At 31.8% G+C, this 44748-nt stretch carries 46 protein-coding genes (1 of these 46 cut by a window edge); 40 read left to right on the top strand and 6 right to left on the bottom strand.

The genetic code is table 11. The features are described from left to right. The first annotated feature begins 841 nt into the window (after positions 1-841). From thrS to JBL43_RS19120, 5 genes are all read left to right on the top strand, one after another. Complete coding sequence (thrS, locus tag JBL43_RS19140; protein WP_198842970.1) at positions 842-2791, top strand: threonine--tRNA ligase; 1950 nt, start codon at positions 842-844, stop codon at positions 2789-2791. 51 nt (positions 2792-2842) lie between these two features. Beyond that, the gene (gene infC, locus JBL43_RS19135; protein ID WP_262511833.1) at positions 2843-3358 is read left to right on the top strand and encodes a translation initiation factor IF-3; all 516 of its coding nucleotides are present in this window, start codon (positions 2843-2845) and stop codon (positions 3356-3358) included. A 68-nt stretch (positions 3359-3426) separates the two neighbouring features. Continuing rightward, complete coding sequence (gene rpmI, locus JBL43_RS19130; protein WP_117885276.1) at positions 3427-3624, top strand: 50S ribosomal protein L35; 198 nt, start codon at positions 3427-3429, stop codon at positions 3622-3624. Positions 3625-3728: 104 nt separating this feature from the next. Then, complete coding sequence (gene rplT, locus JBL43_RS19125; RefSeq protein WP_117885274.1) at positions 3729-4073, top strand: 50S ribosomal protein L20; 345 nt, start codon at positions 3729-3731, stop codon at positions 4071-4073. Positions 4074-4228: 155 nt separating this feature from the next. Then, positions 4229-5050: an HAD family hydrolase gene (locus JBL43_RS19120; RefSeq protein WP_198842969.1), complete on the top strand. Its 822-nt coding sequence runs from the start codon at positions 4229-4231 to the stop codon at positions 5048-5050. Between the two features lie 18 nt (positions 5051-5068). Here the strand turns inward: JBL43_RS19120 and JBL43_RS19115 are convergent, their stop codons facing one another. Beyond that, entirely contained in the window at positions 5069-5491 is a 423-nt protein-coding gene (locus JBL43_RS19115; RefSeq protein WP_198842968.1) for a secondary thiamine-phosphate synthase enzyme YjbQ, read from the bottom strand. 484 nt (positions 5492-5975) lie between these two features. On the opposite strand from JBL43_RS19115, the gene JBL43_RS19110 reads away from it, so the two are divergent. Further along, a complete protein-coding gene (locus JBL43_RS19110) occupies positions 5976-6188 on the top strand; it encodes a YgaP-like transmembrane domain (protein ID WP_198842967.1) in 213 nt (70 codons plus the stop codon). Between the two features lie 51 nt (positions 6189-6239). Here the strand turns inward: JBL43_RS19110 and JBL43_RS19105 are convergent, their stop codons facing one another. Then, positions 6240-8111, bottom strand: a complete 1872-nt coding sequence (locus tag JBL43_RS19105) for a SulP family inorganic anion transporter (RefSeq protein WP_198842966.1) — start codon at positions 8109-8111, stop codon at positions 6240-6242. Positions 8112-8208: 97 nt separating this feature from the next. Here JBL43_RS19105 and JBL43_RS19100 point away from each other — a divergent pair, with 97 nt between their 5' ends. Continuing rightward, positions 8209-9939: a M14 family metallopeptidase gene (locus JBL43_RS19100; protein WP_198842965.1), complete on the top strand. Its 1731-nt coding sequence runs from the start codon at positions 8209-8211 to the stop codon at positions 9937-9939. A gap of 155 nt (positions 9940-10094) precedes the next feature. Here the strand turns inward: JBL43_RS19100 and JBL43_RS20315 are convergent, their stop codons facing one another. Next, positions 10095-10676: an NUDIX hydrolase gene (locus JBL43_RS20315; RefSeq protein WP_198842964.1), complete on the bottom strand. Its 582-nt coding sequence runs from the start codon at positions 10674-10676 to the stop codon at positions 10095-10097. A gap of 41 nt (positions 10677-10717) precedes the next feature. Here JBL43_RS20315 and pyrE point away from each other — a divergent pair, with 41 nt between their 5' ends. Together pyrE and JBL43_RS19085 are read left to right on the top strand one after the other, a co-directional pair. Next, positions 10718-11359, top strand: a complete 642-nt coding sequence (pyrE, locus tag JBL43_RS19090; protein ID WP_198842963.1) for an orotate phosphoribosyltransferase — start codon at positions 10718-10720, stop codon at positions 11357-11359. A 33-nt stretch (positions 11360-11392) separates the two neighbouring features. After that, positions 11393-11782: an SRPBCC family protein gene (locus JBL43_RS19085; RefSeq protein WP_198842962.1), complete on the top strand. Its 390-nt coding sequence runs from the start codon at positions 11393-11395 to the stop codon at positions 11780-11782. A gap of 5 nt (positions 11783-11787) precedes the next feature. On the opposite strand, the gene JBL43_RS19080 is transcribed toward JBL43_RS19085, so the two are convergent. Beyond that, positions 11788-12519 (bottom strand): biotin--[acetyl-CoA-carboxylase] ligase, encoded by a 732-nt coding sequence (locus JBL43_RS19080; protein WP_198842961.1) that lies wholly within the window; start codon positions 12517-12519, stop codon positions 11788-11790. Between the two features lie 117 nt (positions 12520-12636). Here JBL43_RS19080 and rsfS point away from each other — a divergent pair, with 117 nt between their 5' ends. The 7 genes from rsfS to JBL43_RS19045 are packed head-to-tail and all read left to right on the top strand — an operon-like array spanning position 12637 to position 18057. Beyond that, the gene (gene rsfS / locus JBL43_RS19075; RefSeq protein WP_117885255.1) at positions 12637-13002 is read left to right on the top strand and encodes a ribosome silencing factor; all 366 of its coding nucleotides are present in this window, start codon (positions 12637-12639) and stop codon (positions 13000-13002) included. 31 nt (positions 13003-13033) lie between these two features. Next, positions 13034-15079, top strand: coding sequence for an ATP-dependent zinc metalloprotease FtsH (ftsH, locus tag JBL43_RS19070; RefSeq protein WP_198842960.1), 2046 nt, complete (start codon positions 13034-13036; stop codon positions 15077-15079). A 41-nt stretch (positions 15080-15120) separates the two neighbouring features. Then, positions 15121-15717, top strand: coding sequence for a hypothetical protein (locus JBL43_RS19065; RefSeq protein ID WP_198842959.1), 597 nt, complete (start codon positions 15121-15123; stop codon positions 15715-15717). A gap of 1 nt (position 15718) precedes the next feature. Next, positions 15719-16513: a phosphatidate cytidylyltransferase gene (locus tag JBL43_RS19060; protein ID WP_198842958.1), complete on the top strand. Its 795-nt coding sequence runs from the start codon at positions 15719-15721 to the stop codon at positions 16511-16513. Positions 16514-16524: 11 nt separating this feature from the next. Beyond that, positions 16525-17178 (top strand): phosphatidylserine decarboxylase family protein, encoded by a 654-nt coding sequence (locus tag JBL43_RS19055; RefSeq protein WP_198842957.1) that lies wholly within the window; start codon positions 16525-16527, stop codon positions 17176-17178. Next, positions 17171-17440 (top strand): acyl-CoA-binding protein, encoded by a 270-nt coding sequence (locus JBL43_RS19050; RefSeq protein ID WP_198842956.1) that lies wholly within the window; start codon positions 17171-17173, stop codon positions 17438-17440. The genes JBL43_RS19055 and JBL43_RS19050 overlap by 8 nt, the downstream gene beginning before the upstream one ends. A gap of 2 nt (positions 17441-17442) precedes the next feature. Continuing rightward, the gene (locus JBL43_RS19045) at positions 17443-18057 is read left to right on the top strand and encodes a YceI family protein (protein ID WP_198842955.1); all 615 of its coding nucleotides are present in this window, start codon (positions 17443-17445) and stop codon (positions 18055-18057) included. Between the two features lie 78 nt (positions 18058-18135). On the opposite strand, the gene aqpZ is transcribed toward JBL43_RS19045, so the two are convergent. After that, positions 18136-18813, bottom strand: a complete 678-nt coding sequence (gene aqpZ, locus JBL43_RS19040; protein ID WP_198842954.1) for an aquaporin Z — start codon at positions 18811-18813, stop codon at positions 18136-18138. Positions 18814-18954: 141 nt separating this feature from the next. On the opposite strand from aqpZ, the gene JBL43_RS19035 reads away from it, so the two are divergent. The 6 genes from JBL43_RS19035 (at position 18955) to JBL43_RS19010 (ending at position 24309) form a co-directional block, all read left to right on the top strand. Next, the gene (locus JBL43_RS19035) at positions 18955-19158 is read left to right on the top strand and encodes a membrane or secreted protein (RefSeq protein WP_198842953.1); all 204 of its coding nucleotides are present in this window, start codon (positions 18955-18957) and stop codon (positions 19156-19158) included. After that, positions 19158-20270, top strand: coding sequence for a glycosyltransferase (locus JBL43_RS19030; protein ID WP_198842952.1), 1113 nt, complete (start codon positions 19158-19160; stop codon positions 20268-20270). Before JBL43_RS19035 ends, JBL43_RS19030 begins: the two co-directional genes overlap by 1 nt. Continuing rightward, positions 20264-20827, top strand: a complete 564-nt coding sequence (locus JBL43_RS19025) for an RNA polymerase sigma factor (protein WP_198842951.1) — start codon at positions 20264-20266, stop codon at positions 20825-20827. Before JBL43_RS19030 ends, JBL43_RS19025 begins: the two co-directional genes overlap by 7 nt. 197 nt (positions 20828-21024) lie before the next feature. After that, positions 21025-22245 carry an Nramp family divalent metal transporter gene (locus JBL43_RS19020; RefSeq protein WP_198842950.1) on the top strand — a complete coding sequence of 407 codons (1221 nt, stop codon included), beginning with the start codon at positions 21025-21027 and terminating at the stop codon, positions 22243-22245. Between the two features lie 173 nt (positions 22246-22418). Next, on the top strand, positions 22419-23285 hold the full coding sequence (gene lipA, locus JBL43_RS19015) for a lipoyl synthase (RefSeq protein WP_198842972.1): 867 nt from the start codon (positions 22419-22421) through the stop codon (positions 23283-23285). Positions 23286-23544: 259 nt separating this feature from the next. Beyond that, positions 23545-24309 carry a hypothetical protein gene (locus JBL43_RS19010; protein WP_198842949.1) on the top strand — a complete coding sequence of 255 codons (765 nt, stop codon included), beginning with the start codon at positions 23545-23547 and terminating at the stop codon, positions 24307-24309. Between the two features lie 3 nt (positions 24310-24312). Here JBL43_RS19010 and JBL43_RS19005 read toward each other — a convergent pair whose 3' ends face one another. After that, complete coding sequence (locus JBL43_RS19005; RefSeq protein WP_198842948.1) at positions 24313-25140, bottom strand: UbiA prenyltransferase family protein; 828 nt, start codon at positions 25138-25140, stop codon at positions 24313-24315. 128 nt (positions 25141-25268) lie between these two features. Here JBL43_RS19005 and gcvP point away from each other — a divergent pair, with 128 nt between their 5' ends. The 18 genes from gcvP to JBL43_RS18915 all read left to right on the top strand — a co-directional run. Then, complete coding sequence (gcvP, locus tag JBL43_RS19000; protein WP_198842947.1) at positions 25269-28118, top strand: aminomethyl-transferring glycine dehydrogenase; 2850 nt, start codon at positions 25269-25271, stop codon at positions 28116-28118. A gap of 182 nt (positions 28119-28300) precedes the next feature. Beyond that, positions 28301-28852, top strand: coding sequence for a hypothetical protein (locus JBL43_RS18995; RefSeq protein WP_198842946.1), 552 nt, complete (start codon positions 28301-28303; stop codon positions 28850-28852). 247 nt (positions 28853-29099) lie between these two features. Further along, the gene (locus JBL43_RS18990; protein ID WP_198842945.1) at positions 29100-30251 is read left to right on the top strand and encodes a hypothetical protein; all 1152 of its coding nucleotides are present in this window, start codon (positions 29100-29102) and stop codon (positions 30249-30251) included. Between the two features lie 209 nt (positions 30252-30460). Then, the gene (locus JBL43_RS18985; RefSeq protein ID WP_198842944.1) at positions 30461-30910 is read left to right on the top strand and encodes a hypothetical protein; all 450 of its coding nucleotides are present in this window, start codon (positions 30461-30463) and stop codon (positions 30908-30910) included. Between the two features lie 334 nt (positions 30911-31244). After that, a complete protein-coding gene (locus tag JBL43_RS18980; RefSeq protein WP_198842943.1) occupies positions 31245-31877 on the top strand; it encodes a hypothetical protein in 633 nt (210 codons plus the stop codon). 221 nt (positions 31878-32098) lie between these two features. After that, positions 32099-33280: an MFS transporter gene (locus JBL43_RS18975; RefSeq protein ID WP_198842942.1), complete on the top strand. Its 1182-nt coding sequence runs from the start codon at positions 32099-32101 to the stop codon at positions 33278-33280. Positions 33281-33595: 315 nt separating this feature from the next. After that, the gene (locus JBL43_RS18970) at positions 33596-34930 is read left to right on the top strand and encodes a sulfatase family protein (protein WP_233098836.1); all 1335 of its coding nucleotides are present in this window, start codon (positions 33596-33598) and stop codon (positions 34928-34930) included. Between the two features lie 150 nt (positions 34931-35080). Then, the gene (locus JBL43_RS18965; RefSeq protein ID WP_198842940.1) at positions 35081-36271 is read left to right on the top strand and encodes an MFS transporter; all 1191 of its coding nucleotides are present in this window, start codon (positions 35081-35083) and stop codon (positions 36269-36271) included. Between the two features lie 56 nt (positions 36272-36327). Further along, positions 36328-37080 (top strand): M50 family metallopeptidase, encoded by a 753-nt coding sequence (locus JBL43_RS18960; protein WP_198842939.1) that lies wholly within the window; start codon positions 36328-36330, stop codon positions 37078-37080. A gap of 119 nt (positions 37081-37199) precedes the next feature. Continuing rightward, a complete protein-coding gene (locus tag JBL43_RS18955) occupies positions 37200-38231 on the top strand; it encodes a polysaccharide lyase family 7 protein (protein ID WP_198842938.1) in 1032 nt (343 codons plus the stop codon). Positions 38232-38438: 207 nt separating this feature from the next. After that, on the top strand, positions 38439-38801 hold the full coding sequence (locus JBL43_RS18950) for a bleomycin resistance protein (protein ID WP_198842937.1): 363 nt from the start codon (positions 38439-38441) through the stop codon (positions 38799-38801). Positions 38802-38969: 168 nt separating this feature from the next. Continuing rightward, positions 38970-39803, top strand: coding sequence for a PIG-L family deacetylase (locus JBL43_RS18945; protein ID WP_198842936.1), 834 nt, complete (start codon positions 38970-38972; stop codon positions 39801-39803). Between the two features lie 20 nt (positions 39804-39823). Then, on the top strand, positions 39824-40939 hold the full coding sequence (locus JBL43_RS18940; protein WP_233098835.1) for an aminotransferase class V-fold PLP-dependent enzyme: 1116 nt from the start codon (positions 39824-39826) through the stop codon (positions 40937-40939). A 36-nt stretch (positions 40940-40975) separates the two neighbouring features. Beyond that, entirely contained in the window at positions 40976-41599 is a 624-nt protein-coding gene (locus JBL43_RS18935; RefSeq protein ID WP_198842935.1) for a hypothetical protein, read from the top strand. A 7-nt stretch (positions 41600-41606) separates the two neighbouring features. Beyond that, entirely contained in the window at positions 41607-41945 is a 339-nt protein-coding gene (locus JBL43_RS18930) for a biotin/lipoyl-containing protein (RefSeq protein ID WP_198842934.1), read from the top strand. Between the two features lie 299 nt (positions 41946-42244). Next, positions 42245-43225, top strand: a complete 981-nt coding sequence (rlmF, locus tag JBL43_RS18925) for a 23S rRNA (adenine(1618)-N(6))-methyltransferase RlmF (RefSeq protein ID WP_198842933.1) — start codon at positions 42245-42247, stop codon at positions 43223-43225. A gap of 36 nt (positions 43226-43261) precedes the next feature. Next, positions 43262-44275: a hypothetical protein gene (locus JBL43_RS18920; protein WP_198842932.1), complete on the top strand. Its 1014-nt coding sequence runs from the start codon at positions 43262-43264 to the stop codon at positions 44273-44275. A gap of 130 nt (positions 44276-44405) precedes the next feature. After that, a protein-coding gene (locus JBL43_RS18915; protein ID WP_198842931.1) for a M28 family peptidase crosses the window boundary here: on the top strand, positions 44406-44748 show its beginning. 596 nt of this gene lie beyond the right edge of the window; the window shows 343 of its 939 coding nt (coding positions 1-343); it begins with the start codon at positions 44406-44408; its stop codon lies off the right edge, out of view.

Genomic DNA, 44748 nt, shown 5'->3' with positions numbered 1-44748 from the left:
ATCGCAACTAACTCTCATCATATACCCCTCTCAATTGCGGGTGCAAACATACACCTCTTTTTATTATCTAACAACATAAAAACACAAATATTTTAATAAAAATTCTATTTAATTTTCACCTTGTTTAGCATCAAGGTTTTAGGTGTGTAATTATTTTTTAAAATTTTATAACTTACACTATTTTTAGTGTTGTGTTAAGGATTAAAGCGTCAACCTTTTTATGTTATCATTATATATAGTGTATACAATTGCGTTAAATATGGAGTTTTCAGATTATAAAACGTCTCATATTATTTATAATAAAAAGATACGGCGGAAAGCCTGCTCACATAAAACCGAGAATTAGCTACACTGTTTATGGTCTTGTGTTAAGGATTAAGTGTCATTCTTTTAATATTACTATTATATATAGTGTACACAATCACATTAAATATGGAGTTTTTAGATTATAAAACACCTCATATCATTCATAATAAAAAGATACAGCCGAAAACCTGCACCCATAAAACCGAGAATTAGTTACACTGTTTATGCTCTTGTGTTAAGGATTAAAGCGTCATCCTTTTTATGTTACCATTATATATAGTGTATACAATTGCAATAAATATGGAGTTTTAGATTATAAAACGCTTCATATTATTTATAATAAAAAGATACAGCGGAAAGCCTGCCCCTGAAACCTGAGAATAAATAAATTACACATACCTTATATATGTATACACACTTACTTAAACGGAAAGGTATTAGTGATGGTTTTAGGGAACACCCAAATAATAAACGACATTATATTGTACAAGAATGACTTTTCTAATATCTTTGTAAACTTATTTACATTATATATATGATTAAAATTACATTACCAGATGGTTCAATTAAGGAAGTTGCTAAAAATAGCACTCCAATGGATGTTGCCAAAAGTATCAGTGAAGGCTTTGCTAGAAACGTTATTTCTGCTAAATTTAATAATGTAACTGTTGAAACTTCAACAGAACTTACTGAAGATGGCTCATTACTTTTATATACGTGGAAGGATTCTGAAGGAAAAAAAGCATTTTGGCATTCTTCAGCTCACCTTTTAGCACAGGCAATACTTAATTTTTATCCTAATGCAAAGCTTACTATTGGTCCTGCTATTGAAAATGGATTTTATTATGACATTGATTTTGGTGATGACACTTTATCTGACAATGACTTTAAGAAGATAGAAGATAAAATGATTGAATTTGCACGTCAAAAATTTGAATTCAAATTACGTGCGATTTCAAAAGCTGATGCCTTACAATACTATAAGGAACAACATAATGAATTTAAGGTAGAGTTGATTGAAAATTTAACTGATGGTGAGATTACCTTTTGCGATCATGCCGACTTTACAGATTTATGTCGTGGTGGTCACATACCAAATACAGGTTTTATAAAAGCTGTAAAAATAATGAGTGTTGCGGGTGCGTATTGGAGAGGTGATGAAAAGAATAAACAATTGACTCGTGTTTATGGAATTTCTTTTCCTAAACAGAAAGAACTTACTGAGTATTTACATTTACTTGAAGAAGCAAAAAAACGTGACCATAGAAAATTAGGTAAAGAACTTGAGCTTTTCACTTTTTCGCAAAAGGTGGGGCAAGGTTTACCTTTATGGTTACCAAAAGGAGCTGCTTTACGTGAAAGATTAGAAAACTTCCTTAAAAAAGCACAAAAGAAAGCAGGTTATGAAATGGTGATAACACCACATATAGGGCAAAAAGAGCTGTATGTAACTTCGGGCCATTATGCTAAGTATGGTGAAGACAGTTTTCAACCTATACATACCCCGAAAGAAGATGAAGAGTTTTTGTTAAAACCCATGAATTGTCCACATCATTGTGAAATTTTCAATACCAAACCTTATTCTTACAAAGACTTACCGAAACGTTTTGCTGAATTTGGTACCGTATATAGGTATGAGCAAAGTGGTGAATTACACGGATTAACTCGAGTTAGAGGTTTTACACAAGATGATGCTCATATTTTCTGTACGCCTGAGCAATTAGACCAGGAGTTTAAAAATGTTATTGATCTTGTATTATATGTATTCAGTTGTTTAGGTTTTGAAAACTTTTCTACGCAAGTTTCCATTAGAGATATGGATAACTTAGATAAGTACATTGGTGATGTTGAAACTTGGGAAATAGCTGAGCAAGCAATAATTAATGCTGCTAAAGATAAAGGTTTGGATTATGTTATTGTAGAGGGTGAAGCAGCTTTTTATGGGCCGAAATTAGACTTTATGGTTAAAGATGCTCTAGGAAGAAGCTGGCAATTGGGAACCATTCAGGTAGACTATAATTTACCTAAACGCTTTGATTTGACCTATAAGGGAGCTGATAACCAATTACATAGACCTGTAATGATACATAGAGCACCATTTGGATCTATGGAAAGGTTTATTGCTTTATTATTAGAACACACAGGAGGCAACTTTCCACTGTGGCTTATGCCTGAGCAAGTTATTTTATTACCAATCAGTGAGAAATATGAAAAATATAGCAAAAAAGTTTTACAATTGCTGGAAAATTACGAAATTCGCGGCTTGATTGATGATAGAAATGAAAAGACGGGTAAAAAGATTAGAGATGCTGAAGTAACTAAAATTCCGTTTATGATTATCATCGGAGAAGATGAAGAAAATACAGAAACGATTTCTGTGAGAAAACACGGAGGCGAAGATTTAGGAAAAATGACCATAGAAGCGTTTTCTTCCTTGGTTAGTAAAGAAATAAATAGTACATTACAGGAGTTTAAGTTTAATTAAAAATTTACAGTCATAGCAATACGTAGAAAAGGGGGTAGAAAACCTTGGAGAATACAAAAAGAAGATGCACATCGCATAAACGGTAACATTCGAGCTCAAGAAGTTCGTTTAGTTGGAGATAACGTAGAAATAGGAGTTTATCCTTTAGCTCAAGCAAAGAAAATTGCTGAAGAGCTAGAACTAGATCTTGTGGAGATATCTCCCAATGCGTCTCCGCCCGTTTGTAAGGTAATAGACTACAAGAAGTTTTTATACGAACAGAAAAAACGCGAAAAAGCATTAAAAGCAAAAGCGAGTAAAGTTGTAATGAAAGAAATTCGATTTGGTCCGAATACCGATGACCATGATTACGATTTCAAAAAGAAACATGCCATTAAGTTTTTAAGCGAAGGTGCTAAACTTAAAGCATATGTATTTTTTAAAGGTCGATCTATTGTTTACAAAGATCAAGGTGAAATTTTATTATTAAAATTAGCCACAGACTTAGAAGAATATGGAAAGGTAGAGCAATTACCGCGATTGGAAGGTAAGCGTATGACAATGTTCATTGCACCGAAAAAGAAATAGTTTCGTATCAATTGCAACAATCACAGAGTTTAGAAAGTAAGTAAGAATAAATATAAAAGTAGGAGACAATGCCTAAAATGAAAACAAAGTCTAGTGCCAAAAAACGCTTTAAGCTAACTGGTACTGGTAAAATTAAAAGAAAGCACGCTTTTAAGAGTCACATCTTAACTAAGAAATCTAAAAAGCGTAAGCTTAAATTAACACATTCTGGTTTGGTACACAAAGCGGATAAAATGAACGTGTTGAAAATGTTAAAATTAAAATAGACTTAATCGCAAGTTAAGTATATAGGTAATTATTATTAACCATGTATTAGTGCTTATAAAATGTCTTCAATAAAGACTGCCTGATACAAAAAACAATTAAAATTATGCCAAGATCGGTAAATTCAGTAGCTAAAAGAGCTCGTAGAAAAAAAATATTAAAACAAGCAAAAGGTTATTTTGGAAGACGTAAAAACGTTTACACAGTAGCTAAAAATGCGGTAGAAAAAGCAATGTCTTATTCTTACCGTGATAGAAAAAACAATAAACGTAACTTTAGAGGATTGTGGATTCAGCGTATTAATGCTGGTGCTCGTCAACACGGTATGTCTTATTCTCAATTTATGGGTAAAGTAAAAGCCAATAATATTGAGTTAAACAGAAAAGTATTGGCTGATTTAGCAATGAATCATCCTGATGCTTTTAAAGCAGTTGTAGATAAAGTTAAATAAATAACAATATTCTTACTTATTGAAAATCCCGAACTAACGTTCGGGATTTTTTTTGTTCCAGTTGTATATTTATTGCTACTATTAAGTTATAAATTATATTTCTAAATTAACGATAGCTTCATCAAGAAGCTTAATTTTGTATTAAAATTATAATAATGGATTTATCTAAAGTAAAACTGGTAGTGACTGATATGGACGGCACATTGTTAAATGCTAATCACGAAGTTAGTCCTCGTTTTTTCAGCCTATATCAAGAATTAAAAGGTTATATACATTTCGTTGCCGCGAGTGGCAGGCAATACCAAAGTATGACCGCCAAATTAGAAACAATAAAGGATGATATTACTATAATAGCTGAAAATGGTGGTATTGCTATGCAAGGTAACACAGAAATTATGTTGACACACTTACCTGATGAAAAAATACAACATCTTATTCCTTTGATACGTCAAATTGTGGGAGGTTACATTGTACTATGCGGTAAAAAAAGAGCTTATATTGAAACTGAAGATCAATCATTCATTTCCCTATTTGATGAGTTTTATAATACCTATGAAATTGTCAAAGACCTTACTGAAGTAACAGATGATGACATTCTTAAAATTGCCGTTTACCATTTTAATTCTTCAGAAACGTTTTTATATCCTAAACTTCAGCATCTAGAGCGTGAGTTAAAAATAAAAGTATCAGGCCAAAACTGGCTAGATATCTCAGACTTAAATGCTAACAAGGGATATGCTCTTAGTCATTTACAGCAAAGTATGGGAGTTACTAAAGCTGAAACTATGGTTTTTGGTGACTACAATAATGATTTAGAAATGCTTGCATTGGCACATTTTAGTTATGCCATGGAAAATGCTCATCCAAATGTAAAAGAGGTCGCTAATTTTTTAACTAAAAGTAATCTGGAACAAGGAGTGGAAATAGTTTTAGAACAATTACTGCAAGCAAAGTTAAAGAGTAATGGTAGGCTTTAGACCTCACCATTCGAAATGTCAATTCCCAAAAGCAGTAATAACAATGGATCTTGAATTAGCATAATTGCGATGCTCACAAAGATATATACCCTGCCATATTCCCAAATTTAATTTTCCATCAGTTATAGGAATTTGTACTGAAGCTCCTAATAAAGAGGTTTTAATATGAGCTGGCATATCATCAGCACCTTCATAGGTATGTATATAAAATGGTGCATTTTCTGGTACCGTTTTATTAAAATGACTTTCAAAATCTTGTCTTACTGTAGGATCTGCATTTTCGTTAATCGTTAAACTTGCCGAAGTATGTTTTATAAATACCTGTAACATTCCAACTTTTATTTGCTTAAGCTCTGGAAACTCTTGAACAACTATATCCGTAATGATATGAAAACCCCGCTTTTTAGGTGGTAACATCAGTTCTTTTTGATAGGTTTTCATAGTCTCTATTTGATTTTATTAATTTAAAAATATTAACTGAATTAATAGGTTATTGAGTCCATAATTTATTTGTGCTAAAATTACACTTATAAATTGTTCCTTTTTAAATATTAATTGTTAAATTCACACATATAATAGATAAAAGCTTTTAATAATTATTGAGACTAGAAGAAAAATAAAGGCAATAGTTTATTTCAGTCTCGTTTTTATGTCTGTATAGTTTATATACTTAAAAGATGTAAAAGACTTAACTTGTAAAATATCTCATTATAAATAATTAAGTATTTAGGTAAAGTAAGAGCTGTGATTAGCAGAAATATAAAGAAATTAGAAAATAAATTAAAACGACTAACAAATGATATTAAAATTTTGTAACGGCGACTAAAGTTACACCAGAGTGTATATGTATCAATGATTTTACGATTGAAAGTTTAAGTGACAGCGTACGTCTGAAATAAGAACAAATATTAATAATAATTAAATTATGACTAAAAATTTAGGTAAAATTGATAGAATTATCAGAATCATAATTTTTATTGTAATGACAACTCTTTACTTCTCCAAAACAGTTACAGGTACTATTGGTTTAATTCTATTACTTTTGGGAGGAATTGCATTGTTATCAAGCTTAGTGAGTTTCAGTCCTGTTTACGAAATTTTTGGTATTTCAACTTACAAAGACAAGGATTTGAAATAATACTAAACAAAAAAAATACCCATCCAAGATGGGTATTTTTTTTGTTTAGTATTATAAATTGTCATACTCCCCTAGCCCTTTAGTAAATCTTTCTGGATCTGCTGCTAAGTGATAACGTGGATCGTCTATATCTTCTACAATAACTTCTCGGAATTTAGGATTTGATTTGTAAAGGAGCTCTTTACAATCTTCACTTAAATGCTTTAGTTGAATTTGTTTACCAGCAGCCTCATACTTATTTACTAAATTAAATACAGCCTCTAACGCAGAATGATCGCTAATACGTGATTCCACAAAATCAATTTCTACCTTTTCTGGATCATTTTTAACATCAAATTTATTGGTAAACTCTTGAATACTTCCAAAGAATAATGGACCCCAAATTTCATATGTTTTAGTACCGTCTTGTTTCATACGTTTCCGGGCACGTATACGTTTGGCATTTTCCCAAGAAAATACTAAGGCACTTACAATTACACCCGCAATTACTGCAATGGCTAAATCGAAAATTACCGTAAGACCTGATACAAGAATCAGTACAATTAAATCACTCACTGGAATTTTGTTTAATATTCTAAAACTAGACCAAGCAAACGTACCAATAACTACCATAAACATAACTCCAACTAAGGCAGCAATAGGAACTTGTTCAATTAAACCAGATGCAAATAGAATAAAGCCTAACAAGGCCAATGCGGCAACAATACCTGACAATCTACCGCGACCGCCTCCTTTTATATTTATAATAGATTGACCAATCATGGCACAACCTCCCATACCACCAAAAAATCCAGTAACTATATTTGCTCCACCTTGTGCTAAACATTCGCGATTTGAATTCCCTCTAGTTTCAGTTAATTCATCAACCAAGTTTAATGTCATTAGAGATTCTATTAAACCAATAGCTGCTAAAATCAACGCATAAGGGCCAATAAACACAAAGGTTTCCCAAGTAAATGGAACTTTATTAAATATATCAAATTGAAATTTTGGCAAACCACCTTTTAAACCTTCTCCACCTCCATCGGCAATAAAGCTACCCACTGTGGCAACATCTAATTTTCCGAAGATAGCAATTGCTGATACTACTAAAATTGCCACCAAACCATCAGGTATTTTTTTAGATATTTTAGGTAATCCAAACATTAATAACATCGTTAACAACACTAACCCTGACATCCACATTAATTCTTTACTAGGAATCCACTGTTTCGCAAATCCTTTTTTCTCAATTGAATATATAGCCGAATTTTCAAGGTTAAATCTCACCTCATTGTTTGAAGCATCAAACACTTGACCATCACTTATATTATATCTTAAGGCATTGCTATCAGCATCTAATAACTGATTATTATCTTTTACAAAGAGTAATTTACCTGTATTACCATCGTATACTTGATTATCGGTAATTGTCATAATTTTTTCTACCGACTCTGTTTTAATCATATTATTACCATAAATATCCTTAATGTTCTCCTTAAACATACCCAACTGAGACAAGAATATAACGATTGCCAGACCATTAACAAACCCCATCATTACAGGGTGTGGAATCAATCTAACAAACTTACCTAATTTAAATAATCCGGCCATCATTTGTATAATTCCCATTAAGATAACAGTAGCAAAAAGGTAATACAAGCCTAACTCTTCATCGGGACTCCCCATGGCATTCCCTTTAGCAACTAACGTTACCATAACTACTGCTAAAGCTCCTGTTGCTCCGGAAATCATACCCGGTCTACCTCCAAAAATGGCCGTAATTAACCCGATCATAAACGCTGCATACAGCCCTACTAAAGGATCAACACCAGCTACAAAGGCAAAGGCTACTGCTTCTGGCACCAAAGCTAGTGCTACTGTAAGTCCACTTAAAATATCATTCTTTGCATTTGCTGCTCTTTTTCTAATAAATTCAGTCATGGCTATAATTTTGAAGCGGCAAAAGTACAGTTAATCTAAAGATAGACAATAGTATATAGTAATATTTTCATTAAGTTTGACCTATAAAACGTATTCAATGAAAAAAATCTATCTTGTTTTTTTATGTATTCACTTCTCTATTTTAGTTGTCAGTCAAACTAAAAATGATTTTATAACTACTTTCGAAAAAAGTAACGGAACAGAAACGGCAACATACAAACAAACAATACAGTTTTATTCAGACTTAGCAGATAGATATTCTGAAATACAGCTTCAAGAAATTGGCCAGACAGATTCAGGAAAACCATTACATATTGCTATTTTAAATCCTGATAAAGAATTTGATTTTTTAGAGATAAAAGAAAATAAGACCGTATTACTTATAAATAATGGTATTCATCCCGGTGAAAGTGATGGCATCGATGCCACCATGATGCTTTATAGAGACATTGTTCAAGGTAAAATTAAAGTTCCAAAAAATGTTATTTTGGTAACCATTCCAATTTATAATGTAGGGGGAAGTCTTAATAGAAATTCACATAGTAGAACGAATCAAAATGGTCCGAAGGCTTATGGATTTAGAGGTAATGCCAGAAACTTTGACCTGAATAGGGATTTTATAAAAAATGACACTAAAAACGCTAAAACGTTTGCAAAAATATTTCATATAGTTAATCCTGATGTTTTTATTGATAACCACGTTAGTAATGGTGCCGATTACCAATATTCACTTACGCACTTATTTACACAACACAATAAATTAGGGGGTAGCTTGGGAAACTACATACATTCTAAAATGATGCCTGAATTGGAGAAAAAGCTTTCCGAAAAAAAATGGGATATTACCCCTTATGTAAATGTTTTTAATAGTACTCCTGAAAAAGGTTTTTCTCAATTTATGGATTATCCACGCTATTCTACCGGGTATACTACATTATTTAATACCTTAGGAATGATGGTAGAAACGCATATGTTAAAACCTTATAAACAACGTGTTGAGGGTACTTATGAATTAATGAAAAGTATGCTAGCCATTATGGAGGAAAATAGTACCGAAATTAAGACTATACGACGGGATTATTATAAAACCATACTCCAGCAAAAAAACTATCCTTTAAATTGGGAAGTTGATACAACCCAGACTTCTACGTTAAACTTTAAAGGCTTTGAAGGTAAAATGATTCCAAGTGAAATTACTGGAAAACTCAGGTTAAAATATGATAGAAGTAAGCCGTTTACCAAAAAAATTACTTATCAAAATTATTTTAAACCAACTACAGAAATAGCAATACCCAAAGGTTATATCATACCACAAGGTTGGTATAATGTTATTGATCTCTTAAAAATAAATAACATAAAAATGAAGGCTATTGATAAGGACACCACATTTAATGTTGAATCGTATCGTATTTTGGAATACAACACTAGAAAATCTGCATATGAAGGGCATTATCAACATTATAATACTTCAATTGAATCTAAAAGAAAAGATATGACTTTCAAATCTGGTGATTATTTAGTTTATACCAATCAACCTGGCGTACGTTATTTATTAGAAACTTTAGAACCTCAAGGTCCTGATTCTTTTTTTAATTGGAACTTTTTCGATACCATTTTACAACAAAAAGAAGGCTTTTCCCCCTATGTTTGGGAAGATTTAGCTAAAGAAATATTAGATACTAATTCCGCCTTAAAAAAGACGTTTGAAGATAAAAGAGCGAACGACGATAATTTTGCAAACAATTGGTATGCACAATTAAAATGGATTCACACTCACAGTGATTATTATGAAAAAGCACATATGGAATATCCCATTTATCGATTTTAGTTGTTAGTAAAATAGATACATACGATTGATTTTCGCTAGCTCCGTCCCTTCAATGAATCAAGAAAAATATATTTTTTCCAACTTCTTGTTCTCGATACTCAATTACTTATAGCATTGAACATCATCTGTCGCAGTCTTATTGGTACGAATTCAATTTAAAAAAGCAATTTTATATTATTATAGGTGTTTTGTAAAGCTTTTTCTGCTTCAGCATCAGACAACCATACAACTTTGGTAATCCCTTCTTCTAATTGAGGAAAGAGTTCTCCTTTAAAATCAGAAGTCATTTTAAACCAATAACTCACTTTTAACACATATTTCTTTTTGTGTTTATAAATATGAAAGGTTGTTTCTAATTGCTCTGAAATTTTAAGTTTTTCAACACCGGTCTCCTCTTCCACTTCCCTAATAGCAGCCTCTTCAATAGTTTCACCTTTTTCAATTTTCCCCTTAGGTAAATCCCATTTATCATTTCTAAATATAAATAGCACTTCATTTTTATCATTAAAAACTTTTCCTCCACCCGCTTCAATAATTTTAAATGATGTTGTGAAGTGTTGCCATAAACTATTAAAATCTTCATTATATATAAATACAGCCTCCAAAACCCCCTCTTCCATTTTATCAATAATTGATGGTACATCAATATCTTTACTATGAAAAAAATGACGTTCAGATTGGTAGTTTATATCTGTAACTAAATTTATTGGAAAATTGTTAAAAAATACGGTCTTCATTAATTAATATTTTATTGAAATAATTGTTTAAATTTGCTCTTATGATTTTTGAAAAAAACAAAGCTAAAGAAACCGCTGAGTTCTTATTACAAATTAAGGCAATTAAACTCAGTCCGAAAAATCCTTTTACATGGGCATCTGGATGGAAGTCTCCTATTTACTGTGACAATAGGATTGCTTTATCGCATGTACATGTTAGAACTTATATTAGAGAAGTTTTATCTAAAATAATAGATGAAAAATACGGTAAACCAGATGCTATTGCTGGTGTTGCAACGGGTGCAATAGCCATTGGAGCATTAGTGGCACAAGAATTGGGGTTACCTTTTATATATGTACGACCAGAGGCAAAAAAACATGGTAGACAAAATCAAATAGAAGGACAAATTGATAAGCATCAATCAGTAGTTGTTGTTGAGGATTTAATAAGTACAGGTGGTAGCAGCCTTAAAGCAGTTGAAGCTTTACGAGAGCAACAAGTTAATGTAAAGGGTATGGTTGCCATATTTAGTTATGGTTTTGATGTTGCTGTTCAAAATTTTGCGGATGCAAATGTAGAATTAACAACGATAAGCGATTATGACACGTTGATTGAACAAGCAGTAGCGAGAGAATATGTGGCAGAAGAAGATCAATTTACGCTACAGCAATGGAGAATGAAACCAAGTGAATGGAACGGGTAGTACTCTTTAGAATAAAAATTTTAAATAAGAAAAATGAATTTAGAAACAAATAAAGTAATAGTAAGTAAGACTCAAGAAGAAATGTTTAATTTTTTAACTAAAGTTGAAAATTACGAACAAATTATGCCTGAGAATACTGATAAATTTGAAGTTGGTGAAGATTCTTTCTTATTTTCTTTAAAGGGCATGCCAGAAATACGATTAAAACTTCAAGAGCAACAAGCTTCAAGTAAAGTAGTACTGGGATCTACCAGCGATAAATTTCCATTTACCTTAACGGGAAATATTGTGAAAATTGACGATAATTCAAGTGAAGTTCAACTATTATTTGATGGTCAATTTAATGCAATGGTGGCTATGATGATTAAAAGCCCTATTCAAAAATTCATTACCACATTAACTGAAAATATTGAAAAATTATAATTGAATTAAATAAATTTAATTTCTTTTAGACCAAATTCCTTAAGACTTTCGTCTTCTAATTCAACAACTAAATTACCCATTAGCGAAGTTCCAATTATTCTTCCTAAAAATTCCTGATCATCGGCATTTTTAAACATAGATGGAACACCGTTTCTGTATAAAATAGATTCGTATTGACTTTTTATCTTTTTAAACTCATGTTTTCTAACCCCTATGATTTGATATTGGATTTCTAATAATAATTTTTCTAACAGTTCATCTCTATCTATAGTTCTATTTAAAATCCGCTTTAATGAAGTCGCATTTGACAAATCTTCAGAAAAATTTTCTTGATTTACATTTAAGCCAATTCCTACAATTGCATAGCTCACATTAGAACTTTTTAAAACACATTCTGATAGAACACCACATATTTTCTTACCGGCTGACAAAATGTCGTTAGGCCATTTTACAGATAATTTTTCAGGTATATAATATCTCAATACATTATATATGGCAATTGAGATGCTATAATTTAACATAAACTGATGGACTACTTTCAAGTCCTCAAACTTTATTAATACACTGAATGTTAGATTCTTACCTTCTTCAGAAGACCATTGATTATCTCCTTGCCCTTTTCCTTTGTTCTGTTTTTCTGCAACCACAACAGTGGCATCCTTAACAGAAGATTGTTTCATTAATTCTCTTAAATAAGAATTTGTAGAATCTATGGCACCAACTTTGACTATCTTCATATGTATGCAAATATAACAATATGAACTTATGATTTTTGTAAAAAAACAAAATGTGAAGATGAGTTCATCACTAATGATAAAATTAATACATTTGCATCAAAATTATAAAGGCAGTTAATGACGAAAAATAAAGTTAGTACCGATCAGTTAATTTCAGAGATACTTAATGGCATAGATAAGGTTAAGGGTGCAAAAGTTAACATTTTAGATTTAAGAGATATTGAAAATACAGTTTCAGACTATTTTATAGTTTGTGAAGGTGGTTCAAACACACAGGTAAATGCAATTTCAGGCTCGGTACAAAAAACGGTCAGTAAAGCCTTAAAAGAAAATCCATGGCACATCGAAGGTGAGGCTAACGCAGAATGGATTTTATTAGATTATGTAAATGTTGTAGTTCATGTTTTTCAAAAACATATCAGAGAATTTTATGACATTGAAAGCTTATGGGGTGATGCGAAAATCACCACTATAGAAGCTTAAAAACAAACAATAACAATTTTAGAACGCATCAATGAGTAAGGATAAAAAAAACAACAATAAGAAGCCCTTTAAAGAGTTTAAATTTAAATTCAATTTTTACTGGGTTTATGGTATTTTATTTGCTTTAATTATAGGTTATCAATTTTTTAATAGCTCAGAACTAGCTACTAGCAAATTAACTGAAAATGAATTTAATGAAATATTAAAGGAAAATGACGTTGAAAAAGTTGTTATCGTTAATAACGATGTAGCACAGGTTTTTATTAAAGCTGAAGCTTTACAAAAAGAGAAATACAAAGAGAAAACTAAGAGTCCTTTCTATAATGCGAAAGATCCTTTATATGTTTTTGACTTTGGTGATTTACAAAATTTCGAAAAAGACTTAAGTACTAATAAAGCCGAATATAACTTAAATTTTGACACCAATAATACTACCGAAACAAGTGTTTGGGATGGTATTTTTATGTGGCTTCCTTTTATCTTTATAATCGCCATTTGGATTTTCATAATGAGACGTATGTCAGGATCTGGTGGTGGTGGTGGACCAGGTGGCCAAATATTTAATATTGGAAAATCTAAAGCTAAATTATTTGATCAAGATCAAAAAGTACAAACTTCTTTTAAAGATGTAGCAGGACTTGAAGGTGCAAAAGAAGAAGTTCAAGAAATAGTTGATTTCTTAAAAAACCCAGATAAATACACGAAATTAGGTGGTAAAATTCCAAAAGGAGCACTATTAGTAGGCCCTCCAGGAACAGGTAAAACATTATTGGCGAAAGCCGTGGCAGGTGAGGCCAAAGTTCCTTTCTTTTCATTGTCAGGTTCAGATTTTGTTGAAATGTTTGTGGGTGTAGGAGCTTCGCGTGTAAGAGATTTGTTTAAACAAGCGGCTCAAAAATCTCCTTCAATTATTTTTATTGATGAAATTGATGCCATTGGTAGAGCAAGAGGTAAAAACAACTTTTCAGGTGGAAATGATGAACGTGAAAACACGTTGAATCAATTATTAACTGAAATGGATGGGTTTGGTACAGATGTTAATGTTATTGTATTAGCAGCCACAAACCGTGCTGACGTTTTAGATAAGGCTTTAATGCGTGCAGGTAGATTTGATAGACAAATTTATGTAGACCTACCTGATATGAATGAACGTAAAGAAATTTTTGAAGTTCATATTAGACCTTTAAAAATGTCAAAAGATGTTGATATTGAATTCTTAGCTAAGCAGACGCCTGGTTTCTCTGGTGCTGATATTGCCAACGTTTGTAATGAAGCTGCATTAGTAGCGGCAAGACAAGATAAAAAGGCAGTACATCATCAAGATTTTTTAGATGCCGTTGATAGAATTGTTGGTGGTTTAGAAAAGAAAAACAAAATAATGACCCAAAAAGAAAAGAAAACTATCGCTTTTCATGAAGCAGGTCATGCAACAGTGAGTTGGACATTAGAACATGCTGCTCCCCTTGTAAAAGTTACTATTGTACCAAGAGGTCAATCATTAGGAGCCGCCTGGTATTTACCAGAGGAACGAATGATTGTTCAAACAGAACAAATGTTAGATGAAATGTGTGCAACCTTGGGTGGTAGAGCTGCTGAAAAATTAATTTTCGGTAAAATTTCTACTGGTGCTTTAAGCGATCTTGAAAAAATCACAAAACAGGCAAGGGCAATGATTACCGTTTACGGTTTAAGTGAAAAAATAGGTAACATTACCTATTACGATTCATCAGGACAATCAGATTACAATTTCTCAAAACCTTACAGTGAAGAAACTGCTGTGTTGATTGACCAAGAGATCTCTCACTTGATTGAGACACAATATAAAAGAGCGATACAAATTCTTACTGAACACAAAGAAGAGTTGACTACTTTAGCGGAACTTTTATTAGAAAAAGAAGTGATATTTGGTGATGATTTAGTAAAAATATTAGGTGAAAGACCATTTGCAAAAGAACCATTAGCCGTTAGTAAGGCTAAAAAGGATTTACAAAAAAAAGAAGCTAAAAAAGCAGTAGAAGAAGTTAAAGACGAAAAAGATGTGAACAATGAGGGTGAGATTTCAACAGAATTAGTGTAATCGTTTCTTAAATATATAATTTTGAGAAACTCTCTAAGTAAATGAATCTTTTTAAAAAATTTTTTAGCTCGTCTCACGAAAATGACCAAGATACTGCGATCTCTAAAACAACAGTTTTAGATGTAGCTGGTTTAGATGAAACTTTTGTCCATAATTTTATAGATAAAGGTGGTAAATTTTTATACTGTTCAAATCAGGAAGAGATCAATGAACATTTATCAAATATTCTCAAAGAAAATAATTGGGAAAATGTAGTCTGTTTTGATAATGACTTAAAGAAAATTTTAACTATTGTTGATAGTGATAACACCTCTACCATCAATAAACAATATCCATTTTTTACGTATTGTGAGCACTTACTATCCGATGAAGGAAGTGTTCTATTTTCTTCAAATCAGGTTCATTATCATAAAATTGTTGATTTACCAGATTACTTTATTGTATTTGCAAAAACCAGTCAAATGGTAAAAGATAAAAGCGAAGGGTTGATGGGTATTAGGCAAACGTATGAAAAAAATTTTCCTACAAACATTAGTTCTATAAAAAGTTATGTTCCTGAAAAAGTGGATGATGATTTTTTAAGCTTTGGTAATAATAATGCAAAAAACTTATATTTGCTATTACTAGAAGATTTATAACATGCGAGAAATTGTTGTCAGAGCATTATCAGGCATAATTTACGTTGCTTTAGTTATCGGCAGTATACTTTATGCTAAAGAATCTTTCTACGCCGTTTTTTACATCTTTATGATGTTATGTCTTTATGAATTTAAAAATCTAATACATCTCAGCTATAAATGGACTTTCGTCGTAGCTACCTTAATTTATCTTAATTTTATTGAAACTCCTTCTCTCGTTTCAAAATACTTACACTTTTTACTCATTACCAGTTTATTTGTCCCAGTTATCTACCAACTATTTATATCTAAAATAACATTAACGTCTAGTAAACTCGGACATTACTTTTTAGCATTGGCATATGTAGCGTTGCCTTTTGCAATGCTCATACAAGTTCCTTTTATTGATGGCGAATACCATCCAAAAATTATTTTGAGTGTTTTTGTTTTAATATGGATTAGTGATACTTTTGCATATTTAGTGGGCAGTACTATTGGTAAAACAAAATTGTACAAAAAAGTTTCTCCAAACAAAACTGTTGAAGGTGCCTTAGGTGGATTGGTAGCAGCTTTAATTGGTGGCTATATCATATCATTATACTTAACTAATATTGCTCTAATACATTGGATTATTATTGCTTTTATAGTCTTTGGTTTTGGACTTTTAGGCGACTTAATAGAATCTAAATTTAAAAGAGAAGCAGGCATAAAAGATAGTAGCAATTTTATTCCTGGGCATGGTGGATTTTTAGATCGCCTGGATAGTATTATTTTTGCTGCACCTTTCGTTTACGTATATTTACATATCATCACTTAATAATTATAAAAATGTTTCATAAAGAAGGATATAAAATAATCATGATTTCAATGCTTATTTTTGCAGGTATTATTTTATTGGTTGATAATTTAATTCATGTTGAATGGTTGAGAACATCCATTATGGTTATTTTTTTAATTCTGTTTGTTTTAATATTACAGTTTTTTAGAAACCCTAAAAGACACACTACAGAAAATGACAATCAAATTATTGCCGCTGTAGATGGGAAGGTTGTCGTTATTGAAGAAGTTGAAGAAAACGAATTTTTCAAAGATAAACGTAGACAGATTTCTATATTTATGTCACCTTTAAATGTGCATGTTACAAGATATCCTATTGGTGGTAAAATAATTTACAGTAAATACCACCCTGGTAAGTATTTAGTGGCTTGGCATCCAAAATCATCGACAGATAATGAGAGAACAACTGTAGTTGTTGAAAATAGAACCGTTGGTAAAATTTTGTTTAGACAAATAGCTGGTGCCATGGCAAGACGGATTGTTAATTATGCCAAAGAGAATGATAATGCAATACAGGGTAAAGATTCCGGATTTATCAAATTTGGATCTAGAGTCGATATTTTTGTACCCTTAGATATGGAAATTAATGTATCTATAAATGATAAAGTTAAAGGAGGAGAAACCGTAATAGCAACTTATGTCTAAACTTGATGAAAGATTTATAGCTGCTTTTGATATTGCCTCAGCAATGACACAAAGAATTCCACCAGACACTATGCTAATGTTTTATGCCTATTATAAGCAAGCAACAAAAGGTGGCAATTTTAAGCAACCTACTGAAGGTATTCCTTTAAAAAATGCCTTTAAACTAAATGCATGGTTTCAAATTAAAAATTTAAGTATTGATGAAGCTAAAGAAAAATATATTGAATTAGTTGAAAAAATAACAAATCAAAAAATAAATTAATAATGAATTTAACAAAAAAATTATCCGTAGTAATTTTAGGTGTAGTACTAAGTATAAGTGCTATTTCTTGTAAAAAAGAAGTTAAAGAAGAAACACCTGCTAAATTTTCGATTGAATCTAAAACCATCACTGTAAATTGGACTGGTTATAAAACTACTGATAAAGTCGCGGTACATGGTGTTTTTCAAGAAATTGTACTAGGCAATGTTAAGAATGATACCACAGCTGTGGGTGCCTTAGATGGTACTACTTTTGATATACCAGTAAGCAGTTTATTTTCTAAAGATTCTATTAGAGACTCAAAATTAAAAACCTTGTTTTTTGGGGTAATGGATGCGACTGTATCTTTAACAGGTACTTTAAACTTGAAACAAGACGGTACAGGTAACGTAGATCTAAAAATGAATGGAGTACAGCATAAAGTTCCTGTTACTTATACTTCAAGTGGTCAATTAGTTGAATTAGAGGGTTCTTTGAATTTAGAAGATTTTAAAGCTCAATCTGCTTTAGAATCAATAAGCAAGGCATGTTTTGAATTGCATAAGGGACCTGATGGTGTAAGTAAAACATGGAGTGAAGTAGGAATTAGTGCAGCCATAAATTTGAAAAAAGAGTAAAATATTTTAATACAAAAACGAAAAAAATGCTCTGAGATAATTAATTATCTCAGAGCATTTTTTTTATTCAAAACCTGTTTATCCAACCGGTTTAATAATTTTCCATATTAAAGCCCCTAAAATACCACCAATAATTGGTGCCACAATAAACAGCCACAATTGGGTTAACGCAAGTCCTTGTACAAATAAAGCAGGTCCGATACTACGTGCAGGATTTACTGAAGTTCCTGAAATAGGAATACCAACAATATGTATCATTGTTAACGCTAAACCAATTGCAATACCAGCAAATTTAACATTAGCATCCTTATGTGTAGCACCAAAAATAACTAATAAAAATATAGCTGTTAAAACTACCTCTGCTATAAATGCAGATTGCATGTTGTACCCATTAGGTGATCCTGCACCAAATCCATTTTGTCCTAATCCATTTATGGCAATATCATAATCCGCATGACCGCCAGCAATTAAGAATAATACCCCAGCACCTAAAATAGCACCAATAATCTGGAAAATAATATAACCCCCTGCATCTTTGGCGTTAATTTTTCCTGCGAAAAGCATACCCACTGTAATCGCGGGATTAATATGACATCCCGATACCGGACCAATAGCATATACCATTGCCAAAACAGCAATACCGAAAGCAAAAGCTATTCCTAAAAAACCGACATCTCCGCCGGAAATAACTGCACTACCACAGCCAATAAATACCAGAACAAATGTTCCGAACATTTCTGCTAAATAATTTTTCATATTGTATAAAGTTTAGTTAGTAACCCGATTTTAATAGTACCTATTATTTAAAATCAGGATTATGTTTTGATAAATATACTAAATATTTTCTTGGCTATTAAAATTCATTGAATTTGAGTATCTTTGTAGAAAATAATTTTTATGAAACTTTTACTCCTTACATTAGGGCTGTTAGCCTTGGCTTTTGCTGGAATTGCTATTAAAATTTGGGCTAAAAAAGATGGTAAATTTGCTGGTACATGTGCTAGTCAAAATCCAATATTAAATGAAAATGGTGATTCTTGTGGTTTTTGCGGTAAATCACCTGATCAATTTGACTCTTGTAAAGAACCTCAACATAGCTAATGTTATCCTTTTTATATGTAATTTTTATTTTGAGTGTAGTTGCTCAACTATTCTATTTTTACATATTTAGTAAATTTACTTTTTCAAAACAAGAAGTAACAAACATACAACGATTAAAATTTTCGGTAATTATTTGTGCTCGAAATGAAGCTGATAATTTAAAGCTACATTTAGAAAAAGTACTTACACAGAGATACCTAGATTTTGAGGTAATTGTTGTTAATGATGCTTCTACAGATACTACTTCTGCCCTACTTGAAGAATATCAAACAAGATTTCGTCATCTCAAAATTATTGAAATAAAAGCTAGTGAGGATTATTCTGGCAACAAAAAAAACGCTATTACTAAAGGTGTTGAGGCATCAAAATACGAAAATCTTCTATTTACTGATGCAGATTGCGAGCCTGCATCTACAGATTGGATTTCAGAAATGGCATCTCAATTCAGTAATCGCAAAAAAATCGTTTTGGGATATGGTGCTTATAAAAAAATATCCAATTCTTTTTTGAATAAAATTATCCGTTATGAGACTTTGATAACTGCGGTCCAGTATTTTTCATACACAAAAATGGGGATGCCTTATATGGGAGTAGGTAGAAATTTAGCCTATAAAAAAAGTTTATTTACTGAGGCTAATGGACTAGTAAGTCATGCTAATATAAAATCAGGAGATGATGACCTCTTTATAAATGAAGTGGCCAATCAAGAAAACACAACTATTTGTTTTACAAAACAAAGTTTTACCATTTCAGAACCCAAAACAACCTTTAAGAATTGGTTTCATCAAAAAAGAAGACACATTACTACTGCGAACCACTATAAACCTATTCATAAAATTTTACTGGGTATTTATTATATTTCACAAATCTCCTTTTGGTTATTAACAATAATACTATTGGCTTATGCGTTATTTGGACAAGTGGAAATTTGGAATGTAATTTTACTAATATTATTACGACTACTAATGCAATATATTCTTATAGGAAAAGCTGCCAAGAAACTCAATGAAAAAGATTTGATACCTTGGTTTCCAATACTAGATATATATTTAGTTTTTATTCAATTCGTTCTATTTATTAGAAACTTAAAAGGAAAGCCCAACTCTTGGTAAAAAAGACAGAAAATATTATTGAAAGCATCAACAAAGCAAAGCAGGGAGATGAAACTTCTTATACATTTTTGCTTAATATGTTTTGGAAAGACATTTATCGTTTCATTCTCAACAAAACAAATGACGAAAATGAAGCAGAAGATGTCACCATCAGAACCTTTTCAAAAGCATTTGATAAAATTGATACATTTGATGAAAATTATGAATTCAAAACATGGCTACTTTCCATTGCCAATAATCTGTTTATTGACCAACTACGTAAGAAAAAAACAGAAACCATTTCTATTGACAAAAAAAACTCTGAAGCGTATAAGATAGAAGATGCTGAGCCAACGCCCGATGACCTTTTAATCATAGAGCAAAATTTAGCACAATTACTAGCCTTTATAAAACAGCTAAAACCTCATTATCAAGAAATTATCAACCTACGTTTTTTTCAAGAAATGAGCTATAAAGAAATGGTTATTGAACTTAATGAACCCATGAGTACTATTAAAGTTAAGTTATTACGAGCTAAAAAATTATTGGCCGAAATTATTAACTCCGCAAAGTCATAATACAATCTACACGTATCAATTCTCTAACATCTTAATAGTACCATTTTTAAATTTGCTTTAGTGCGGTATTAATATACGAGTTAGGCTTTCAAAAAAAATCACTATTTTCACAAAAGCAAACTACAATTCTGTGAAATTTCAATGAGATGTTTCGTGCAATTGACAAAATATCAAACCCTTGAGACTATTTTTAAACCATGAATAAAAGTTGGCTAAAAAAACTAGGCCCTGGTTTGCTATTTGCCGGTGCCGCCATAGGCGTTTCTCATTTAGTGCAATCAACACGTGCTGGAGCAGATTTCGGATTTGGACTTATTTGGGCAATATTGCTGGTTAATCTTTTTAAATATCCTTTTTTTCAATATGGCCCACGTTATGCGACTGCAACTGGAGAAAGTTTAATTGATGGCTATAAGAGACTTGGCAAGGGAGTTTTGATTGTATATTATATTCTTACCCTTACAACAATGTTTACCATACAAGCTGCCGTTACCATAGTAACTGCAGGGTTAGCTGCAAATCTATTCGGCATTACCACAGATGTAACCGTATGGAGTATAATCATAACCTTGATTTGTTTAACCACATTGTTAATTGGTAAATACAAACTACTGGACAACCTAATTAAGGTTATTATTGTTATACTCACTGTTAGTACTTTAATAGCCGTTGGTGTTGCCATTTTCAACACCAACAATGCTGTCAGCTTTACTCAAATCATCCCGAAAGGAGCTTTAGAAATTAGTTTTCTAATTACTTTTTTAGGATGGATGCCTGCTCCGCTTGATATTTCCACTTGGCACTCCTTATGGGCACTGGAAAAGCAAAAGGATGGAGTACAATCATATAACACCAAGCAATCCATATTCGACTTTAACATTGGTTATATTGGCACCACAATCTTAGCTTTTTGTTTTTTAGGTTTGGGAGCTTTAGTTATGTACCAATCGGGTAATAAATTTAGCAGTAGTGCCGGTGTTTTCGCACAACAAATAATAGGTTTATATACAGAAACTTTAGGTTCACAAACAGCTGTTTTTATTGGTGTTGCTGCCTTTACAACAATGTTGAGCACAACACTAACGACGCTTGATGCATCGCCACGTGCTATGGAAAGATCATCAGTATTATTATTTAATAATAAAACGAAGCTAACTTATAATTTCTGGATTATTATACTTTCGGCGGGTACCATGATTATCTTATTCTATTTTATTTCTAATATGATCACCTTAGTTAAAATTGCAACCATCTTATCTTTTTTAACAGCTCCATTTTATGCTATTGCTAATTTTATGTTGATTTCTGGTAAACATACTCCAAAAGAATGGCGTCCGTCAATAGGAATGAAAATAGTAAGTTATTTTGGTATTGTATTCCTTATCGGATTTAGTATTTGGTATCTTTTTAATCTATAACGCCAATTTAAATGCTGCTAGAATAATCAATCCCAATTTAGGACCACTAGATTTATACGCCACTAATGATATTGGTAATTGGATTAAAATGCCCTTAACGGAATATTCCAAATATCCTTAAGTTTAAAATTGAATTCGTAACTTTGCATTCAATAAAAATTGAACAAGAGAATATGTCAGAAGAATCTGTAATACTTCCCGTAAAAAAACCAAAATGGTTACGTGTAAAACTACCAACAGGTAAAAAATATACTGAATTAAGAAGTTTGGTTGAAAAATACGATTTACACACCATTTGTACCAGCGGTAGCTGTCCAAATATGGGTGAATGTTGGGGAGAAGGTACAGCTACTTTCATGATTTTAGGTAACGTTTGTACGCGTTCTTGCGGATTCTGCGGTGTTAAAACCGGTAGACCTGATACTGTAGATTGGGAAGAACCTGAAAAAGTAGCTCGTTCAATTAAGTTAATGCAAATAAAACATGCCGTAATTACTTCTGTTGATAGAGATGATTTAAAAGATGGCGGTTCTATAATTTGGGAAGAAACAGTCAATGCTATCCGTAGAGCAAATCCAGAAACTACATTAGAAACTTTGATTCCTGATTTTCAACTTATACATAAAAATTTAGATCGAATTATAGCGGTATCGCCTGAAGTTGTATCTCACAATGTTGAAACCGTAAGACGTTTGACTAGAGAAGTTCGAATTCAAGCAAAATATGATCGGAGTTTGGCGGTATTAAAATATCTAAAAGATAGTGGTATCAAAAGAACAAAATCTGGAATAATGTTAGGTTTGGGCGAAAAAGAAGATGAAGTTATGCAAACTATGGTGGATCTTAAAAATGTAAATGTTGATGTCGTTACTATTGGTCAGTATTTACAACCTAGTAAAATGCATTTACCCGTAAAAGAATTTATTACGCCCGAGCAATTTAAAAAATACGAAGAGTTTGGATTAAAATTAGGGTTTAGACACGTAGAAAGTGGTGCTTTGGTACGCTCTTCTTACAAGGCACAAAAACACATTTTATAAAATTTTAACACTTTTTAACTTTTCAAATACCCAACTCATACAATTTTGGCATGGAACTTGCCGTTATAGATATGTTAGCAACGTAGTTTGCTTTCATTGTATAAATTATTTGAGTTAGTTAAATTTAGAGCGTCCCAGGAGTGGGACGCTTTTTTATTGGAATAAATCGGTTATACATTAAAAGGTCGCGTTTACTCATTTATACTTTTCACTACATCATCTTTACACTATTTTTGAAATTCAATTAAATAGTTTTACCATGAAAATTCTTTCGAGTTTAGTTTTAGTCTTTATGTTATCTATAAATGTTTTTAGCCAAACTAAAACCATACACACCTTTGTTGCTCTTTGCGATAATATTAACCAAGGTATCGTTCCGGTTCCAAAAAGTTTAGGTAATGGACAAGACACCAAAAACAATTTATATTGGGGTGCTGCTTATGGAGTCAAATCTTATTTTAAATATAAAACGAATGATTGGAAATTGATCAGTACGTTAACCTCTGATAATCCCATTATTTTAGAACGTATTTTATTTAAGCATAAAACGAAAGATGTTTATATGCTTGCTGATGCTTATGATGGTGAAAAAATAAAAACATGCATTGAAGATTTTTTAAAAGCATCTAACGGACAAAAACCTATGAGCATAACACATGATACATTGTCTTTAGATTTTGGAGGAAATGCTAACTTAGTATCTTATATAGGACATGATGGCTTAATGGATTTTGATATAAGTATTACATATAAAACAACGGTAACCACTAAGAAAGATGCCATTGTTTTGGCGTGTTATAGTAAAAATTATTTCTCATCAGAATTGAAATCAGCCAAAGTAAATCCCATTTTATGGACTACGCATTTAATGGCACCTGAAGCTTATGTTTTAAAAGCGGCCTTAGATGGGTGGATCCATAATGAAACTGGAAAACAAATAGACGAACGTGCTGCACAGGCTTACCATAAGTATCAAAAATGTGGTATCAAAGGAGCTCGAAATTTATTTACAACAGGTTTTTAGATACTATCGCAACCATATAAACAATCCCAACCAAACCATTGGCAGACTCTCCACAAAAAAGGCACTGTAATATTTATGTTGCTCTTCGGTTGATTTTACTAAAAAAAGTAGCGTTATTACTGCGATAAAGAAATGAATTCTTAATTGCTCTGGGACTACTGTCGTTTTAAAAAACTCTAATCCTAAAAAAAGCATTAAAAATAATAACCCTAACCATTTAGATTTTGGTACCCCTATGGCCTGAGGTAAGGTTTTTAGTTCATCCTTGTCATATGTTATATCTCTAATATCAAAAGGAATAGTAATTGCTGCCACAAACAAAAAACGTTGTACAAATAGTATAATTTCATTGTTCCCAATATGAATTCGATGTTGCACTAAGGGTATGATAACTGTTACTGCTGCCCATGAAATTGCAATTAAAAATAGCTTTACAAATGCAATATACCGCAGTGAAATTTTTTGTTCTTTTATATGAAATGGATTTACATAAAATAATGTGATAATTCCAAAAGGGATAAACCAAAACAATGTTGCGTATCTAAATTTAAAAATTAATAAAAAAGCAACTACAGCACTAAATACCGTAAATAGAATTAAAATTAATTTATTGTTTTTTATAAATTCGTAAAACCAAGGTTGCACTTCTTCTATTCTAAAAATGCGGATTAAATTATACGATGCTATTGTTGAAAAGAAGCAAAAAAGAGGGATTATATCACTAGAATTTCCATAAGATAGTAAGGTGATTTTCACCAAACAAAATACCGCCAATGCCACATGAATGTTACTAAAAATGTAGAAATCAAAAACGCGTTTTAATAAGGGCATTTGGTAAAAAATCTAAAATGTTATGGTTGCTGATAAATTCTATAATTGCATGTCCAAAAATACCTCTTTTTTCGCTACTTTTGATTCTTAATAATTCATATATACGCACATATAAACAATATATTTTTATGCAAACGGATTCTTTTACACTAAGACACCTCGGCCCTCGCGAAAATGACATTCCAGAAATGCTTAACACCATTGGTGTACATAGCTTGGATGAATTGATAGACAATACCATACCTAGCCATATTAAATTAGAAAAATTATTGAATTTACCATCGCCAATGAGCGAGTATGAATTTAGCAGTTATATTCAAAAATTATCTAAAAAAAATAAAGAGTTTAAATCATATATTGGTTTAGGCTATCACCCAACCATTTTACCCGCAGTTATTCAACGAAATATTTTTGAGAATCCAAGTTGGTACACTTCGTATACGCCTTATCAGGCAGAAATTTCTCAAGGTCGTTTAGAAGCTTTGTTAAATTATCAAACGGTTATTGCTGACCTTACGGGAATGGATATGGCAAATTCATCATTATTAGATGAAGGTACGGCCGCAGCTGAAGCGATGATTATGCTGTACAACAATCGTTCAAGAGCCCAAAAGAAAAGTGACGCCTTACAATTTTTCGTTTCTGATGATGTGTTACCTCAAACGGTGTCTATATTAAAAACACGTTCAGAACCTTTAGGTATCGAACTAATTTATGGGCATCATGAAGATGCTGCACTTTCTTCAAATGTTTTTGGTGCTATTGTTCAATATCCTACAAAAAATGGTCAAATTTATGATTATACTGATTTTATTGAAAGTGCCCATCAACAGGATATAAAAGTTATTGTTGCCGCTGATTTATTAAGTTTAGCCATATTAAAATCTCCAGGAGAAATGGGAGCATCTATAACTGTAGGTACTTCGCAACGTTTTGGAATTCCGATGGGTTACGGTGGACCACATGCTGGTTACTTTGCAACCAAAGATACGTATAAAAGATCCATTCCTGGACGAATTATCGGTGTAACCATAGATACCGATGGCAATAGAGCCTTACGAATGGCACTACAAACCAGAGAGCAACACATAAAACGTGAAAAAGCAACTTCAAACATTTGTACTGCTCAGGTATTATTAGCTGTTATGGCAGGTATGTATGCCGTTTACCACGGTGCTGACGGACTTAAATATATAGCCAACAAAGTGCATAGTTTAACCACTATTTTAAATGAAGAAGTCAAAAAATTGGGTTTACAACAAGAGAACTCAACATTTTTTGACACCTTAAAAATAAAAGTAAGTGCTGCCAATGCCGTTAAGAGGCTTGCTGAGGCTTCAGAAATCAACTTTTTATACTTAGACCATACAACTATTGGGATTTCATTAAATGAAACGACCACCATTGCAGATGTAGACAGTATTGTTTCTATTTTAGCTGAAGCAGAAAATGCAAAACATGCAGCTTGTGCGAACTACACCGATATCACTTCAATACCTGATGGTTTAAAAAGAAATACGCCTTTTATGACTTTCGAAGTTTTTGAAAATTACCATTCAGAGACTGAAATGATGCGGTATATAAAAAGGTTAGAGAAAAAAGACATCTCGTTAACGGATTCTATGATTTCTTTAGGTTCTTGTACCATGAAATTGAATGCCGCTTCTGAAATGCTTCCTTTGAGTTCTAGCAGTTGGAATAGTATTCATCCATTTGTGCCTATTGATCAAGCACAAGGATATCAAGAAATGCTGAGAGATTTAGAACATTCTTTAAACATTATTACAGGTTTTGCTGCCACATCGTTGCAACCCAATTCAGGTGCACAAGGTGAATATGCAGGCTTAATGGTAATTAGAGCATACCACGCTTCTCGAGGTGAGTCTCATAGAAACATTTGTTTAATTCCCGCTTCTGCACACGGTACAAATCCTGCTTCTGCAGTAATGGCCGGTATGAAAGTTGTGGTTACCAAAACTTCGGAAGACGGAAATATAGATGTAAACGATTTACGCGAAAAAGCAGCATTACATAAAGATAATCTTGCTGCATTAATGGTGACCTACCCATCAACACATGGTGTTTTTGAAAGTGCTATTAAAGATATTACGAAAACCATTCATGATAATGGCGGACAAGTATATATGGATGGTGCCAATATGAATGCTCAGGTTGGCTTAACCAACCCAGCCACAGTTGGTGCAGATGTTTGTCACTTAAACTTACACAAAACGTTTGCCATACCACATGGTGGTGGTGGACCTGGTGTTGGCCCTATTTGTGTAGCTAAACATTTAGCTCCATTTTTACCGACCAATCCTATTGTTAAAACAGGTGGTCAACATGCCATTACTGGAATTTCTGCTGCTCCATGGGGCTCTGCTTTGGTTGATTTAATTTCTTACGGTTATATTAAAATGTTAGGTGCTGAAGGTTTAACACAAGCCACTAAATATGCCATTTTAAACGCCAATTACTTAAAATCTAAATTAGAAAAACATTTTAAAATATTATATACTGGCGAAAAAGGTTTTGCCGCTCATGAAATGATTGTGGACTTTAGAGAATTTAAAGCCAAAGGCATAGAAGTTACTGATGTTGCGAAGCGATTGATGGATTATGGCTTCCACGCCCCTACCCTTTCCTTTCCTGTTGCGGGTACTTTAATGATTGAACCTACTGAAAGTGAAAGCAAACAAGAATTAGATCGTTTTTGTGAGGCTTTAATTTCAATAAAATCTGAAATTGATAGCTATGAAGAGGGTGTAGATTCTGTTTTAAAAAATGCCCCTCATACACAAGCTATGTTAACGGCTGATGATTGGCAATTTAGCTATAGCCGACAAGCGGCTGCTTTTCCGTTACCATATATTGCTGATGGTAAATTTTGGCCACCAGTTCGCCGAGTTGATGATGCATATGGAGACCGGAATTTAGTATGTTCTTGTAACCCTATTGAGGATTATATGGAGGTGTAGCAATTTAAAATAAATGACATAATGCTGAGATATACCATATAACCGTAATAGTGTTATTAATATGTAAGCATAAAAGGCTTATTAAAAGAATAATAACCTAGATTTAGGTAACACTATTTATTATCATTGGGATATATGGAGTATATATGTAATGGTGCATATATTCCCTCGTTAGCATTAATATGAAAAATGTAGCATTTGACTTAGTTTTAGACGAAAAAACAAAAAAGTTTGACATTGCCATTTCTGAAAAATTCTACTGGATTGGACTTGGTGGATTAGGTATTTTCCTAATTATTAAATGGATTTTTCAATATTACATGGACATAAATATCGAGGATGTGCAATTGGTCAATTATGTCCTTTTCGGGTTTTTAATATGCGTTGGAATCGGAGCAATTTACGGTTGGGTTGACTACAATGGAAATAATCGAATCATCAAAGGGTTTATAACTTTTAGTAAAGACGAAATAACCATAAATAATGCAAGAAGATATGACCTTTCTGAAATTAAAAATCTAAAATTTAATGTTTATGACTTTAAGGGAAAGTCGATTAACTTAATATCTGATGGTGACCCTAACCGAAGTTACGGCGGAGACAACTTCGTAGAATTCCGATATCAAAATAAACAATTTAAATATCAATTTGTTGCGGATTCAGATTCTCATAGAAAATTGTTAATCGAAAAGACTATCCCCGAAATGAAAACAAAAACGGAAATAAAATACTAATGCCAACACCACCTATATGCCATTAATTTTGGCTTATTTACCAGGTTTTGGGCAAGTGCTTTAAAAATATTTTTTCTTCAAACAACTCATGCTCTTAGTAGGTATTGTTTGGGAAAACGCAAGGGCAACGTAAAAAAATATTTTAAAAGCGAAAAGGTCTGTGTTTAATCTACTAACTTTAGTGCTTTAACAAAGAAAATTAACGGTACATAGCCAAACGTTGGCAACAAGCTGAAGAAACATACGAATGAAAAACAAAATACTGATTTTACTATTGAATTTATCATCAATAATTGGCTTTGGACAAAACGAAAATATTCTTTATGTTGTCGATTCAATTCCTGTAACTGAAGAACCAAAAGAGGGATTTGGAACTTTAACCGAAGACATAATTGATAATATTGTAGTTGTTAAAGACAAGAAAATTATTGAATCATTTGGCTATAAAGATTTAGACGGAATTACTTATGTTTTCACCAAAGCTTATGTTCAAAGACCAGATAGCATTAAAGCAATTCCAACAACCAATTTGATGACTAAAAAGAATGGTGGTTGGTATTTAAAAAATAGTTCAACAACATATTCCGGAAAATTTATTGACTATTATCTAATTGGAAAAAAACAAGGCGAAGGAATTTTGTATAACGGAAAACTAAAAGGCAAACGCCTACTTTACCACATAAATGGAAATGTATCAGACGAAATTGAATACGAGAACGGAATTTCTAACGGACTTGAACAAAGATTTTACGAAGATGGAACCTTAATGCAAAAAGGGAATTTTAAGAACGGAAATGAAATAGGAGTTTGGGAAATGTATCATCCAAATGGTCAATTAAAACAGTGGACTACATTTAACGAAAATGGAAAAATGGATGGAGAATCTGTTTCTTATTATTCAACAGGAAATGAAAAAGGGAAAAATATTTATAAAAATGGAATTTATCAAAAAGATAAAATAAACGATAAGCTTTTCAAACTTTACAACGAATCACAAGAATTATACAAACAAGTAAACCATAAAGGAGCAATAAAAAAACTGGATAAAGCTCTAGAATTAGACTCTAATTGGGCAGAAGGATATTTTGCAAGAGGAACTATGAAATTAAATAATTTTCAATTTGAGGAGGCAATTATAGATTTTAACAAAACACTCGAAATTGAGCCTTATTTCACCAATGCATATTCGAATCGAGCTTTTGCAATTTTAAGAAAACACGAACTTGGAAATGGTCGGACTTTGTCAAAATCAAAAGACATCCAAATAATCGCTTCAAAGGAAACTGAAATACCACAATCTGAATTGTCTAAAATTTGTGCAGATTTGAAAAAAGCGGTGTCACTTGGCGATGATAATTGGATGGTTTTAGAATCATTAGAAAAACATTGTAAAGAATAAAGTAAGTTGCCAACATTTCGTATAAAACACATTTATTCAGTGTTTTACCAAAGGTATTCACTCCTTAACTAGGTCCACCAAATTTAAAAATTTGGTTTTTAAACAGATAAGTTAAAACAAAATATATAATTTAGATTCTGTGTATGGCCTAAGGCTAGTGATTATTTACTCGCTACGTTTCATACGCGTTACGTTAGCAAAAATATTAAATGACCCGAAAGATAATATTTACAATTCTATTTTTATTTAGCCTTTCAGGTCTTCAGATTGCTAGTTTTTCCGATTGGTTAATCCTTTCTCTTTTGATTCAAACAATCTGGATTGCGATTACTTCCAATGAAATCCTTGAATTAAATGAACCCAAAAATAGCACCATTAACAAATTCCAAAAGTTCAATAAAATATTGGTTTATCTTTTAATTGCGGACATCATAATTCTATTTTTATCAATGTCTTTTGGATTTAGAATAGTATTTGCTCCTTTATATAAACCAATCTTCTTTATAAGCATTGTTTGTATACTTATTTCACTTTTTGGCAACTATTACGTTATAATTAATTGGCTTAAAAAAAGAACTAAGTCTTTAGGCAAAAGGGGTTTGTTTATTTTATCATCTTTGTTTTATCCAATTGGAATTTTCATGATTACTCCAGAATAAAACGGATTAGTTTGGTATGAAAAACTTTGCTTTATCAACTTATTAGAAACCGTAATTAAAACCAACTTTGCAATCTACATTTTCATCACACTCACTACCCAAATTTGCCATTTGCTTTATTGCCTTTTTATTTATACATTTGAAAGGATGTCGCTAAATAAAAACCCTACTACAACCTATTTAAAGTGCTGTTTGCTTTAGCTTCATAATTCAAGAAAAACATAATTGTAACTGTAGGCAATATAACTGCAATAGGGTTATACATTTGTTGTACACAAGCTAAAAAAATAAAAATGAGGAATTTATTAATTGTAAAATTCAAATAATATTAACAATGATTAGAATAATTTTTTTGATGTTTTTATTTCTAATAACTAAATCAATAAATGCACAAAAAGGCGACACAGTACTTTATTTTAAAAATGGAGATACAATTTCAGGTTATGGAAGATTAAAAGGTGCAGAATTTATTAAATTTAAAAAAGATAAAAAAGGCGGTTACAAAACAATTAGTTTTAACAACCTGAATAAAGCTGACGTAAAAATTAAAGACACCATTATTAGCTATAAACTTTTTCCTATTACTAAGAAAAATGGAAAAGCAAAAACACCTTCAGTTATCGGGCTATTTGAAAGTGGTAGTGTTAATTTGTATGTTAAAGGAGATATTAAACGGATCGCATATTTCACTCAACAACTCGGCGGAACGGGATTGACTTTCGGAGGTACCACAGATTCTATAATACATTATTTTCTTAGAAAAGAAACTGAACCTAAAGCAGTTCATATTGGTTCAAGCTATTTTGGAAATGAACATTTATTGAAAAGCACAGAAAATATATTTTCGGAATGCCCAGATTTACTTGAAAATATTTTAAAAGAAAGTAGTGTTGATACCAGTATCTATGAAATAATTGAAAAATATAACACTAGCTGTAAACAATTAACCAATAATGCTGAAAAATAGCCTCTGTAGAACAATGGCTATAATTAATACGGCTTTTGATGCTTAAACCAAAGTTTAGAGCTTTAAACCAAGTCCGCCAAATCTTTTAATTTGGCAATTAAAAAGAAAAATAATTACAAAATACAAAAGCTTTGGCTTGAGATAAATCGAAGGTCAGAGAATATTAAAAGTCCTACTTTTCTTATACTGGGCGTTATGGCACATTAAAACAAAATCCGTAAATGACAATAAAATTTAGGAAAGAAAAAATATCTATTCAAAATATAGGGAAACAAAGGTTTTGGATTGGCATAGTTTCAGGTTTATTTTCTGCGATTATGATTTCGCTAACATTTAATTATTTTCGAGAATTATTTCGATTTTTAACAACTTTATCTGCTGACTTACTCATTTTAGAAAAACCTGAATTACAGTTTTATAATTACTTCTTTTCATCACTTGCGACAGTTTTAGGTCTTTCTATTACTATTTCTATTTGGATGACAAATAATAATCATAAAAGGAAAAAAGACAAAATTTACAAACAATTATCACGGACGAATATTCTCTTTACTTTTTGGCTTATTTTAATGATGATTGCTCGATTTGGTTCAGTTCTTCCTTTTGTTTTATATGGAACACCTGGTTATGATAATCAATTGAATTTATTTGAAGAATATTGGCTATTATTTGTTTTAATTCCAATTGTAGTTTTTGCTCAAAACTGGTTTATAGTTAGACTAATTTATCGTTCTACAAAATGGATATTCTTTTCATTATTAATTTGTATAGCAATAACCTTTATATTAAAAACTACAACATCAATTAGTCCAGAAATTCTTAATAATGCTTATTACAAAAAATTTGAATCGGATTATAATTACATTGATAATCAAATAAATAAAGCCAAGTCTGAATACGGAATTGAATTTCAAGAAAACACAATAAATACGTTGAAAAAATGGCATACTGAAAGTTCAAGAAAACAAGTAATTGATTTGAAATCAGCATTTTCAAAAGACCATAAAATATCGTTAGATACAATTATTCTTCAAAAAATAGTGATTAAAAACTTTAAGGAAAATGGTAGATATTTTAGAAAAAATTCAATTGATAATTGGAACTATGCTTTACCAAAAGATATTTTAAGACAACTTAAATTTTACGAGAGCAACTCGAATGAATCAAAGGAACTTATAGAAATCTTAAAGGAACAAATTGACCTTATTAACACGCCAGAAATTGACTGGAAAGAATATGACAAGCATAGTGATACTGAAATAAGGAAAAGTTTTGGAATCAAATACAACGTTCCAAAACAAATAATTGAACAGTTACAAAAAGTAAGAGATAGTGTAATGAACGACAAGAAATATGACGAATTTTCAAAAGATTTACCTGAATTAAAATATAGAGATGAATAACAATAACGTGCCACAACAAAGTACTGTAGTAAAAAACAAGTAAAAACTCATTAATTTTTCACTAAAGTACTTCTATAGGCTTCATCATACGGTAATCTAGATGTTGCTATTGCAAAACTTTGCTTTCTTAACTTATTTGAAACCGCAATTAAAACCAACTTTACAAACTACATTTTTATCACAATACATGTTGAATTGATAAAAACAAATTAATATATTTACTTATAGAGCATAATAGTAAAATAAATGAAAACCAAATTGAAAATATTTTTTTATTCAGTAATTGCCCTCTTATTTAGTCAATGTAAAAATGAGATGAAGCATGAGGTAGCTAGACCTAATATTTTATTTATCCTAGTTGATGATCAACGTAATGATGTTATGTCCATTGCCGGTCATCCTATTGTAAAAACACCAACAATTGATAACCTTGCCAAGAATGGAATTCGTTTTACAAATGCATTTGTTACCTCTGCTATTTGTGCAGCGAGTCGAGCTACTATTTTTACCGGATTATATGAATACAAGCACGTGTATACTTTTGGAAAAAAACCACTTAAAAAAGTATTTGTCGCTAATTCATATCCCTTGTTACTTAAAAAATCAGGATATACAACTGGTTTTACAGGGAAATTTGGAGTAAATATTGAAATGAAAGATAGCTTGATTTCTGAAATGTTTGACTTTTTTAAGCCTTCAGGTAAAAACGCACCTTTTTTTAAAAAACTTGCTGATGGCACCTTACGGCATTCTGCTGAAATTCGCGGAGATGATGCTGTTGAATTTATTAATAATCAGAATTCTGAAAATCCTTTTTGTCTTTCTATAAGCTTTAATGCAGTGCATGCTGTAGATGCCAATTTATCTCCTGGAAATAAAGGACATTATCCGTATCCTCAGTCCGTTGCTAACATGTATGAAAATGTAGTAATTCCAGAGCCACTATTGAATGATCCTAAGATATATGAAAACCATCCCGATTTTTTAAAAAATTCATTAAATAGAGAACGGTATTTTTGGAGGTGGAACACTGAAGAGAAATACCAAACAAACATGAAAGCGTACTACCGTATGATTAGTGGATATGATAACGTTATGAAAAGAGTAATTGCATCGCTAAAAGCAAAAGGCTTAGATAAAAATACTATAATTATTTATTCTTCAGATAATGGTTATTATATGGGCAATAGAGGTTTTGCCGGTAAATGGTCTCATTATGATGAATCTCTAAGAGTGCCTTTAATCATTTATGATCCTCGAATGCCTTCTGAAAATGTTGGACAAACAACAGATAAAACAGCTCTTAATATTGACATTACGGCAACTATTCTTGACATAGCAGGTGTTACTGTACCTCAATCATATCAAGGAAATAGCCTACTCCCTATTTTAAACAATGAAGACATTACCAATTGGCGAGATGATTTTTTAATTGAGCACAGAATGGAAAATGAAAAAATTCCTAAATATGTTGGAGTCCATGAAAAACGATATGTCTATGCCAATTATTATGAACAAAATCCGCAATATGAGTATTTGCATGATTTACAAAAAGACCCAAACCAACTTATAAATTTAAAAAACGACCCTAATTATACTGAAGTTTTACATCGGATGAGAAAAAAATCTCAAGAATTAGTAAAAAAGTAGTAACCTGCCTATTCCTAAGTGGAAAATGGCGTTGGAATGAATCTAAGAATGTAGAACAAATGCGTTCATTATTTCTAAAATGTAGATCTAAGCAACGTGTATATTTACGCGAGCTTCTTATATTAGCCCAATCATTGATTAAAACTATTTTTGAAACAATCTAAGTTCATACTTCCAATAATTGTAATTTCTCAGTTCTGCTGTACATCGCTTTGGTTTGCCGGTAACGGGGTAATGAGCGATCTAATAGTGAATTTCAACCTTGAAGCTAGTGCTTTGGGTCACTTAACGTCAGCCGTACAATTCGGATTTATTTTGGGTACGCTGGTCTTTGCCATTTTCACTATTGCAGATCGGTTTTCTCCCTCTAAAGTATTTTTCACCTGTGCATTTCTCGGCTCCTTATTTAATGCTGGGGTCATATGGGATGGAAACAGTCTAACTAGTATACTTTCACTTCGTTTTGTTACCGGTTTTTTTCTAGCCGGTATATATCCGGTTGGAATGAAAATAGCCACAGATTATTATGAAAAAGGATTGGGAAAGTCTCTTAGTTTTTTAGTCGGTGCCTTAGTCCTTGGCACTGCATTTCCACATTTAGCAAAGGAAATGACAGGTACATTTCCTTGGAAATCTGTTATTCTATTAACTTCATTTCTTGCTGTAATTGGTGGTTTATTAATGTTGATACTGGTTCCTGATGGTCCTTACCGCAAAGCTGCAAATAAAATGGACCTTTCCGCATGTTTTGATGTATTTCAAAATCGAAAATTTCGTTCGGTATCCTTTGGTTATTTTGGTCACATGTGGGAGCTGTATGCCTTTTGGACTTTTATACCTATTATACTAAAAACCTATACCATTCAACATCCAGAAGTAGAATTCAACATTCCGTTATTGTCATTCTCCATTATTGCGATAGGCGGCTTAGCTTGTGTGATTGGTGGATATCTAGTGGAAATAGCAGGAACTAAACGAATAGCCAGCCTATCATTAATTTTATCATGTGCTTGCTGTCTGGTTACACCCTTACTTTTTATGTCAGCATCAGAAAGTTTGTTTATTGCTTTTCTTCTTTTTTGGGGAATGGTTGTAATTGCAGACTCTCCACTTTTCTCAACACTTGTGGCTCAAAATGTATCCGCTGAAATAAAAGGTACCGCTCTAACTATTGTAAATAGTATTGGTTTTTCAATTACAATAATGAGTATACAACTTCTGAATTTTTTACAAGATTTAATGAATCCAACGTATATTTATACCTTGTTAGCTATTGGACCTATTTTAGGGTTGATCGCATTATACGAAAAGAAAAACACCACTGAACCGAGCGAAGCTTAATCTGCAATAAAACACAGATGGGCACAACGTTCTGCACAATTAAAAAAATATAATTAATGGTAATAAAAATTATTGAAATGTCTAGTATTATAATTATGCTTTTCGTTGTACTTGGGGTGCATGAATTGGGCCATTTAATTACAGGGTTAATTCAAGGATTCAGATTTGAACTTTTTGTAGTTGGCCCTTTAGGAATTAAAAGAGAGAACAATAGAATTAAAGTTTATCTTAATAAAAACATTGCTCATTACGGAGGGCTTGCAGCTACCATACCTAGAAATGACAACCCAAAAAATAGTAAAATACTTGCAAACATCTGTCTAGCAGGCCCAATTGCTTCAATTATACTTGCAGTAATTTTAGGTGCCTTATACTTCTCTTTAAATTTTCAATTCTCAAAAATTATATTAATTGGAGCACTTGCCTCTATAGGAATATTTTTAGTTACTACAATACCAAGTAAAACAGGTCTCTTTTTTACCGATAGAAAACGTTATCAACGTTTAACTTCTGAAGGACCTGAAAGAGATGTGGAATTAGCAGTTTTACGCATTTTAGGAAATTATGCAAAAGATGATTCTTATATGAATGTAAACCCGAATGATATTGAAACCATTATAGCCGATGAACACTATAAATTTTTTGGCCTTTTCTCTAAGTTAACTTATCAATTTGAAACCAATGGACATTTTGATTTAGAAACACAAAATGAATTTGATGAAATCTCTAAAACAATGCCAAAATCTTTAGTAAAGACCACAAACATACATTTGAAAAAAATAACTAAGCAAAGCAGTGTGCAAAATTAAATACTAATTTATGCCTGTTAAGAACACCGTAACAATGCCACTCACGGACTTTGTTTTCGGTATCTATTTGAGAACTATAATTATTCTAGTAGCGTTAGCTCACATACAAAATTAACAAAATGAATACAAAAAATTTAAAATCACCATTGCAACTATTTTTAATGGTTGGCCTGGTTCTATTACTGAATAGTTGTGTTAACGCTACTAAAAAGTCTGTAGATAAAGATACCAAAACAACTACTTACCCAAGTGATGTTATTCCGTTTATGAACAAATGGAGTATTCTATTAGGTGATGGCACACGATCTGAAAAATTAACAAATTATGAGCATAAAAATTTCTTTTATGTTTCAAACGATGGCACGACGGATTGGGTAGTCTATAAAACACCAAATTCGGGTGTCACCTCAAGAACTTCAAGTAATACAAGAACAGAATTAGGTCAATTACAACATTGGATACCCGAAACAGGCGGTAAATTAACAGGTAGTTTAAAAGTGATGCACGTTTCAACCACTGGTGATGCGAGAGTTCCCTCTTCATACGCGGTAGTAGTTGGACAGATTCATAGTGACGAAGGTCACGAAAATGAACCTTTAAAAATTTATTATAAAAAATTCCCTGGTCACACCAAAGGATCCGTTTTTTGGAACTATGAAATTAACACAGAAGGTGACAATTCAAAAAGATGGGATTATTCAACCGCTGTTTGGGGAGATGATATGTCCGTTATTGGATCAGATTTCACATCATACCCTGATGAGCCCAAAAATGGTATTCAATTAGGTGAGGAATTTAGCTATGAAATAAACGTCCACAACGGTATAATGTATCTCACTTTTACGAGTGAAGGACATGAGACTGTAAAATTCACAAAAAACTTGTTGAAATCAGAATTCGCTGTATATTCAGATATCCCTCAACAAGTATTGACATTATATGGTTCAAGAGGTCGTGATGGCACGGAACGTAAAAATGCTTATGCTGGTGAAATGCAGTATTTTAAACAAGGAGCTTACAATCAGGCTAACGGGAAGAGTACCAAATCAGAAACCTATAACGGTGATATAGAAAAACAATATGCAAATGGAAGCTATACAGAAGTGTGGTTTAGAGACGGAACTTTGGGTTCTGGAAAAGCACCAAATTAAAAGTAATTTTCGCAAAATATCTGATCGTGTAAAATAGAGACACAAAAGCTGAAGAGAAGAAATGAATAAAAGTGCCGGAAATGCACATTATCAGAAATCTCCAGTTTAAATTGATAGATTGTTATGGTTCAAAAAATATTAAATTCGATGTATAAATAAACGACAAATTGAAACTTTTAATTAATTAAACACAGCTCATTCGTTATCATGCTAAAAGACATTAATCCGAAATTACCGATGCGTGACAAAAATGTGACGCGAGATTTCTATACCCATAAGTTGGGATTTAAAATTGTTGGCACTGCTGACTTTGAGGAATATCTAATGCTAGAAAAAGATCAAATTCAAATTCATTTCTTTCTATTTAAAGAACTTAATCCTAAAGAAAATTATGGTCAAGTTTACATTAGAACAGATGATATTGACCGCTTATACCACTCAATATTAGATTCTAAAACGACTATTCACCCTAATGGACCCTTAGAAATTAAACCTTGGGGACAAAAAGAGTTTTCCGTACTCGACCATGATCATAATTTATTGACTTTTGGGCAAAATATAGAATTATAAAAGTAGACTCCAGTTACATGTCATTTATTACTAGTTTTAATGATACTATAAATACCAAAAAGATTCCTTATTCGATAAGTAATTGTTAAATTCGTTCCTTAAAACATAGTGCAATCCTTACTCCCCTTATAACTTCAATTAATAGTTTAGAAACTAAAAGTCTACACCATGAAAAAAATACTTACCATTACCTGTCTTACACTACTACTAATCTCCTGTAATAAAGGTACTACCACACAAAAAGAAATTGAACGCACATCTCATAATGATAAAACCATAATGGCTATTTTTGCTCATTCAGATGATGAAAGTACCATCTCCCCCATCCTCTCGAAATATGCTAAAGAAGGTGTAAACATTTATTTAGTATTGGCAACTGACGGGTCTAATGGAATATCGCCACACGCTAATATCCCTGCTGGAGATTCACTTGCTAAAGTGCGTGCTCAAGAAGCGTTATGCACTACAAAAACCTTAGGTATAAACCCTCCCATTTTATTGAATTATACGGATGGTGAATTAGCTCAAATGGAAAATCTTTTTTCACTTGATGATAAAATTGATAGTCTATTTACAAAATACAAACCAGATGTTGTTATGAGTTTTGGACCGGGCGGTTATTATGGGCATCCAGATCATCGTATTGTCAGCAATATTGTCACGGAAGTTTTTCAGAAAAATCAATCGAAATCTACAAAACAACTACTTTATGTAGGTGTTTTAAAAGAAGACTTAGAGGTGGCTCCAAAATTAAAAACGAATATGGCAAGTTGGTTTAAAGAAAGTCTTAAAACTACAGATAAGAAATTCTTAACCTATAGAATACCTTATTCAGAAGATGATTATAAGGTAGGAAGAGAGGCATTAGGTTGCTGTAAATCTCAATATACTACGGAAGTTATGGATGAATTGTTTACCTTAATAGGCCAAAAAGAACGCATACTCTATTTCCGTCCATGGAATGGTTCAGACAACATAAAGCATGATGTTTTTGAATACTAAATAAAACTAAGAGAAGGCCTATGCCTATGAATATAGAAGAAATTCGATCACTATTTCCCATTACTAAAGACGCTATTTATCTGAATAGTGCTTCACAAGCACCTTTAAATACGTTGGTATACGACAGACTTCAAAAGCATTTAAAAACAGAATTAAACCCTGTTGGTAAAAAAGCATTTGACCGCAATTACATACGTAGGTTGCTTTCAAAATTATTGGGTGGTGCTCCAGAAGAATATGCATTGGTAACAAGTACTGGTGTTGGTTTAGGGATAGTAGCACAAGGTGTTGACTTAAAAAAAGGTGATAATATTGTTATCCCAGAATATGAACATTGGAATAACATTTTTCCTTGGTTACAACTAAAAGAGAAAGGTGTTGAAATTAGATTTGCCAAAACTAATGCCGATAATAGTATTGACCCTAAATCCATCGAAAAATTAGTAGATAACAACACCCAAATTATTGCCATTGCAGCTGTTCGTTTTAACAGTGGTTTCAGACCCGACCTTGCTGCAATTGGTAACATTGCACATAAGAACGGTGCTCTATTTGTAGTAGACGCGGCACAAGCTGCGGGAATGATTCCCATTGATGTAGAAAAATATCAAATAGATGTTATGGCAGGTTGCGGATTTAAATGGCTATTAGGCATGCACGGAACAGGTTTCTTATATGTTAGTAAACGAGTTATACATAAAATCACCCCCGTTTTACCAGGAATGTATGCCGCTGACACATATTTTGATAGACTTTCTTATCATGAAGATTCTAGAAAGTTTGAGACCGGTACCATTGCGTATGCACTCTTTGATGCTTGGTCTGCAGGCCTTCAATTATTGCTAGATATTGGTATCAATACTATATATGAGAAAGCCTTAGAAAATACAGACCTTCTTATTGAAGGACTCCGTGAAAAAGGATTTGAAATTGTGACACCTACAAAAAAACGAGATGAAAGAACTGCAATTGTGCATTTTAGTACCGGTTCTTTAGATACTACTAAAATACTATTCAAAAAACTCAAAATCGAAAATGTTCTAGTAACTTTACAAGCTAAGAATATAAGAGTAAGTCCTAACTTTTTTAATACAAAAACAGAAATTAAAAATTTTTTAAGTTTAGTCTCCTATTAATTTTTTAAACCTTACATCTCAAAACAAAATACACTTATGATAATAAGATATACAAAAGCACTTTTAATTATTATACTCTTAATTACCTCTTGTAAAAAAGTGAATTCAAATGAAGCTGTAGACGAGGGTAGTGTAAATAGTAATGTTTACAATAGTAAAGAAATTGGATGGACCATTACCATACCAAATGATTGGAAGGTGACTACAAAACAACAGAGTCAAAGTCATACAAATAAAGGAAAAGAGATTTTAGAAAATCAAATAGGCGATAACATTAATATCTCTGGTCTTAAAAATTTAATCGGTTTTCAAAAAAACCCATTTAACAGTTTTCAATCGACTTCAGAGCCTTTCGAAATTGAATATCCTGGCGAATGGAAAGAGAATAACATACTCTTAAAAAAATTAATGTATGATACGTACACTGATCAAGACATGAAAACAGATACGTCAGCAACAACGGTAGTTAACATTGATGGGCTTGATTTTCAAACGTATGAATTTATTATTTATGGCCCAGATGGTGAAGAAATTATTAAACAACAAATGTATAACCGATTAATTAATGGGTTTGACTTTGGTGTAAACATAAATTATAATAACGAAGCTGATAAAAAAGAAATGCTTGATGCTTGGGTCAATTCAAAATTTAAAAAATAATTTAATTATGATTAAATCCTTGTTTCAAAAACTATTTTCATCAACTAAAAAACCGAATAAAACAAATCAACACGTACCTTATGAATCCAAACTTGAAAAAGGTCAGGTTGAATCTGTTTTTGCCCCAGAATTAGAGAATCAAAAAAATTTAGTGCTGACTAAATGGAATATTAAACTAGGAGATGTTGTTAAGCCAGGAGATATTATATGTGATCTTTCTAATGACATGATACTTATGGAGTTTGAGAGTATGTTTAATGGAAAAATAATATCAATGTGTCCTTTAAATACGAAACTAAATAAGGGAACTGAACTTTTTAAGGTAGAAGGGATTAACCAACTATAGACCAAAATTGTGGTTATTGTCTTTAAAACTTCCCTCCTATTATTTGATTTGTAGAGACTAAAAGTCCGCGAAAGACCTTAACAATGCTAAAAAATTTACATTTATCGCTGTTTAAAGAAAGTTATATGCTAGTATTTTAGGTTTTTAATTAAAACAGATATGAATTCTTACTTAAAAAAATCTAAACTATTTATACAGAAAAAGAGCACAAATCTTAGTAATTAATGAAAGAAGTAAGATATTTACCAAATTGAAATTATATTTTACCTATATTTTAATATCAACAATACAGTAATTACATGTCGTCTAAAAAACCAAGTCCTATAAAATCTAGTTTGCATCCTCGAAATAAAAACAGAGAACGTTATGACTTAAGTGCATTGGTGCAGTCAAATCCTGAATTGGCAATGCATGTAAAACCAAATAAATATGGCGATGATTCTGTTGATTTTTCAAATCCCGAAGCTGTAAAAATCTTAAACAAAGGGTTGTTACATCATTATTACGGAATTAAAAATTGGGATTTCCCAGATGAAAATTTATGTCCACCCATTCCTGGAAGGGCAGATTATATCCATCATATGGCTGATTTGTTGCGTGAACATAATTTTGGAAAAATCCCAACAGGAAACAAAATTACCTGTTTAGATGTTGGTGTTGGTGCCAGTTGTATTTATCCTATATTAGGAGTGACAGAATACGGATGGAATTTTATTGGGTCTGATATTAATCCAAATTCCATACAATCTTCTCAGCAGATTGTTGATTCTAACCCATCTTTAAAAGATAAAATTACTTTTAGGTTACAAGAAAATACTAAAGATATTTTTTACGGAATTCTTACCAGAGAAGATAAGGTGGACATCACAGTATGTAATCCTCCTTTTCATGCTTCTATTGAAGATGCTCAAAGAGGCACAAAACGAAAGGTTCAAAATTTATCTGGTAAAAAAGTAAAAACACCAGAACTCAATTTTGCTGGAATTTATAATGAGTTGGTTTGTGACGGTGGCGAATCAAAATTTATCACAAATATGGTGCGTGAAAGTGAAAAATTTGCTAAAAACTGTTATTGGTTTTCAACCTTAGTATCTAAACAATCTAATCTCAATGGAATTTACAAAACATTAGATAAATACAACGCTGTAGATGTTAAAACCATCGCCATGGGCACAGGTAATAAATCGAGCCGTATTGTAGCTTGGACCTTTCTTTCTAAATTAGAACAAAAAGAATGGAAATTGACCAGATGGGCAGATAAAAAACCTTCTAAAAAGTAATTTAATCTAAAAAAATACTCCACGGATAAAATCAATATGAAAAAGTCCTTAAAAATTTTAGGGGTTCTACTTGCCCTATACCTTACATACAGCAACATTGGCCCTGTTAGATATTTAGTTGATCGTGTCTCTTTATTCGGCTTGTATGCAGATTACAACTATTTATCCGATCATACTGTTACATCAGAAAGCTATCAAATAAATAAAATTATTGATGGTAATTTAGATGGCCCTATTACCTATAACACTGCAACCCAAGAATATATTTTAACAATTTATGACTCTGATTATGATAGAAATAACGCAGGTTGGAAAACCTTATGGAAAGTTAATAAAGATGGAAAGGTAGGCGACAGTCTGAATTTTAGAGATTACATCAATAAATTAGGATATAATTTTGAAAAAGATTATTACATGGATTGGATTTATTCTGGTAATAAAGCAAAACAAGAATATCATCAAATTATAAATTATGATAGTATTGAAGCCAATGTATTTCACGAATATATAGCGAAGTCTGATATTATTATTTATGGTAATGATTATGATGACGATTACATAAATTGTTATGTAAATATTAATGATAATTGGATAGTCTTTAAGTCCGCAAAGGGTTTTGATGATTTCTATATGAACCCGTTTAAGTTTTATAAACAAGAGGAAAAAAGTTTAGATTCACTGATTGTCTTAGCAAACAAAATTGCCCCATGGCAAAAATGGAAAGATAAAAACGAACCTATATATTTAGAAAAATTTGTAGGAAAATCACCTGAACACAGCTCATTCTTTGACATCAATAACACGAGTAGATCTGGATGGAATGGTACAGGTTATTTTAGTCTTACTCATTTTGATGAAATTTTAAACTTTAAAGCATATACATTTAAATCAGGTACTTTCGGCTCCTACTTCCCTGATATCGAATTGTTTTATCCCAAAAAGGAATTTGAAAACCCGAAAAAAATTGCTTTTATTGAATTGAGAGGTAATGGCAGATCGAAAAGAGCATATAAAGAAAATGGAATTTACATTCTTAAGAGCAAAGAGTAACCCTTTCTTAAAAGTTATAAAAATAAGCTCCCTAATTCATATATAGGTTTTACACACTTCAAATGATCATTCGCTAATTATTAGTTTTTTGATATTGTAATTTCAAATAGTTTTATGTAAAATTTTAACTATGAGAAACCTTTGCTTTATAATATTATTGGCCACTTTTGTGAGCTGTACCCATTCTCAAAACAATACTAAAACTACATTACAATTTACAGATACAGTGCGTGTTCTCAATGATTTAGTAAACATCACCAATACTCAAAAACCAAGGAACTACAAAAATATAACAACATTAGATAGTGTTGCTAATTATATAAAATCTGAATTTATAAAAGTCTGTGACACTACCGCTTTTCAAAATTTTGATGTTGAAAACAAAACCTATAAAAACGTAATAGGTTCCATAGGTATTGAAAATAAAGAACGGATTATAATAGGTGCTCATTACGATGTATATGGCAACCATA

The sequence above is a fragment of the Aureibaculum flavum genome (assembly GCF_016406085.1).
GTDB lineage: Bacteria > Bacteroidota > Bacteroidia > Flavobacteriales > Flavobacteriaceae > Aureibaculum > Aureibaculum flavum.
Note: the sequence above shows the minus strand (reverse complement) of the source record. Positions and strands in the feature narration are given on the sequence as shown.

Coding starts and splice junctions, on each gene's coding strand:
- JBL43_RS19005 (WP_198842948.1), bottom strand. CDS start 25,140: ATGCCCTTATTAAAACGCGTTTTTGATTTCTACATTTTTAGTAACATT.
- JBL43_RS19035 (WP_198842953.1), top strand. CDS start 18,955: ATGAAACTTTTACTCCTTACATTAGGGCTGTTAGCCTTGGCTTTTGCT.
- JBL43_RS19110 (WP_198842967.1), top strand. CDS start 5,976: ATGACTAAAAATTTAGGTAAAATTGATAGAATTATCAGAATCATAATT.
- gcvP (WP_198842947.1), top strand. CDS start 25,269: ATGCAAACGGATTCTTTTACACTAAGACACCTCGGCCCTCGCGAAAAT.
- pyrE (WP_198842963.1), top strand. CDS start 10,718: ATGATTTTTGAAAAAAACAAAGCTAAAGAAACCGCTGAGTTCTTATTA.
- JBL43_RS19065 (WP_198842959.1), top strand. CDS start 15,121: ATGAATCTTTTTAAAAAATTTTTTAGCTCGTCTCACGAAAATGACCAA.
- JBL43_RS19085 (WP_198842962.1), top strand. CDS start 11,393: ATGAATTTAGAAACAAATAAAGTAATAGTAAGTAAGACTCAAGAAGAA.
- JBL43_RS18945 (WP_198842936.1), top strand. CDS start 38,970: ATGAAAAAAATACTTACCATTACCTGTCTTACACTACTACTAATCTCC.
- JBL43_RS19055 (WP_198842957.1), top strand. CDS start 16,525: ATGTTTCATAAAGAAGGATATAAAATAATCATGATTTCAATGCTTATT.
- JBL43_RS18990 (WP_198842945.1), top strand. CDS start 29,100: ATGAAAAACAAAATACTGATTTTACTATTGAATTTATCATCAATAATT.
- JBL43_RS19050 (WP_198842956.1), top strand. CDS start 17,171: ATGTCTAAACTTGATGAAAGATTTATAGCTGCTTTTGATATTGCCTCA.
- JBL43_RS18935 (WP_198842935.1), top strand. CDS start 40,976: ATGATAATAAGATATACAAAAGCACTTTTAATTATTATACTCTTAATT.
- JBL43_RS19060 (WP_198842958.1), top strand. CDS start 15,719: ATGCGAGAAATTGTTGTCAGAGCATTATCAGGCATAATTTACGTTGCT.
- rpmI (WP_117885276.1), top strand. CDS start 3,427: ATGCCTAAAATGAAAACAAAGTCTAGTGCCAAAAAACGCTTTAAGCTA.
- rsfS (WP_117885255.1), top strand. CDS start 12,637: ATGACGAAAAATAAAGTTAGTACCGATCAGTTAATTTCAGAGATACTT.
- JBL43_RS19100 (WP_198842965.1), top strand. CDS start 8,209: ATGAAAAAAATCTATCTTGTTTTTTTATGTATTCACTTCTCTATTTTA.
- JBL43_RS18950 (WP_198842937.1), top strand. CDS start 38,439: ATGCTAAAAGACATTAATCCGAAATTACCGATGCGTGACAAAAATGTG.
- JBL43_RS18985 (WP_198842944.1), top strand. CDS start 30,461: ATGACCCGAAAGATAATATTTACAATTCTATTTTTATTTAGCCTTTCA.
- JBL43_RS19105 (WP_198842966.1), bottom strand. CDS start 8,111: ATGACTGAATTTATTAGAAAAAGAGCAGCAAATGCAAAGAATGATATT.
- rplT (WP_117885274.1), top strand. CDS start 3,729: ATGCCAAGATCGGTAAATTCAGTAGCTAAAAGAGCTCGTAGAAAAAAA.
- JBL43_RS18970 (WP_233098836.1), top strand. CDS start 33,596: ATGAAGCATGAGGTAGCTAGACCTAATATTTTATTTATCCTAGTTGAT.
- JBL43_RS18955 (WP_198842938.1), top strand. CDS start 37,200: ATGAATACAAAAAATTTAAAATCACCATTGCAACTATTTTTAATGGTT.
- JBL43_RS18940 (WP_233098835.1), top strand. CDS start 39,824: ATGCCTATGAATATAGAAGAAATTCGATCACTATTTCCCATTACTAAA.
- JBL43_RS19030 (WP_198842952.1), top strand. CDS start 19,158: ATGTTATCCTTTTTATATGTAATTTTTATTTTGAGTGTAGTTGCTCAA.
- aqpZ (WP_198842954.1), bottom strand. CDS start 18,813: ATGAAAAATTATTTAGCAGAAATGTTCGGAACATTTGTTCTGGTATTT.
- rlmF (WP_198842933.1), top strand. CDS start 42,245: ATGTCGTCTAAAAAACCAAGTCCTATAAAATCTAGTTTGCATCCTCGA.
- JBL43_RS19045 (WP_198842955.1), top strand. CDS start 17,443: ATGAATTTAACAAAAAAATTATCCGTAGTAATTTTAGGTGTAGTACTA.
- JBL43_RS19115 (WP_198842968.1), bottom strand. CDS start 5,491: ATGAAAACCTATCAAAAAGAACTGATGTTACCACCTAAAAAGCGGGGT.
- JBL43_RS18930 (WP_198842934.1), top strand. CDS start 41,607: ATGATTAAATCCTTGTTTCAAAAACTATTTTCATCAACTAAAAAACCG.
- JBL43_RS19120 (WP_198842969.1), top strand. CDS start 4,229: ATGGATTTATCTAAAGTAAAACTGGTAGTGACTGATATGGACGGCACA.
- JBL43_RS19080 (WP_198842961.1), bottom strand. CDS start 12,519: ATGAAGATAGTCAAAGTTGGTGCCATAGATTCTACAAATTCTTATTTA.
- JBL43_RS18960 (WP_198842939.1), top strand. CDS start 36,328: ATGGTAATAAAAATTATTGAAATGTCTAGTATTATAATTATGCTTTTC.
- JBL43_RS19020 (WP_198842950.1), top strand. CDS start 21,025: ATGAATAAAAGTTGGCTAAAAAAACTAGGCCCTGGTTTGCTATTTGCC.
- JBL43_RS18920 (WP_198842932.1), top strand. CDS start 43,262: ATGAAAAAGTCCTTAAAAATTTTAGGGGTTCTACTTGCCCTATACCTT.
- lipA (WP_198842972.1), top strand. CDS start 22,419: ATGTCAGAAGAATCTGTAATACTTCCCGTAAAAAAACCAAAATGGTTA.
- JBL43_RS18995 (WP_198842946.1), top strand. CDS start 28,301: ATGAAAAATGTAGCATTTGACTTAGTTTTAGACGAAAAAACAAAAAAG.
- ftsH (WP_198842960.1), top strand. CDS start 13,034: ATGAGTAAGGATAAAAAAAACAACAATAAGAAGCCCTTTAAAGAGTTT.
- JBL43_RS20315 (WP_198842964.1), bottom strand. CDS start 10,676: ATGAAGACCGTATTTTTTAACAATTTTCCAATAAATTTAGTTACAGAT.
- JBL43_RS18980 (WP_198842943.1), top strand. CDS start 31,245: ATGATTAGAATAATTTTTTTGATGTTTTTATTTCTAATAACTAAATCA.
- JBL43_RS19010 (WP_198842949.1), top strand. CDS start 23,545: ATGAAAATTCTTTCGAGTTTAGTTTTAGTCTTTATGTTATCTATAAAT.
- thrS (WP_198842970.1), top strand. CDS start 842: ATGATTAAAATTACATTACCAGATGGTTCAATTAAGGAAGTTGCTAAA.
- JBL43_RS18975 (WP_198842942.1), top strand. CDS start 32,099: ATGACAATAAAATTTAGGAAAGAAAAAATATCTATTCAAAATATAGGG.